54 protein-coding genes and 1 tRNA gene (2 of these 55 only partly in view) are annotated in these 56,180 nt (G+C 68.0%); 24 read left to right on the top strand and 31 right to left on the bottom strand.

Features of this window, described 5'->3' with window-relative positions; all coding sequences use genetic code 11:
* A protein-coding gene (locus tag ABT352_RS02615; protein ID WP_350941935.1) for an STAS domain-containing protein crosses the window boundary here: on the bottom strand, nt 1-142 show its start. The gene continues 230 nt to the left of window position 1, outside the view; the window shows 142 of its 372 coding nt (coding positions 1-142); the start codon lies at nt 140-142; its stop codon lies off the left edge, out of view.
* Between the two features lie 502 nt (nt 143-644).
* On the opposite strand from ABT352_RS02615, the gene ABT352_RS02620 reads away from it, so the two are divergent.
* The 3 genes from ABT352_RS02620 to ABT352_RS02630 all read left to right on the top strand — a co-directional run bounded on the left by ABT352_RS02620 (nt 645) and on the right by ABT352_RS02630 (nt 2,224).
* Nucleotides 645-929: a GNAT family N-acetyltransferase gene (locus ABT352_RS02620; protein ID WP_350941937.1), complete on the top strand. Its 285-nt coding sequence runs from the start codon at nt 645-647 to the stop codon at nt 927-929.
* A 411-nt stretch (nt 930-1,340) separates the two neighbouring features.
* Nucleotides 1,341-1,460, top strand: coding sequence for a DLW-39 family protein (locus tag ABT352_RS02625; RefSeq protein WP_211264163.1), 120 nt, complete (start codon nt 1,341-1,343; stop codon nt 1,458-1,460).
* Between the two features lie 29 nt (nt 1,461-1,489).
* Nucleotides 1,490-2,224, top strand: a complete 735-nt coding sequence (locus tag ABT352_RS02630) for an HAD-IA family hydrolase (RefSeq protein WP_350941939.1) — start codon at nt 1,490-1,492, stop codon at nt 2,222-2,224.
* Nucleotides 2,225-2,536: 312 nt separating this feature from the next.
* Here ABT352_RS02630 and ABT352_RS02635 read toward each other — a convergent pair whose 3' ends face one another.
* Nucleotides 2,537-2,794, bottom strand: a complete 258-nt coding sequence (locus ABT352_RS02635; protein WP_350941940.1) for a GntR family transcriptional regulator — start codon at nt 2,792-2,794, stop codon at nt 2,537-2,539.
* Between the two features lie 797 nt (nt 2,795-3,591).
* Between ABT352_RS02635 and ABT352_RS02640 the strand changes: the two genes are divergently transcribed.
* From ABT352_RS02640 to ABT352_RS02655, 4 genes are all read left to right on the top strand, one after another.
* Nucleotides 3,592-3,885, top strand: coding sequence for a hypothetical protein (locus ABT352_RS02640; protein WP_350941941.1), 294 nt, complete (start codon nt 3,592-3,594; stop codon nt 3,883-3,885).
* Nucleotides 3,882-4,199, top strand: coding sequence for a hypothetical protein (locus ABT352_RS02645; RefSeq protein ID WP_350941942.1), 318 nt, complete (start codon nt 3,882-3,884; stop codon nt 4,197-4,199). The genes ABT352_RS02640 and ABT352_RS02645 overlap by 4 nt, the downstream gene beginning before the upstream one ends.
* Nucleotides 4,200-4,465: 266 nt before the next feature.
* Nucleotides 4,466-4,538: transfer RNA gene (locus ABT352_RS02650), tRNA-Ala, on the top strand.
* A gap of 332 nt (nt 4,539-4,870) precedes the next feature.
* Nucleotides 4,871-5,266: a type II toxin-antitoxin system VapC family toxin gene (locus tag ABT352_RS02655; protein WP_350941943.1), complete on the top strand. Its 396-nt coding sequence runs from the start codon at nt 4,871-4,873 to the stop codon at nt 5,264-5,266.
* A gap of 446 nt (nt 5,267-5,712) precedes the next feature.
* On the opposite strand, the gene ABT352_RS02660 is transcribed toward ABT352_RS02655, so the two are convergent.
* The 3 genes from ABT352_RS02660 to ABT352_RS02670 form a co-directional block, all read right to left on the bottom strand.
* Nucleotides 5,713-6,123: a RidA family protein gene (locus tag ABT352_RS02660; RefSeq protein WP_350941944.1), complete on the bottom strand. Its 411-nt coding sequence runs from the start codon at nt 6,121-6,123 to the stop codon at nt 5,713-5,715.
* A gap of 1,186 nt (nt 6,124-7,309) precedes the next feature.
* A complete protein-coding gene (locus tag ABT352_RS02665; RefSeq protein WP_350941945.1) occupies nt 7,310-7,882 on the bottom strand; it encodes an AAA family ATPase in 573 nt (190 codons plus the stop codon).
* Between the two features lie 112 nt (nt 7,883-7,994).
* Nucleotides 7,995-8,825 (bottom strand): alpha/beta fold hydrolase, encoded by an 831-nt coding sequence (locus ABT352_RS02670; RefSeq protein ID WP_350941946.1) that lies wholly within the window; start codon nt 8,823-8,825, stop codon nt 7,995-7,997.
* 387 nt (nt 8,826-9,212) lie between these two features.
* Between ABT352_RS02670 and ABT352_RS02675 the strand changes: the two genes are divergently transcribed.
* The 3 genes from ABT352_RS02675 to ABT352_RS02685 all read left to right on the top strand — a co-directional run bounded on the left by ABT352_RS02675 (nt 9,213) and on the right by ABT352_RS02685 (nt 12,372).
* Nucleotides 9,213-10,490, top strand: a complete 1,278-nt coding sequence (locus ABT352_RS02675) for an ABC transporter substrate-binding protein (protein ID WP_350941948.1) — start codon at nt 9,213-9,215, stop codon at nt 10,488-10,490.
* Nucleotides 10,491-10,562: 72 nt separating this feature from the next.
* Nucleotides 10,563-11,519 (top strand): carbohydrate ABC transporter permease, encoded by a 957-nt coding sequence (locus tag ABT352_RS02680; RefSeq protein WP_350941950.1) that lies wholly within the window; start codon nt 10,563-10,565, stop codon nt 11,517-11,519.
* Nucleotides 11,520-11,529: 10 nt separating this feature from the next.
* Nucleotides 11,530-12,372 (top strand): carbohydrate ABC transporter permease, encoded by an 843-nt coding sequence (locus ABT352_RS02685; RefSeq protein ID WP_350941952.1) that lies wholly within the window; start codon nt 11,530-11,532, stop codon nt 12,370-12,372.
* A gap of 564 nt (nt 12,373-12,936) precedes the next feature.
* Here the strand turns inward: ABT352_RS02685 and ABT352_RS02690 are convergent.
* Nucleotides 12,937-16,035 (bottom strand): AfsR/SARP family transcriptional regulator, encoded by a 3,099-nt coding sequence (locus ABT352_RS02690; protein WP_350941954.1) that lies wholly within the window; start codon nt 16,033-16,035, stop codon nt 12,937-12,939.
* Nucleotides 16,036-16,284: 249 nt separating this feature from the next.
* Between ABT352_RS02690 and ABT352_RS02695 the strand changes: the two genes are divergently transcribed.
* From ABT352_RS02695 to ABT352_RS02705, 3 genes are all read left to right on the top strand, one after another.
* Nucleotides 16,285-17,499 (top strand): hypothetical protein, encoded by a 1,215-nt coding sequence (locus ABT352_RS02695; RefSeq protein WP_350941955.1) that lies wholly within the window; start codon nt 16,285-16,287, stop codon nt 17,497-17,499.
* Nucleotides 17,500-17,783: 284 nt separating this feature from the next.
* Entirely contained in the window at nt 17,784-18,335 is a 552-nt protein-coding gene (locus ABT352_RS02700; protein ID WP_350941956.1) for a hypothetical protein, read from the top strand.
* The gene (locus ABT352_RS02705; protein ID WP_350941958.1) at nt 18,332-19,273 is read left to right on the top strand and encodes a carbohydrate kinase family protein; all 942 of its coding nucleotides are present in this window, start codon (nt 18,332-18,334) and stop codon (nt 19,271-19,273) included. The genes ABT352_RS02700 and ABT352_RS02705 overlap by 4 nt, the downstream gene beginning before the upstream one ends.
* Before the next feature lie 159 nt (nt 19,274-19,432).
* Here ABT352_RS02705 and ABT352_RS02710 read toward each other — a convergent pair whose 3' ends face one another.
* From ABT352_RS02710 to ABT352_RS02720, 3 genes are all read right to left on the bottom strand, one after another.
* Nucleotides 19,433-21,601, bottom strand: a complete 2,169-nt coding sequence (locus ABT352_RS02710) for a tetratricopeptide repeat protein (protein WP_350941960.1) — start codon at nt 21,599-21,601, stop codon at nt 19,433-19,435.
* 691 nt (nt 21,602-22,292) lie between these two features.
* A complete protein-coding gene (locus ABT352_RS02715; protein WP_350941962.1) occupies nt 22,293-22,721 on the bottom strand; it encodes a hypothetical protein in 429 nt (142 codons plus the stop codon).
* Between the two features lie 420 nt (nt 22,722-23,141).
* On the bottom strand, nt 23,142-23,870 hold the full coding sequence (locus tag ABT352_RS02720; RefSeq protein WP_350941964.1) for a LysR family substrate-binding domain-containing protein: 729 nt from the start codon (nt 23,868-23,870) through the stop codon (nt 23,142-23,144).
* Between the two features lie 55 nt (nt 23,871-23,925).
* Between ABT352_RS02720 and ABT352_RS02725 the strand changes: the two genes are divergently transcribed.
* On the top strand, nt 23,926-24,303 hold the full coding sequence (locus ABT352_RS02725) for a DUF5997 family protein (RefSeq protein ID WP_350941965.1): 378 nt from the start codon (nt 23,926-23,928) through the stop codon (nt 24,301-24,303).
* A 174-nt stretch (nt 24,304-24,477) separates the two neighbouring features.
* On the opposite strand, the gene ABT352_RS02730 is transcribed toward ABT352_RS02725, so the two are convergent.
* Nucleotides 24,478-25,431, bottom strand: a complete 954-nt coding sequence (locus tag ABT352_RS02730) for a GlxA family transcriptional regulator (RefSeq protein ID WP_350941967.1) — start codon at nt 25,429-25,431, stop codon at nt 24,478-24,480.
* 170 nt (nt 25,432-25,601) lie between these two features.
* On the opposite strand from ABT352_RS02730, the gene ABT352_RS02735 reads away from it, so the two are divergent.
* Nucleotides 25,602-26,810: an RNA polymerase sigma factor gene (locus ABT352_RS02735; protein ID WP_350941968.1), complete on the top strand. Its 1,209-nt coding sequence runs from the start codon at nt 25,602-25,604 to the stop codon at nt 26,808-26,810.
* A 21-nt stretch (nt 26,811-26,831) separates the two neighbouring features.
* Here the strand turns inward: ABT352_RS02735 and ABT352_RS02740 are convergent, their stop codons facing one another.
* Both ABT352_RS02740 and xynC read right to left on the bottom strand, forming a co-directional pair.
* Entirely contained in the window at nt 26,832-27,191 is a 360-nt protein-coding gene (locus ABT352_RS02740) for a YciI family protein (protein WP_350941969.1), read from the bottom strand.
* A 178-nt stretch (nt 27,192-27,369) separates the two neighbouring features.
* Nucleotides 27,370-29,049 carry a glucuronoarabinoxylan endo-1,4-beta-xylanase XynC gene (xynC, locus tag ABT352_RS02745; RefSeq protein ID WP_350941970.1) on the bottom strand — a complete coding sequence of 560 codons (1,680 nt, stop codon included), beginning with the start codon at nt 29,047-29,049 and terminating at the stop codon, nt 27,370-27,372.
* 544 nt (nt 29,050-29,593) lie between these two features.
* Here xynC and ABT352_RS02750 point away from each other — a divergent pair.
* Entirely contained in the window at nt 29,594-30,910 is a 1,317-nt protein-coding gene (locus ABT352_RS02750; protein WP_350941972.1) for an MFS transporter, read from the top strand.
* A gap of 58 nt (nt 30,911-30,968) precedes the next feature.
* Here the strand turns inward: ABT352_RS02750 and ABT352_RS02755 are convergent, their stop codons facing one another.
* The 5 genes from ABT352_RS02755 to ABT352_RS02775 all read right to left on the bottom strand — a co-directional run bounded on the left by ABT352_RS02755 (nt 30,969) and on the right by ABT352_RS02775 (nt 34,615).
* Nucleotides 30,969-31,970, bottom strand: coding sequence for an NAD(P)-dependent alcohol dehydrogenase (locus ABT352_RS02755; RefSeq protein WP_350941973.1), 1,002 nt, complete (start codon nt 31,968-31,970; stop codon nt 30,969-30,971).
* 89 nt (nt 31,971-32,059) lie between these two features.
* On the bottom strand, nt 32,060-32,329 hold the full coding sequence (locus ABT352_RS02760; RefSeq protein ID WP_350941974.1) for a hypothetical protein: 270 nt from the start codon (nt 32,327-32,329) through the stop codon (nt 32,060-32,062).
* Nucleotides 32,330-32,680, bottom strand: a complete 351-nt coding sequence (locus ABT352_RS02765) for an ArsR/SmtB family transcription factor (protein ID WP_350941975.1) — start codon at nt 32,678-32,680, stop codon at nt 32,330-32,332.
* A gap of 304 nt (nt 32,681-32,984) precedes the next feature.
* Entirely contained in the window at nt 32,985-33,482 is a 498-nt protein-coding gene (locus ABT352_RS02770) for a DUF1203 domain-containing protein (RefSeq protein ID WP_350941976.1), read from the bottom strand.
* A 173-nt stretch (nt 33,483-33,655) separates the two neighbouring features.
* Nucleotides 33,656-34,615, bottom strand: coding sequence for a Vgb family protein (locus ABT352_RS02775; RefSeq protein ID WP_350941978.1), 960 nt, complete (start codon nt 34,613-34,615; stop codon nt 33,656-33,658).
* A 112-nt stretch (nt 34,616-34,727) separates the two neighbouring features.
* Between ABT352_RS02775 and ABT352_RS02780 the strand changes: the two genes are divergently transcribed.
* Nucleotides 34,728-35,579, top strand: a complete 852-nt coding sequence (locus tag ABT352_RS02780) for a DUF72 domain-containing protein (protein WP_350941980.1) — start codon at nt 34,728-34,730, stop codon at nt 35,577-35,579.
* Here the strand turns inward: ABT352_RS02780 and ABT352_RS02785 are convergent.
* Together ABT352_RS02785 and ABT352_RS02790 are read right to left on the bottom strand one after the other, a co-directional pair.
* Nucleotides 35,566-37,005, bottom strand: coding sequence for a DHA2 family efflux MFS transporter permease subunit (locus tag ABT352_RS02785; RefSeq protein WP_350941982.1), 1,440 nt, complete (start codon nt 37,003-37,005; stop codon nt 35,566-35,568). The genes ABT352_RS02780 and ABT352_RS02785 overlap by 14 nt on opposite strands.
* 74 nt (nt 37,006-37,079) lie before the next feature.
* Entirely contained in the window at nt 37,080-37,568 is a 489-nt protein-coding gene (locus tag ABT352_RS02790; protein ID WP_350941984.1) for a MarR family winged helix-turn-helix transcriptional regulator, read from the bottom strand.
* A 241-nt stretch (nt 37,569-37,809) separates the two neighbouring features.
* Between ABT352_RS02790 and ABT352_RS02795 the strand changes: the two genes are divergently transcribed.
* Nucleotides 37,810-38,775: a serine hydrolase domain-containing protein gene (locus ABT352_RS02795; RefSeq protein WP_350941985.1), complete on the top strand. Its 966-nt coding sequence runs from the start codon at nt 37,810-37,812 to the stop codon at nt 38,773-38,775.
* A gap of 163 nt (nt 38,776-38,938) precedes the next feature.
* Here the strand turns inward: ABT352_RS02795 and ABT352_RS02800 are convergent, their stop codons facing one another.
* From ABT352_RS02800 to ABT352_RS02820, 5 genes are all read right to left on the bottom strand, one after another.
* A complete protein-coding gene (locus tag ABT352_RS02800; RefSeq protein WP_350941987.1) occupies nt 38,939-39,184 on the bottom strand; it encodes a hypothetical protein in 246 nt (81 codons plus the stop codon).
* A 258-nt stretch (nt 39,185-39,442) separates the two neighbouring features.
* Entirely contained in the window at nt 39,443-40,336 is an 894-nt protein-coding gene (locus ABT352_RS02805) for a L,D-transpeptidase family protein (protein ID WP_350941989.1), read from the bottom strand.
* A gap of 558 nt (nt 40,337-40,894) precedes the next feature.
* Nucleotides 40,895-41,314 carry a Rieske (2Fe-2S) protein gene (locus tag ABT352_RS02810; RefSeq protein WP_350941990.1) on the bottom strand — a complete coding sequence of 140 codons (420 nt, stop codon included), beginning with the start codon at nt 41,312-41,314 and terminating at the stop codon, nt 40,895-40,897.
* 50 nt (nt 41,315-41,364) lie between these two features.
* A complete protein-coding gene (locus ABT352_RS02815; RefSeq protein ID WP_350941992.1) occupies nt 41,365-43,035 on the bottom strand; it encodes a sensor histidine kinase in 1,671 nt (556 codons plus the stop codon).
* Nucleotide 43,036: 1 nt separating this feature from the next.
* A complete protein-coding gene (locus tag ABT352_RS02820) occupies nt 43,037-43,705 on the bottom strand; it encodes a response regulator transcription factor (RefSeq protein WP_350941994.1) in 669 nt (222 codons plus the stop codon).
* Nucleotides 43,706-43,882: 177 nt separating this feature from the next.
* Here ABT352_RS02820 and ABT352_RS02825 point away from each other — a divergent pair, with 177 nt between their 5' ends.
* Nucleotides 43,883-44,419, top strand: a complete 537-nt coding sequence (locus ABT352_RS02825) for a hypothetical protein (protein WP_350941996.1) — start codon at nt 43,883-43,885, stop codon at nt 44,417-44,419.
* Between the two features lie 379 nt (nt 44,420-44,798).
* On the opposite strand, the gene ABT352_RS02830 is transcribed toward ABT352_RS02825, so the two are convergent.
* Together ABT352_RS02830 and ABT352_RS02835 are read right to left on the bottom strand one after the other, a co-directional pair.
* A complete protein-coding gene (locus ABT352_RS02830; RefSeq protein ID WP_350941997.1) occupies nt 44,799-45,890 on the bottom strand; it encodes an Rv3169 family protein in 1,092 nt (363 codons plus the stop codon).
* 248 nt (nt 45,891-46,138) lie between these two features.
* Complete coding sequence (locus tag ABT352_RS02835; protein WP_350941999.1) at nt 46,139-46,786, bottom strand: hypothetical protein; 648 nt, start codon at nt 46,784-46,786, stop codon at nt 46,139-46,141.
* A gap of 207 nt (nt 46,787-46,993) precedes the next feature.
* Here ABT352_RS02835 and ABT352_RS02840 point away from each other — a divergent pair, with 207 nt between their 5' ends.
* Both ABT352_RS02840 and ABT352_RS02845 read left to right on the top strand, forming a co-directional pair.
* Nucleotides 46,994-47,530, top strand: a complete 537-nt coding sequence (locus ABT352_RS02840; protein WP_350942001.1) for a peptidylprolyl isomerase — start codon at nt 46,994-46,996, stop codon at nt 47,528-47,530.
* A gap of 394 nt (nt 47,531-47,924) precedes the next feature.
* The gene (locus tag ABT352_RS02845) at nt 47,925-48,800 is read left to right on the top strand and encodes a rhomboid family intramembrane serine protease (RefSeq protein ID WP_350942002.1); all 876 of its coding nucleotides are present in this window, start codon (nt 47,925-47,927) and stop codon (nt 48,798-48,800) included.
* Nucleotides 48,801-48,850: 50 nt separating this feature from the next.
* Here the strand turns inward: ABT352_RS02845 and ABT352_RS02850 are convergent, their stop codons facing one another.
* Nucleotides 48,851-49,096: a cell division protein CrgA gene (locus tag ABT352_RS02850; RefSeq protein ID WP_350942003.1), complete on the bottom strand. Its 246-nt coding sequence runs from the start codon at nt 49,094-49,096 to the stop codon at nt 48,851-48,853.
* A 211-nt stretch (nt 49,097-49,307) separates the two neighbouring features.
* On the opposite strand from ABT352_RS02850, the gene ABT352_RS02855 reads away from it, so the two are divergent.
* The 3 genes from ABT352_RS02855 (at nt 49,308) to ABT352_RS02865 (ending at nt 50,896) form a co-directional block, all read left to right on the top strand.
* Nucleotides 49,308-49,958, top strand: a complete 651-nt coding sequence (locus tag ABT352_RS02855) for a class E sortase (RefSeq protein WP_350942004.1) — start codon at nt 49,308-49,310, stop codon at nt 49,956-49,958.
* Between the two features lie 26 nt (nt 49,959-49,984).
* On the top strand, nt 49,985-50,143 hold the full coding sequence (locus ABT352_RS02860; RefSeq protein ID WP_350942005.1) for a hypothetical protein: 159 nt from the start codon (nt 49,985-49,987) through the stop codon (nt 50,141-50,143).
* A gap of 180 nt (nt 50,144-50,323) precedes the next feature.
* Entirely contained in the window at nt 50,324-50,896 is a 573-nt protein-coding gene (locus ABT352_RS02865) for an anthranilate synthase component II (RefSeq protein WP_350942006.1), read from the top strand.
* Nucleotides 50,897-51,146: 250 nt separating this feature from the next.
* Here the strand turns inward: ABT352_RS02865 and pknB are convergent, their stop codons facing one another.
* The 4 genes from pknB to ABT352_RS02885 form a co-directional block, all read right to left on the bottom strand.
* Nucleotides 51,147-53,021, bottom strand: a complete 1,875-nt coding sequence (gene pknB / locus ABT352_RS02870) for a Stk1 family PASTA domain-containing Ser/Thr kinase (protein WP_350942008.1) — start codon at nt 53,019-53,021, stop codon at nt 51,147-51,149.
* A gap of 82 nt (nt 53,022-53,103) precedes the next feature.
* A complete protein-coding gene (locus tag ABT352_RS02875; RefSeq protein WP_350942010.1) occupies nt 53,104-54,609 on the bottom strand; it encodes a serine/threonine-protein kinase in 1,506 nt (501 codons plus the stop codon).
* Nucleotides 54,606-56,063 (bottom strand): peptidoglycan D,D-transpeptidase FtsI family protein, encoded by a 1,458-nt coding sequence (locus ABT352_RS02880; RefSeq protein WP_350942011.1) that lies wholly within the window; start codon nt 56,061-56,063, stop codon nt 54,606-54,608. The genes ABT352_RS02875 and ABT352_RS02880 overlap by 4 nt, the downstream gene beginning before the upstream one ends.
* Nucleotides 56,060-56,180, bottom strand: partial view of an FtsW/RodA/SpoVE family cell cycle protein gene (locus ABT352_RS02885; RefSeq protein WP_350942012.1) — the 3' portion only. 1,259 nt of this gene lie beyond the right edge of the window; 121 of the gene's 1,380 nt are visible here — the last part of the coding sequence; its start codon lies off the right edge, out of view; the stop codon is at nt 56,060-56,062. Before ABT352_RS02885 ends, ABT352_RS02880 begins: the two co-directional genes overlap by 4 nt.

Genomic DNA, 56,180 nt, shown 5'->3' on the forward strand with positions numbered 1-56,180 from the left:
CCCTGCTCTCACCGATGGCGTCCTGCAGGTCGTGGTGGAAGCGCTCGGCGTTGCTGTAGTCCAGTTCGCCGGCCAGCGCGAGGAGAAGCGTCTCCTGCGCGGCGGGGTCGGACACGTCGGTCACGCGGACGGTAGCGCTCACGGATATACCTCTGCAGACGGTTGGTGGGAGGAGAGCACGGCCGAGAGACGGCAGCCGGGCGTGATGCCCGTATCGGAATGGGAGAGCATGATCGCCCCGAGAGTCGGGGCAAGGGCCGATTCGGTCACTCTCAGCGTACGATCCTCCGAATTCCTCTAGAGAACCCTTACGGTACAACTGAGGAGCAACCAGGCGTTATCCCACTGTGGTTACGGTGCCAGGACCCGCGGTCGGCACCGCCGTCCGGTCGCACGGTTCGACGATCCGGAGCGCGTGGGGTGGGGACCGTCGCCGACGAACCCCGGCTCGCGAGATCAATGATCTGCGGTGTCCGTTCGACTGCTTTCCACGACAGATCTCCCTTATGGGGAAATTCGGCTTTTCAAGATGAATGTCATGTTCTGGCGAGGGTAAGTCGGGGCCGGGAATGAACGCCACGCGGGAACGGCTGACCAAGAGACCGCCGTACGACCGTATGGCGGCCCGGCGAAGGAGGACCCCCATGCAGGCGGACGTCAAGCTCTCTCCCGGCGGCGATTCCTTCGTGGCCGAGGTGGACGGCAGGCCGGCCGGACGGCTGGACCTCATCCGGCGCGATGGTGTCATCGTCTATCCCCACACCAAGGTCCAGCCGGAGTACGAGGGCCAGGGGATCGGCGCCGCACTCGTCCAAACGGCACTGGACGCGGCCCGTGCGGAGAACGCGAAGGTCGTCCCCCTCTGCTGGTTCGTACGGGAGTGGATCGACCGCCACCCCGACTACGCCGATCTCGTCGAAAACACCTGAACCTCCCCGGGCGTGTCGTCGCCTGTAACGCCCCATGCCGAGCGGGTTTGTGTCATTCGCGCTCCGGGTAATCGGTCCGGAGCGGGTGAACGCGCTGGTCGTTCCCGTGGCGGGCGCTACCATTCCCGGGCGGCCGAGGACCGGAACCTCCGGGCGGGTAAAGTGGCCGCTTCACCGGGGTTATCGTGAGAACCAGGACGGTTTCGCGACAAGACTCACGGTAGATCGTGATCGTCGGAACGCGTTCCGTACGGCATGATGCTGAAAATCACCCGGTTGGTGTAGATCGGCCCTGGGCCTGTCGTACGGACCGGATCACCGCCCGATCCCTTGCTAGGCTGCAGGGAACCGTTCGAACCGGGCGTTGTCTCACCCCGGCAGGTGAGACTTCTCAAGAAGTGGGGTCACACCGTGAAGAAGTTGCTCGTTCTGGCGCTCGTCGCCCTCGGGGGGCTGCTGGTCTGGCGCAAGGTGCAGGCCGACCGCGCCGAGCTCGACCTGTGGACCGAGGCCACCGGCAGCGAAAACTGACATACGCGGCTACCGATTCGGGTGCTTTCATGGTCCTTGCCCAAGATGGAATAACACCCATCAGGCTTGTCTGCCTGGATCTGGCAGGCACCACGATCGGTGATGTCGCCATGGTCGAGCGGGCGTTCGCCGAGGCGATCGCCACTCAGGGCATCGTGCCCGGGACCGGTGCGTACGCTCGTGCCATGGTGCACGTGCACCGGTCCCGGGGATGTCCCACCATCGACGTCTTCCGAGGCATCTTCCCGGACAACGAAGCCCAGGCCCAGGCGGCCAACCTGACCTTCGAGCGCTCCTACGAGGGCGCCATCGCACGCGCGGGCCTGGCCCCGCTCCCCGGGATCGTCGGGGCACTCGACAGGCTCCGCGACGCCGACGTCAAGATCTGCCTCACCACCGGCTTCAGCCGCGTCACCCTCAGCCGCGTGCTGAGCGTCCTGAGCTGGTCCGACAGGCTCGACCTCGCCCTGTGCCCGGAAGACGCCGGACGAGGACGCCCCATGCCCGACATGATCCTCAACGCGGTCATGCGCCTCGGCATCGAGGACGTACGCCAGGTCGCCGTCGTCGGTGACTCCGAGAGCGAGATGCTCAGCGGCCGCCGGGCCGGCGCGACGATGGTCGTCGGCATCATGACCGGAGTCCACAGCAGGGAACGCCTCCTCAACGGCGGAGCCACCCACATCCTCGACTCCATCACATGCCTGCCCGGCCTCCTTGGCGGCGTTCCCGCCGAAGCACCCTTGGCCGCCGCGTCCCGCTGACGGGAAAGTAGTCCGGCTCGACGGCGGAGAAAACAGGGCCGAACAGGGATCAGCCTTTGACCGCTCCTCCCACGGGCGAATGTGCATCTCCGTGCACTGGCCGTCGCAGTTCATGGCCCAAGCGGTGATGCCGAACCGCAGGCTCTTCGTCGTGCTGTTCAGTGTGCTGGGGATTTGGCGAAAAAACTATACGTACAGCAGTTGCTTTGCTGCACAGTGTGACTGCATGATGCTTCTGTGGTCCGGGGTGGAGAGTGATGGCTTGGTGACAAAATCGAACAAATGGCTGCTTGTGTCTATGCGCCGAAGACCTCAATCTTCGGCTGGCTCCCAATCGTCGGGAGATCGCGCAAACGTTCCCAAACCTCGGACGGCGTAGACGACGCCTTCCCCGCGAAGGCGCACCAGCACCTTGCGAGCCGTCGGCCGGGATACGCCGAACTCCTGGACGATCAGGTGTTCGCTGGCGACGGGTTCGTCGACTACGTAGGTGCCGTTACGAATGCGATCCTTGATCACATTGGCGATCTGTACCCATTTCGGCTGGTTTGCGCGCCACGCTATCGTCACTTGATCACCGTAGACATCTCTTATTGCCCCGAGATACCCACCATGAATAGCTGTAAATAACTGACGACAACAGATGTTCATACTTCATAGTTGTTAAGGGTAGTGAAGTAAGATCAAAAACGAGCCCGTCCAGCGCTGCAACGACTGAACGGGCCCTTGATCAGGAAGGTAGTCCTGACCCGATGCCTAACCCTAGTGCCCCGGTTCTCGACCGGGCCATGATGAGTGGCTGCGGCTGTTTCGCCGAGGTGTCGCCGATGCCGATGGGGTGTGCGACCTGCGGGCATGCCCCTTACGCGCACGGCTGCCCTGATCGGCCCGCCGATCACGAGTACGTCCAGCCTTCCGGCGACCTGATGGATATCCGGCTGCGGGTTCGTCGTACCGGAGACCGTTCCCTGCCGTGCTTCGAGCCCGCCCCTGTGGCCCCGGCCGCCGTGATCCCCGCTCAGCGATCCATCGAGGGAATGCCGCCGATCCCCGAGCAGCGTCGTCCTGAGCGGAGTGCGTCCGCCGAACGGCTCGTACCGGTGTCGTCGCTTCGGCGGAGGCTCTGTCGCCCGCGTCCGGCGTCGCCGTCAGGGACCGCTCCTACCAGGCCGTCTGGGCTGGGCTCCCGGCATCGCCTCGTGTCCCGTCCGAGGCGAAGAACCACCTGCGCACCGAACCGCTCAGCGGTCACCCCATCTTCGTGCCGGTCACCTGGCCGGTACGGCGAACCCCTCCATTGCATGAGGCAGGCCCGCCCCACGCTGCGAACGACCGGGCGGGCCTTTGATCGGATCGAGGTCCAATCAGTGACAGATGGTAGTTCCACCCACCCAGAGCCCACCAGTAGTCCCACGACGATTCCCGGCTGGCGGCTGATCCTCAGCGACGCCGGACGGCTGTGGGCCAGCCGCGAACGGCCCTTTTCCGAGGTGGCCACCCATGCCGGGGCCGAGCGGACCGTCGACGCCGACGACCTGGAGGCGTTGCGGACCGAGACCGACCGCCAGGAGACCTTCGCCCGCGAGGTGGAGGAGGCAGCACACGAGCAGGTGGCACGGAAGGTACCGGAGCGGGAGCAGGCCGGGCAGGTGATCTCATGATCCGCCGCTGCCTGTCCGCTGCCCGGGGCCGTCACCGCGACGGCCAGGCCGTCATCGCGGTCCCGCGCTACACCTGGGATCACGAGGCCCGCGCCGAGGCCGCGATGCTGCAGGCCACCCGCCCAGGCTGGTCGGTGCTCTACGGCACCGGCAGCCGCCTCTTCCACGCCATCGCCACCTGGCCCACCCCCGAACCCCTCATCATCTGCGACCGCACCCTGGAGGGGTTGAAAACCCAGATGCACGAGGCCGAAACGACCGTCCTCCACCGCTGGGCACTCACCTCCAGCTCGGTCACCATCGGCCACTTCTGACGAACGGGCACGGCGACCCCATCCTTTCCCCGGTCCCAGGGGTCGCCGTGCCGTCCACGACGCACTGCCTCGCTCCGGCTCAAGCCCATACCGCCCGACGGGTTCATGGCCGAGGCCGGTCCCGTGCCCTGGGACCCCACGACTTCCGGTTGTTTCGCTCGGTACGACATGCCGGCGTCCTGCCAATCCAATTGGCGTCGGAGCGGCTCCTGTTGCTACCGTGTACGACTGAAGCAGGTCCCCTCCCAGGTACCCGCTTGGATCTCGGGGCCTTAGCTCAGTTGGCAGAGCGCCTGCTTTGCAAGCAGGATGTCAGGAGTTCGAATCTCCTAGGCTCCACTCATATGAAAGCCTGGGTGAGGGATGGTTCCCCGGGCCTGGGCTTTGATCTTTATTCGGCCTTCTTCGGCTTCCGTGCCCGACCCGCTGTTGAGTTGTTCTCTCGCGAGACTGTCGATCTGCTTCGCGACCTAGTGCCCTCGCTTGTCGGTAGCGTGCTTGTAGATGATCGCGGCGCGTGTGCCGGAGTAGCCCGTTATGATCTTGTGATCTGCGCGCGGGCTGTGCCCTACGATGTCCGTCACTGTTCGGGGCGGCACCCAGGGCGAGCGGCGCGGCGCCTGCCGTACTAGGTCCCTTGCCGTCTCTGTGTTACGGAGGAGATAGTCACGTTGACCAAGTATGTGATCGGGCCGGACGTGGCCCTTCGATTGGCCCATAACGAGGCCGTGATCCCCGGCGAGCATCAGATCCTGGCTCCAACGCTTCTTCGCTCACAGATGCTGTCGCTTCTCTACCAAGCAGTTGGCCGCGGTGAGATGACCAAGAAGGACGCCGATCGCCTGCTCAACTACGTGCGAGGGCTACGGATTCGACTGCTCGGCGACCGCGTCCTTCAGAGCACCGCGTGGAAGATCGCCGACCAACTCGGGTGGCCGGACACGTTCGCCGCTGAGTACATCGCCCTGACCCTGCTCCAAGCCGATGCGTTCATCACGCTCGACGCGGAGCTCGCTCAGACCGTGCAGGAACTGGTGCCTACAGCACCCATCGAGGCCCTGTCTTAATCGGGCACCGGCACGGTCGGGGTGCAGCGCCAGGTGGCCGACTCTTGGCGAGATCCGGCGCTTGTTCGGTTTTGCTCGGCGCGGGCCTTCGCGCGCTCACGCAACTCCTCAGGGACTCTGAAGGAGACCCTTGAGGAATTGTGCTCTCGCCTGTCAGCGATGGGCGTCCGGGGTAACCGGTGGGCACGGGTACACGGCCCTCGTCGATCGCGCGACGAACGTCGCTGATCGCATCCCGTACGTACTCGTCCTCGATCAAGGGGCAGCGGGCGCTGCGCGCCGTCGCTCGGCCCTGCACCTGCGGCGCGCGCGCCTGGCATGCGGCCTGAGGGCTGGTCCCGGCGTGCGGGCAGGACTCGGGGCCGTCCCCGTACGCCGGCCGCGCCGCCCGGACCATGCGATCCGCCCATGGTCACGCCGCCGCTGCCCAGACAGGGCCTTACTGCTCAGGAATCAAGTACGGCGGCGACGGCTTCGATCTCAACGAGCTGGCCGTCGTAACCAAGCACGGTGACTCCCATCAAGGTGCTCGGTACGTCATGGTCACCGAACGAGTCCCGGACTACCTGCCAGGCAGCCACCAAATCCTCCCGCCGGGTGGACGCGACGAGAACCCTTGTGCTGATGACGTCCTGCAACGATGCGCCGGAGGCAGTGAGAGCCGCCCGCATGTTCTCGATGGCTTTCGCTGCCTGGCCCGCGTAGTCCCCAATCGCTGCCGTCGAGCCGTCCTCGTTCAGGGGACACGCTCCGGCGAGGAAGATGAGTCGTGACTCGGCAGGCGCCGTGGCTGCGTAAGCGTACTCGGCGATGTCGGATAGAGAAGCGGAGCGGATCAAAGTGATGGCGCTAGGCATGGTCGCTCAGTTCCTTTCATATCGGGCACAGAGCGACCATCCTGACGTGGGCCTCCTGCCTGCCGCCTCCTATTTTCACAGGCCAAGCCGCCCGTACCTCGCGGCCCGCCCATGGTCACGCCGCCGCACAGAACAGGCCTGAGCTTCCCTCAGTAGTCCGGACACCGGCGGTGTGCTATCAGGCTCCAGGGGCCGGCGGCTGGTGACGCCGCCCTTTGGCACGCAATCGAACAATAGCCTCAGGCCCTGGCGTAGCCAGGCAGCGGAAAGCGCTAATCACCTGACTACGCCATTCCCGAGATCATCGTGAACTAACTAGACGCAACTCTTCAGTCGCCAGACCACACCCGCGTTCCGGTAAGGAGGCATGGTGTTGTGCTTAGTGATGAGCGCCACAGTAGAGGGGGAGCCGACCACCTCCCACTGACCGGTCTCAGGGCACCTCTGACCAGTCTTGGCGATCATCCCGATGTGCTGGCACATGCCAACCTCCAGTACTGCTGGGAGCAGGAGTTTCCTGTTCCCAGGGCACGCTGGAGCCCAATCGAACGCACCCTCTTATGTCAAGGAGCGCAGCCAACTGCTAGAGTCGCTAACAACCACGTATAGCAAACCCGGCTACAGGCATAAATCGGGCGCCAGCCCGACGTTCTGTAGTCGGGCTTTTGCGTGTGGTCAAACACTAGTGGTGCGCATGCGTTTGCCGTGACGAGAGATAAGTGAGTTACTCTCGCGTTCAATAAGGCTCACAAGCCCTCGAACAGCGGATATCGCTAATTCCATGATCCATTCGTGGTGAAGAATAGGCGTTTTGTGAGAATTGCCCGTCTCTCCCCGTAATGAAACTGTTATCCGGGAGGGGTTGAGGGGTGCGTCTAAAAGGGGCAAATAATCGCAAATATGGTGTTGGCCATGTAAGTCAACGTGCTGGACGTGCTGCCTTCAGCTTCTTGGATGGTGCCCCCCTTACGATCGCCATGCGGTGGTTAGGCATCCCACATGGCTGGGGGCGATCGCCGGGCCGGGGCTTCGTTCCTAAGACGGTACGGGCGCGTTATTTGGTTCGATCGAGGTGGCTGATGCCCCATGGTGGCCAGACGTTCGCGCAGCTTTGTTGGCAGCTCCATCCGGCCGACAAGTCCTTCTGGGGAGTCAATAATTGTCTGGACGAGTGGTTCCGAAGTGATCAGCGGAGGTGGTCGGTCACGTATCGGGCGCGTTCTTCCACGGGCACGCGAGGAAGCCGCACCAACTCGTAGCCGTACTCGGTGTAGGTGGTGACCATGGACTCGTAGGTTCGTTCCGCCTCGGCGAGTGACTGCTTGCGTTCTGCGTCCTGTCGGTAGATCTCCGGCCAGGGCGGGGCGATGAAGACACGCGGGTGGTAGCGGAACGTGCGGGCGGCGGTGTGAAGGTGGGCGGGCACCGGCCTGCCTTCGAGAAGGAGGTAGCCGATGATGTCGGGGATGCCCCGGTCGAAGAAGACGGGGGCCTTTCGCGTCGCCGCGTCGCGATAGGAGCGGAGTTCCCAGCAGAGCATCATCTCGGCGAACATTTCGGGGTCGTTCCACGGCAGTGCGCGTCCCCCGATGGCCATCTGGTCCTGGATGACGCCCCGCCCTGCCTCGTACGACCGTGAGAAGCCGGCTTCCTGCAGGTGATCGATCAAGGTGCTCTTTCCGGATCCCGGCCCTCCGGTGATCACGATGAAGTCTTCCGGGTCCGGCGACATGGCAGGTGTGGCCCTTCTCGGGTTCATGGGATCGATGTTCTGGAGAACGGGGAACACCCAGGATCATTGCGTGACGAACGACCTGAATGCTCCTCCTGGTCGTGGCCGCACTGTATGTGAAGTCGGAACCACGAGTCCGCTACAGGGTTTGCAAGATCTTTCGGAGCGCGTTCTGTTGTTCACGCCATGGATGGTGACCGGCACCCCGCATCACGTGGAGTCGGCCGTGAGGCAGGGCGTCGGCGAGTGAGGCCGCGGTGGTGACCGGCCGAGGGTCACCCGTGCCGTGAATGACGGCCACCGGGGCGGTGATCTGGCGGCAGCCGCGGATTACGGTTTCATCGGACCACGAATCCGCCTCCGCGCTCAGGTGGCGGTTGGCGGCCCAGTTGATCGAGTACGGAGCGCCGGCGTCCGCTTCGGCCCATTCCCACGCCCGCGTGCGATCGGCGTGATCGGTGAACCATGCCAGGGTGCGGAACTCCCGTTCCTCCGTGGCGGAGCGTTCGGACAGCGCCGCCAGCTCGGCGAGACGTCCATGTTGCCGTTCGGTCATGCGGCGATCTCGCTCGGCTCGATAGCTCGTTCTCCAATCACCGAGTCCGGTGCCGGCCAGGTAGCCCAGCGACGCGACCCGATCAGGGTGGGTCCAGGCATAGGCGAGTCCGAGCGTCGCGCCGAACGAGTGACCGATGACGATCCATCGGTCGTATTCCCAGTGCCGGCGTAGGGCTTCGAGATCGGCGATCAGACGGTCCATCCGTTGGTCGTCGGAGGGGTCGGACCTGCCGCACCCACGCTGATCGAAGCGGTGGACGACGGTGCCGTCGTCAAGCAGGCGAGCGACGGGACGGAGGTGATCCCACAGGCCCGGGCCGCCGTGGAGGAGGACGACGGGCCGAGACCGCCTGGTGGTGCCGGTGGTCTCGGTCCACAAACGCACGCCGTCGTCCATCGTCACGAACCGCACCGGGCGAGCCTACGCGTCACCTGAGGCGTCTCGTCGTCTCAGGGAGAGGGCGTTGTGTCTCCGAAACATAAAACCGGTGAACCGATTGTTTCAGACGCATTGCCGTAAGAATATTGACGCTCAGGTCAGCAGAGCCCTAATGTCCTGGATCAATGACCGGTGTGACATTCCGAAAGTTTCATGTTCAAGGGCGATGTCAGAAGGCTTCGCAGGTGAGGCGGCAGGTCGGCATGGCGGTGTCGAACCTGTCCGGCGTTCGCGATCCGGAGTCTGAGGCGGCGCGGCACCGTCCTGCGCGCGGAGGAGGTGCCCGGCGAGCGCGGCGCGTCCTCGCGTTGCCGGGCCGCCCATCGCATCCCTGACCACAGCAAGCGAAAAGAGGTCGCCGTGAAGTTCCGTAACGTCTCAGCGGTCGTGTTGGCCGCTACCGCGGCCCTCAGCATGGCAGCGTGCTCAGGCTCGTCGTCCGGGACTCCCTCCGGCGAATCGGACGGCTCGTCGTTCGAGTTCTGGTCGTTCACCGGGATCAACCAGAAGGCGTCCGTCGCCGAGTACCAGAAGAAGAAGCCGGACGTGCAGGTGAAGCTGACCGAGGTGGGGAACGCGCAGGAGACGGCGCAGGCGCTCACCACCGCGCTCGCCGGCGGCAAGGTGCCCGACCTGGTGCTGATCCAGGGCGACGACCTGCCCAAGTTCGTCCAGCAACCGCAGAACTTCGTCGACCTGCGCACGCTGGGTGCCGACAAGGTCAAGGGTGACTACCTGGACTGGGTGATCAGCCAGCCCACGGCCAAGGACGGCTCGATCATCGGCATCCCGACCGACGTCGGCGGTATGGCCATCGCCTACCGGACCGATCTGTTCAAGGAGGCCGGGCTGCCGACGGACCGTGAGGAGGTGGGCAAGCTCTGGCCCACCTGGGACGCCTTCATCGAGGTCGGCAAGAAGTACAAGGCGGCCACCGGCAAGGCGTTCATCGACAACGCGGGTGGGAGCGTCTACTCGCAGGTGGTCAACCAGGGGCAGGAGAAGTACTACGACCCCGCGGGCAACCTGGTGTACGAACGCAGCCCTCAGGTCAGGGCCGCCTTCGACCAGGCGCTCAAGGCCGTGGCCGCCGGGATCACCGCGAAGCAGAGCTCGTTCACCGAGGGGTGGAGCGCCGCGATGAAGCGGGGGGACTTCGCCGTCGCCGCCGCACCGGTCTGGTTCCTCGGCCAGATCCGCGACAACGCCCCGGACACCAAGGGCAAGTGGGACATCGCCACGATCCCCGGCGGCTCGGGCAACTGGGGCGGCAGTTTCCTCGCGATCCCCAAGAACGCCAAGAACCCGAAGGCCGCCTGGGAGTACATCGCCACCATGCAGTCGCCGCAGGGCCAGCTCGAACACTTCTCCGAGGCCAGGTCGCTGCCCGCGACCCCGTCGGTCTACCAGGACCCGAAGCTCACCTCCGCCAAGGACGAGTTCTTCTCCGGCGCACCGATCGGCAAGATCTACACCGATTCGCTGCTCGGCCTCAAGCCGTTCCTCATCGGGCCGGAGAGCACGACGATCGGCACGGAGTTCACGAATGCCATCACCAACGTCGAGCAGGGCAAGGGTGATCCCGCGAAGGCGTGGGACGCGGCGGTGACCAACATCAAGACCGCGATCGGTGGCTAGGCCCCTTCGCGAGCGTCGCCGGCGCGGGCCGTTCCAAGGGGCCCGCGCCGGTGGCGGGGAAGCGAGCAGACCGTGACGACGAGCATCAGCTCCACCAAGGCGGACCTGCCCCCGGCCCCGCCGGTGGAGGCCGCGCGACGCGGTTTCGCCGAGATCGTTGCCCCCTACGCCTACATCGCCCCGTTCTTCGTGCTCTTCGCGGTGTTCGGTCTCATCCCGCTGCTGTTCACCTTCTACGTGGCGCTGTTCGACTGGAACCCGATCGGCGAGCAGGTGTTCGTCGGCCTGGACAACTTCGACCGGCTGCTCGGGGACGTGCGGTTCTGGAACGCGGCGCGCAACACCGTGAGCATCTGGCTGCTGTCCACCGTGCCGCAGTTGCTGGTCGCGCTGCTGCTCGCGCACCTGCTCAACCACGTACGGCTGCGCTTCGCCGTGTTCTTCCGCATGACGATGCTCGTGCCGTACATCACCTCGGTGGCCGCCACCGCCATCGTGTTCGTCCAGATGTTCGACCGCGACTACGGGGTGCTGAACTGGCTGCTCGGCCTGGTGGGCGTCGAGCACATCGACTTCACCCAGTCGGTGGCGGGCAGCCATGTGATGATCGCCGTCATGGTGGCCTGGCGGTGGTTCGGCTACACGACGCTGCTCTATCTGGCCTCCCTGCAGGCCGTTCCCCGAGCGATCTACGAGGCGGCCGCCGTCGACGGAGCCGGAGGTGTGCGGCAGTTCCTGCACATCTCCCTCCCCGCCCTGCGGCCGGTCATCGTGTTCACGATCGTGACCTCGACGATCGGCGGGCTGCAGATCTTCACCGAGCCCCTGCTCGTGAACCGCGGAGCGGCCACCACCTGCGGGCCGATCCGTCAGTGCCAGACGCTCACCCTCTTCCTGTTCGAGCAGGGGTTCACCCAGTTCAAGTTCGGTTACGCCGCGTCGGTCGGCGTGGCGCTGTTCGTGATGGTCGTCGTGCTCGCCGGCCTCAACTACTTCCTGTCCACCCGGATCCGCCCGGTCAAGGGCTGAGGAGGCGATCGTGAGCACGACGAGACCACGCTCCGGCGATCGTGTCCGATGGTGGACCTACGCGCTGCTCGCGCTCGCCGTCTTCTTCTGCCTGTTCCCGCTGTACTGGATGTTCATCGTCGCCACCACCGACACCGCGACGGCGACGAATCTGCCGCCCGAGATCGTGCCGGGCGACAACTTCTTCCACCTCGCGGGCCTGGTGTTCTCGACCGTGCCGTTCGTCCAGTCGATCGTCAACAGCCTGATCGTGGCCGGGTCGATCGGCGTGGGCCAGGCGGTGCTGTGCGCACTGGCGGGCTTCGCGTTCGCCAAACTGCGCTTCCGCGGCCGCAACACGCTGTTCCTGGTCGTCGTTCTGACGATGACCGTGCCGACCCAGCTCGCCATCGTCCCGCAATACATGATCATCTCATCGCTGGGCTGGGTGGACACACTCCAGGCGCTGATCGTCCCCGGCCTGGCCAACGCCTTCGGCATCTTCTGGATGCGCCAGCACATATCGTCCGCCATCAGCGACGAGCTCCTTCAGGCGGCCCGCATCGACGGGGCGTCGACCTGGCAGATCTTCTGGCGGGTCGCGTTCCCGCTGGTGCGTCCCGCCGCCTTCGTGCTCGGCCTGCTGGGCTTCGTCACCGCGTGGAACGACTTCCTGTGGCCGTTCGTGGTGCTGAAGTCGCCGGAGATGTACACCGTCCAGATCGCGATCAAGGCGCTGCAGAACAGCTTCAGCATCGACCTCGGGCTCGCCATGTCCGGTTCCTTCCTCGCCACCCTCCCGCTGCTCGTCCTGTTCGTCTTCGTCGGACGGCGCATGGTGGCCGGGATCATGAACGGCGCCTTCAAGGGCTGAGGCCGCCGCTCACCGGGCCTCGGCGGGTACGAGGATGACGGACGGTAACGGTCCGGGGGACAGGCTGCGTCGGCACGGGGCCGTGCGGGTGGTGGGCGTGGTCGCCGGATCGTCTGCTCGGTCGCCCACTACCGTGGGTGCGGGACCGCCGAGGTCGACAAAAAAAGGGGTGGCCTACGCCACCCCTGGCCGTTCGATAATATATTCAGGAACTAATGACCAGGGAATCAATGATCGACAACAGGTCGATACCGTAAATCATAAAGGCACCGGTCACAAGAATGGCGCCGACGGTCTTGAAGGGTCGTCTCATCGCTGTTTTTCGCTTTCTTGCCAAAAACCGAAAACGTCCTCGGTCTCAAATTTCGGCCAGGACGAGACTCCACTATAGGACATCCTGAACTGGTAGTCATCTCGCAGGGCTCGCGACATCCTGCGGGGAATATGAGAATAAAAGTGGCGAATTAGCGATAAGGGCGATATGTGTGCGTTTGAGCACCCAGTGGGCCATGAAGATCATACAGCAGGATGGGTCCACCTGCCGCCTGGCGACTCCCGTCGGCTCTACCTGGCAAGTCTCGCCCGGAGCAGCTCCGCCTCCACCACGCCGAGAGACTCGTAGAGGTCGAGCGCCCGTCGCCAGCACTCCTCTGCCCGTGTCCACTTGCCGGCGTCGGCGAGCGCGGTGCCCATCTCGTCGAGCGTGCGGGCCTCCTGGTGGACGTCCCCGATGGCGTGCGCCACGGCAAGGGCCTTCCCGTAATGGGCCAGGGCGGCGTCGTGGTGATCAGCGCGATGATGAATTCCGCCGATACTGAGAAGGGCCCGGCTTTCCTCGTGACGTTCCGATATCTCGATGGAGACGCGTAATGCCTTCTGGTGATGGACGAGCGCGTCCTCGTCCCTGCCCATGCGCGCGTAACAGTTGCCGATGTTGTTGAGGGCGTCCACCTCGTGCCGCCGGTCGCCGATGTCACCGTGAATCCGCAGTGACTTTCTGTAGCACTCGAGAGCGTCGGCGTGCCGGTTCAGGAACTGGTAGACGTTGGCGACGTTGTTGAGCCAGATGGCCTTGTTCTGCGGGCCCATGTCAGGGTAGACGGACTCGGCCTCTTCGTAGTGCCTCAGCGCGGTGTTGTAGTTGCCCAGCCTGAACTCGATCTCGCCGATGTTGTTCAACGCGACCTGCTGTCCGCGCCGGTCGCCGCCCTGCCGGTACAACCCGAGCGCCCCCAGCAGGTGCTCGGTGGCCTTCGGGTAGTCCCCCAGATGCGAGTGGATGATCCCGATATGGGTGAGGCTGGCGGCCTGACCGTGGCGGTCGGCCAGCGCTCTGCGCAGTCGCAGTGCCTGCTCGAAGCAGTTCAGGGCGACGTCGAACTTGGAACGCTGCCAGTACACCAGGCCGCTGTTGTCGAGCAGGTCGGCGATGGCCCGCTCGTCGTCGAGGGCACGCTGGATCGTCAGCGCCTCGTCGGCCAGCCGGAGGGCCTCCTCATACCGGCCGGTCTGCCGCCGCACCACGCTGAGGTCGGCCAGCGCGTACGCGGTCCCCGACCGATTCCCCAGTTCGCGCCACGCCTCCACGGCGCGGGTGTGGAGCTCGGCCGCCTCCGCCCAGCGGACCCACACGTCGAGATATCGGCCGAGGACGCGCGGAAGCAACGCCGCGTGCCTCGTCCACCCGTGATCGGCGGCGTGGCGCGTGACGAGGAGCAGGTTGTCCACTTCGGCGTTCATCCAGGCGAGGGCCTGCTCCTCGGTGGTGATACCTGCTCCGGGACCCGGTGCGTCGAACATTTCGGCCGGGCCGCGGGTGCGGTGCGGGTAGAGCAGCCGGTCGGCGGTGTCGGCCATGTGAAGGTAGTGGTCGAGGACCCGGCGGAGCACCTCGGCTCGCGCGCTCTCCGGCTCCCGGTTCGACAGCAGGCGGGCATACTCGCCGATGAGGTCGTGAAACCTGTATCGACCTCGCCGAGGCTCGGAGATGAGGTGATGGTCGAGGAGATCGTCGAGCAACCTCTCCGCCTCGGCCCGGTCCGATTCCAGCAGCGCCGCCGCGCAGTCCGCGGTGATGTCCGCCCCGGGGTGCAGTCCGAGCCGCCAGAGCGCCCGCTGCTGCCATTCGTCCAGGCCGTTGAAGGAGAGCTCGAACGCCGCGATGATCCCGCGGTTGCCCGCCCGGATCTCGCTCAGCCGCCGGTCGTTCCTGCCGAGTAACTCGGCGAGGTCGGCCACGCTCCACGCGGGCCGGTGCCGGAGCCGGCTACCGGCCAACTGGATCGCGAGGGGGAGATGGCCGCAGAGCCGCACGACCCGCGCGACGTCGTCCGCGGGGAGCGCGCGCCGCGAACCCACGACGCGACCGAAGAGGTCGGCCCCCTCCTGCGGTGGCAAAACCTCCAGGGAGAGCGAGTGGACGTCGTCCAGCCCCGCCGGCCGCCGACGGCTGGTGATCATGACAAGGCAGCCGGGTGCCCCCGGCAGGAGAGGGCTGAGCTGATCATGCCCTATGGCGTTGTCGAGGACCAGGAGCACCTTGCGGCGGGCGAGCGCGGTGCGCCACTTCGCCACCCGCTCGTCCAGGCCGTCAGGGACCGGAATGCCGAGAAGGCGCAGGAGACGTTCGAGGGCGGTCGCCGGGTCCATCGACGCGTGCTCGGCGTCGTAGCCCAGGAGGTCGAGATAGAGCACGCCGTCGGGGTAGTCGTCGGCGAGCCGGTGGGCCAGGTGCACGGCCAGCGCTGTCTTCCCGACCCCCGCCATGCCGTCGATCGCGAGAACGGTGACCGCGTCCTGCCGTATCCGCTCGTCGATCAGCCGGTTGATCTCGGGTGTCCTGCCGACGAAGGTGTGAACGTCGCGAGGGAGGCTGGTCAGCGGCGTGTTCCCCCGGGCCCCGCGCCAGGACTCGGGCAGCAGCGCCGGATCGCCCTGGAGGATGCGCTGCTGCAGTGCCCGTAACCCCGGCCCCGGTTCGGTGCCGAGCTCTCCGACGAGACGACTGCGCGCCTGACGGTAGGCGCCGAGGGCCTCCGCCTGCCGACCGGCTCGATAGAGCGCCATCATGAGCAGCTCGACCAGTTTCTCGTCGAATTGAAATCGGTTGACCAGGTCGTACAGTTCCGGCACGAGGTTGGTGTTCGAGCCGCGAAGGAGTTCGAGTTCGACGCGTTCGACGGTGCCGGCCAGCAGGTCGCCTTCGAGATTTCTACGGGTATTGACGACCCAGGAGCCGGAGAGTCCGGACAGCGGCTCTCCCCGCCACAATCGACCCGCTTCGCCATACAGTCGCAAAGCGCCGTCGACGTCGCCCTTTTCGCTTACCGAACGGGCTTTCGAGCACAGTGCGCGGAAGTGGTGGTAGTCGATGTTCTCCGGGTCTGTTTCAAGGGAATACGTCCCCGAACCACCTCTCAGCCGCACGCCCTCTCCGGCACCGTGCAGGTGGCCCTTCAGTCGGGCGATGGGACTGTACAGGATGCTTCGGGCATTGTCCGGCGGGTTTTCACCCAACACCTTGCGGATGAGCGACTCGGTGGAAACAGGCTTTCCCGGGGTCATCAAAAGGACGGCCAAAATGTGACGTTCCCTGGCCCACCCCAGGTCACGGCGTTGACCTCGGGACCAAAACTCGACCGGTCCGAGAATACGGAATTCCATTCTATTCCCCTTCCCGGCGGGAGCGGTCTTCCGTATGAGGCATTTAACTGGTCAGAGTCGCCTGCGCAGTAAGTGATTCGACTAGTCCTATGACCTATTTATCCTCATTCCCTCTGGCTGGCAACAGGATTACCGCAAGGGTTTCCGCAAGTTTCGACGGCGACGCTCTGCGAAGGGCGATGAACCTCTCTATAGAGGACGACGAACCTCGCCCGTCCGCCGGAACAGGTCAGGGGTGATGACAGGAAAATGTCCGACCGCGAATGGAGCAGGGTTCCTATCGGGCTCGACTCTCGCCGATGGGTGACGCGCAGGAACTGCAAAGTGGTGCTGGTGGTCGTCCACACCGTCACATCGGGACAACGCCTGATGGACACCGTACGCCTCGTGGAATCCGACCTGAGAATCCAGGTCGTGTTCACCATCGCCCCGGACGTCTTCAGCAACGGGGTCGCGGATTTCGTCGGTGGACTGGGGGCGGTGGTATTGCCCTGGGAACAGTCCAGAAACCAGCGGTTCGATCTCGCCGTCGCCGCCAGCCTGGGCGCGCTCCACGAGATTCACGCGCCACTGATCGTCATTCCGCACGGCGCCGGCTTCAACAAGCTCGTGGCCGTACGAGACGGTGTGCGTGCCGTGGGCGATCGTGTGGCATACGGGCTCGATCCCCAGCGCCTGTTGTACGACGGCGCCGTACTGCCTTCCGCGGTGGCGCTCTCCCACTCCTCCGAGCTGGGACGGCTGGGCCGGACCTGCCCGCAGGCGCTCCCGGTGGCCACCGTCGTCGGCGACCCCTCCTACGACAGGCTGGTCGCCGCACTGCCGCACCGAGATCTGTACCGCCGCGCGCTGGCCGTCGAGCCGGATCAGAAGCTCGTCGTGGTCAGCTCGACCTGGGGGTCGACATCGCTCTTCGGCCGATGGCCCCGGCTGCTGCACCGCCTGGTCACCGAGTTGCCCCGGCAGGAGTACCGCGTCGTGCTGCTCCTGCACCCCAACGTCTGGTTCGGGCACGGCATCTGGCAGGTGAGAGCCTGGTTCGCCGACTCTCTGCGGCGCGGCCTGAGCCTGGTGCCACCGGAGGCGAACTGGCACGCGGTCCTCGCGTCGGCCGACTGGATCATCGGAGACCACGGATCGGCGACCCTGTACGGGACGGTCACCGGGGCGCCGGTCGCACTGGCCGGCTTTCCCCGGGACGACGTCGACCCCGCGTCCGCCCTCGGCGGGCTCGCCACCGTCGCACCCAGACTCTCCCCTCGCGGCTCGCTGCGAGAGCAGCTGGTCAGGATCGCCGAGGAGGTGGGGCCCGGCCACTACCGGGCCGTCGCGGAAGGCATCACCTCCGAGCCAGGCCGTTTCGACCGGAACATGCGCCGGCTCATCTACCGGCTGCTGGAACTGCGGCAACCCGCGACCATCCCGGTGACCGCACCGGCTCCGGCGCCTTTTCTCGTCAGGTAGACCATCCGGATCGGAGAATCAACGTGTTCGGTACGTTCGTGTCAGTTCACCTCTTCCGGCTGGAACACGCGCTCAGGCTGCGCCGGATCCCGTCCCCGTCGGCAGCCCCCGCTCCACCCGGACCCGTCGCTCCACCTGGACCCGCTGCTTCACCCGGACCCGCGGCTCTGTTCGGACCCGCGGCTTCACCCGGACCCGCGGCTCCGTCCGGGATCACCGTCCCGCCGCGGACCCTCACCACGCGCGGAACCGCCACATCGCGGCGGAGTGAACCGGCGATCCTGGTGATCCCCCGCGAGGGCCCGCTCCGCGCCCCGCACCTCGTCATCCTGTCTCCGGAGAGACACCACCGTGGCCTGCCGCCCGGCAGGCGCGTCTTCGACGGCACACATATCGTCGCCACCCTCGACGACCCCCTGAACCGGACCTGGTGCGAGGTCGCCGATGTCCTCGTGAGCCTGAAGATCCCCTGGAACGTTCCCGGAAGAGGCATCTCCGGTCTCCTTGACCGATATCCCGGTTGCGAGGTCGCGGTCGGCGGACAGGAGGCCGGAGGCGGCCTCCTGGCGGGGTTTCGAGACGGACGGCTCGCCGCGATCACCGAGGTGGGAGACCTTTCCGGCGGCTCCGCCCCCTGGCCCGCCGTCTACGGGTCGTTCCTTTACGGCTGGCGGGCCGCAGGGATGCCGTTCGAGAGCCTGGGCACCGCCTCGGTGATCGTGGGCCGGTACGTCGACTCCTCGGCGGCCAGGATCGGAACGCTCGAGGTGGCGGGCAGGACGCAGGTCAGCCCCGCCCGCCTCGGGGCGTACGACACCGGAAGGACGTCCGCATGAACCGCGGGATCCTCGTGGCCGGCGCCGTCAGTTTCTACATGTCCGTTGGGGTGAGGGAGTTTCCTGTCCGGTACGCCCCCACGTCGTCGCCATGCTGGTCATGCGCCGGCGTGTCAGGGGCCGCTGGTCACATCGCGCGGACCCTGAAGACGCTCGGCGATCACGTGCGTCTGTGCACCGTGGTCGGCCGCGATCTCATCGGCGCGGGTATAACGACCGAACTCGGCCGTGCGGGCCTGCTGGGACCCGGGATCGTCGAGAGCGCCGAATCGTCGTCGGGCGTGACACTCGTCACACCCGACGGCCGTCGCATGGGTTTCCCGAACCTGGCGCCCGTCAACCGGGTCGCGTATCCACCGGACCTCTTCGAGGCGCAGGCCCGTGGCGCGGACCTTCTGGTCCTGACGAACGCGAAGTTCGTCCGGGATCTGGTTCGGCCCGCGACTCGGCTCGGCATTCCCATCGCCGTGGACGTCCACCTCATCCACCACCTCGGCGACGAGTACAACCGTCCATGGCTGGAGGCCGCGAGGATCGTCTTCTGCAGCCACGAACGCCTGCCCTGTCCACCCGAGCAGTGGATGGCGAAGATGTTCCGGCGCTACCCGCGTTGTCAGGTGGTGGGAGTCGGGCTCGGCGAGCGTGGGGCGGTGCTCGGGATGAGAGACGGGCTGCTCGTCAGGGCGGAGGCCGTGACGCCACGGGAGGTCGTGAACACCACCGGAGCCGGTGACGCGCTGTTCGCCACCTTCCTGCACGTCTGGCGGAACACCGGCGATCCGGTACGGGCCCTGCGGGCGGCGGTGGTGCACGCCGGCTGGAAGGTCGGGTCCCGCACTCCGGTGACGGCGTCGCTGACCTGTGAGGAACTGTCGAGGCTGGGAGCGGCACATACGCCGCATGTCGTGACCGGACGCTGGGACCTCCGTACGTCGTGACCGGACGTCAGGACTCCGATGTTGTGGCTGGACACCGGGCCCCGCCGCGCGTTGGGACGCCGGGAGGTCAGGAACGTCGGGAGGTTGGGGCGGCCTGACCGCCGGGACCGCCCTGGCATCCCGCCGGGGCGGTCTCGACCGTCGGACACCACACGGCCGTCAGTCTCCCCCCAGGTGGGACAGCCGATCGTCCAGCCTTTCGCTCCTGGCCCCCTGCCGGACGAGGATCCGCCGCGCGTCCTGGTAACGTTCGCGAGCGTCGTCCCGGTGGCCGTTCTCCAGGGCGAGGTCTCCGAGCGCTTCCAGGGCCTGGGCCTCGCCGTTGTCCGAGCCGATCCGCCGCATCTCCTCCAGCGCCCGTCTCAGGAGATCGGCTGCCGCCGTGGGTCCTCCGGCCCGTGCGCGGCCGAGCAGGACGAGCACGCGTGCCTGGTTGTAGGGGTCGGGTTCCCGAGCGAGGAGTCGTCGCGCCTCCGTCAGGCATTCGACGGCCTCCGCCTGGCGATCCCTCCCGGTCATCGCGTCGGCGAGGTCGCACAACGTCAGAGCCACCTTGCGTGACCTGCCCATCGCGCGGTAGTCGTCGAGTGCCTCCCCGAAGAGCGCGATGGCCTCGTCGATCCGCCCTCGATCCTTCTCCACCAGGCCCAACCGGCGCAGGCTGCCGGCCACCCGCTGCCGGTTTCCCTCGCGACGCCAGATCTCCAACGCTCCTCGGAAGTCGTCGGCGGCCTCGTCCAACCGGCCGAGGGTGCGCAGCGCCAGACCGGTCCGGTTCAGCATCTTGGCCTCGCCCGGGGAGTTCGAGCAGGCGCGTGCCGCCGCCAGGCCCAGCCTGTCGATCTCCAGCCGTTCCGCGTGATGACCGCGGTACAGGAACAGGGGCCAGATGCCGTCGACCAGTTGCCAGGCCACGTCGAACAGACCTCGCTCGAACGCGGCAAGGGTGGTGGCCCTGAGGTTGGCGAACTCGTCCTCCAGCCAGTCGAGAGCCTGCACCGGACCGGTGAAGACAATTGGTTCGGCGGGCTTGTGGATCACCGCTTCCCGGGAGACACGGCGGTACGGCAGCACGACCTGGCTCGCGCCCCAGGCGGTGTACAGGAACCAGTCAAGCGCCCTTCGCACGGCCTCCTCACGAATCGCCACGGAATCCAGTTGCTCGGCCAGTTCCCGGGCGTGCAGCTGGGTCAGGTCGTGGAAGCGATAGTGCCCGCTGGGCAGGTCATCGAGCAGGTTGGCGTCCGTCAGGACCTCCAGCAGGTGACGGACCTGGACAAGGGGGAGCCCCACCGTTGCGGCCACCGCCCGGCTGTCGAAGGTGGCACCGGGGAAGAGCCCGAGCAGCCGGTAGACACGTCCCGCTTCCTGGGGGGTGAGTCCTTTGTAGGAGAGCGTGAGAGCGGCCCGGATCGTCATGTCGTCCTCCACCGACAGTTCGCTGAGGCGCCGCCGCTCGTGGCTGAGGGCCTCCACCATTTCCGACAGCGGCCAGTGCGGCCTGGTGGCCAGCCGGGCGGCGGCCACGCACAGGGCGAGCGGCAGTCGCGCACACAGTTCCACCAGCTCGTCGGCCGCCTCCGGCTCGCCGTGCACCCGGTCGTCGCCGACGGTCCGTTTCAGCAGCGTCAGCGCGGCGGCTGGACTGAGCCGGCCCAGCTGGACTCCCTTCGCCCCGCGCATCAGCAGTCCCGCGAGCCGCCACCGGCTGGTGACGATCGCGATGCTGTCCGCGGATGCCGGCAGCAGCGGGCTCACCTGGGCCGCCGACAGGGCGTCGTCCAGCACGACGACCAGACGGCGCCCGCTCACCAGCGACTGGTAGAGCGCCGAACGCTCCGCCAGGTCACCGGGGATCCGTTCGGGCGCGATCCCGAAGGCGCGGATGAACCGTCCCAGCACCTCCGCCGGTTGCACGGGGGTGTCCATCGCGTGCCCACGCAGGTCGGCGAAGAGCTGACCGTCGGGGAAGGCGTCACGCTCCCGGTGCGACCAGTGCAACGCCACCGCGGTCTTGCCGATGCCTGCCGGGCCGCTGACGACGGCGACCTTGGGCACCCCCGTCCCTGCCCGGTCGGAGCACACGGCGTCCAGGAGGGCGAGCGTCTCGGCACGATCAACCAGGATGCCGCCGGCCGGCAGCTGGGTCGGTCGCGGCAGGGGGGTGAATGCCTGATGCAGGTGGATCCCGCCGTGGATGTCCCGGGCCTGGACCGCCGACCCCAGCACGGTCCCGTTCAGCTCGTTGACATGATCTTCGGGTCGCTGGTTGCTGGAACTGGAGTCGGCACTCATCGCCCTGCTCGTGTCACGGGCGAGAAACCGCACCCGCGAATAATTGTTGACCGAATCGGTTGTTTCTATGCATGAGAAAATGAACAGTCGCTTCCATGCTCATGCCATTCGACGACTTCGTCAAGACGAAAAGGCGTTCTTCTGCTTTTTCTGTATGGTAAATAAGATCAGATGTGCGCCTTGGGTAGGAGATATATCTCTTTGTGGTACTTGAAAAGATATGGGGCCTGAGCGATGGAAGTAGTGGTGCGAAAGCGCACAGGGATCTCCGTGACAGTCCCCGGTCCTCGCCTGTCGCCGATGCGCATCCTGTCGTCCGAGTCGCCGCCCCCCTCGCTCTTTCATGCGGTTCTTCGAAGGTCGTTTCTTCGAGATCACCGGTCCCCGCTCCGGGACGGGTCGGTGTCTCGAAGGGGAGGAACCGAACGAAGGACACGCGGGAGACATCGTGGAACGATCCGAACCTCAGGGGGCGGCCGAACTCCTCATGCATTTCCGTCGCCGTGACCTCGCTTCGGCATGGGCGGCCAGGCGACGACCAGGAAGTGGCCTTCGCGGTCCCGTGCGGCGGTGAAATAAATACAGCGACGACGAATCCAGCCGCTCACCGAGCCGCTTGAGAGATCGGGATGGAATGTGGACCCGGGATAAAGCAGGCTTCCGGGCCGTTTGAGAGCGGTAGGGCCGACCGTCTCACCGAGCGAGGCGGGCGGCCCTTTCCGCGTCAGGAGAGGGTCATCTTCTCGTTCCAGGTGTAGTAGAGGTAGGTGCTGCCGGGGCCGGTCAACGTGCCGTAGACCTGCCAGAAGCTGTTGGGAGCGAGCGTGTAGCGGAAGATCTTGTCCCCGGGCCGGTCGTCCACGAACGAAGTCTGTGTCCCGTTGTTCCAGATCCGTACCTCGATGGTGAATGTCGAGGTGTCCGGGATGTCAAGGCAGATATCGAACGTGTACGTCAACGAGCCGCCGATGTTGTAGCTGCGGCCGTCTATGGCCCCCCTCTCAATGTTGGTGGGCACGTAGCTGTTCAGGACCCGGGTGTACTCGCCCGTGGAGCAGTCGACTGCGGAGGCGGCCGCGGACGCGGGGCTGACGCCGGTGAGCGTGGCGCCAAGGGCGACGGCGGCGACGAGAATGGAGATGATGCGCTTCATGCCTCTCCTCATCCGTGCAGTGACCCTCCAACCAATTAGTTGAAGGCTGAACTGATTTTGACTCGGTTACCGAATCCGAACAAGCCCGGGCAAGCATTCGTGCGGTTCCGAGTCAGGCGAGTCGTGTTTCGCCCTTCATCGATGAACCTGGCCTGCGTGTTCTCGTGAAAGCGCGGTTCGCGAGGGTGCGGCACCACCTCGCACAGGCACACCAGGTCGAGTCTCGACCAGCTCTGGAGCAGGGCGAGGAGCCCGCCACGTCGCGAAGGGCTCCCGTTGGTGAGCGGGAATTCAGGGGTTGGAATCTTCGCGGCTCCACGGTGACACCATGAAGGCCGATGAGCGTCGACTTACCGCCTCAGCCTGACAGCCGTCGGTGCTCATTCCTTACCAAGGGGGATCGGCGTATCTGTCCGCAGGTCACCGAGGTCGGTGGCCCTTCTTCTTGCGGCCGGTCGGCACGGCCCGGCGACCGGAGCCGTTCTGTGCGGGTTTCTGTGCCTGCCGCTTCGCCGGTTTCTTCGCGGGGGAGGCGGGGGTACGGCCCCGCGAGCTGTTCACCGTCCGGCCGCGGACGATGCCGATGAAGTCCTCCACCAGGTCGGTGGTCGCGTCCGTGGGCCAGACCAGCGCGACCTGAGACTGCGGCGCGTCCGGCACCGGCCGGTAGGTGAGATCCCTGCGGTGGTGGAGGCGTGCCAGCGACAGCGGAACCAGGAGAATCCCGGCGCCGGACGCTGTCAGCTCGACCGCGTCCGCCGTTGTGGCCGGGCGGGTGAACGCGGGCAGCCCGGGCCGGACCGTCCACTCGACGGTGTCGTCCAGAGGGTGGAACACCTCGTCGTCGTCAAGGTCGGCGAGGGCCACCTCGTCGGCGGCGGTCAGCACGTGGTCCTTGGGCACCACGACCACCGTGGTCTCCGTGTAGAGAGGGATCACGCTGAGCCCGTCCCGGTCGACCGGCAGTCTGGCGAATCCGGCGTCGGCACCGCCGTTCCGCAGGAGTCCCACCACCTCGGCGGCGGGAACCGCGACCAGGGTGATCGGCACCTCGGGCATTCGCTCGATCCAGACGTTGACCCATTTCGCGGGTGTCACCCCGGGCACGTACGCCAGTCGAAACGTCCCGCCGGTCTCTCCATCAGTCACTTCCCCAGGGTAGCGATGTCAGGGGAACCTGTTCCGGCTGACTATTCTTGACGTCATGACCTCGCCCAAACCGAAGACCACCCAGACGATGAAGCCCGCGACCGCGGCCAAGAAGCTGGGTGTCCCTCTGCCGGCCACTCCGGCCGAGTTCCAGGCGGGTGTCATCTCCAGGGACGAGCTGAACGAGTTGCAGGCGACGCCACCCGCCTGGCTCGCCGACCTGCGCCGCAACGGCCCGCACACCAAGCAGGTCATGGCCGCGAAGCTCAGGATCTCCGTCGCCGGCCTGCTCAGGGGCGGGATCACCGAACCTCTCACCACCGCCGAGATCGACGCGCTGAAAGCGGAGAACCCGGCGTGGCTGGAGCGCGAGCAGAGTCTCCAGGCCGAGGTCCGCAAGGAAGCGCTCCGCCTCAAGCAGCGCGACAGCTGAGATCCCGTATGCGATTCTTAGTGATCGCGGAAAAGGACGGCAACGAAAAGCCTGCGAAGGCGTTTTCCGCTCGTACGACATGCGTTCGTCCTGCTGCTGGTGGCGGTGCTCGCCTGCCTGACGCTCGCGCCCGTGTCGTTCACGGCGACCACGGGGCGACCGCGGGACCAAGCTTCACGATCTTTCCCGGAACCGCGACGGCGAGACCCCGGCCCATGCCACGAACGCCTGCCGTAAGGACTCGGCGGAGGCGAACCCGCACCGCCGGGCGATGGCCGCGACCGGCTCACGGGTCGCGGTGAGCAGCTGGGAGGCCGCTTCGAGGCGCGCGTCGCGGACCACCCGCGAGGGGGTCCGGCCGACGCACTCGACGAACAGCCTGCTCAGATGCCGCTCGCTCACCCCGGCGAGCGCGGCCAGGCGGGCGACGCTGAGGTCCTCGTCGAAGTGGCTGACCACGTAGTCGATGGTCCGCCGGACCAGGAGCTGGTCGGAGTGCGGAATCCTGTTGAACAGGCTCACCTGTGCCTGATTCCCGGGGCGTTTCAGGTAGGTGACCATGCCCATGGCCACGCGACGGGCGAGTTCGGACCCGTGGTCCTCCTCGATGAAGGACAGCGTGAGATCCAGAGAAGCCGTGACCCCGCCCGACGTCGCGACGCTGCCGTCCCGGACGAAGATCGGCGCGGGATCGACCCGCACCTGCGGGAAGCGGGTGGCGAGCCGTCCGGCCTCGTACCAGTGCGTGGTGGCCCGGCGGTTGTCGAGCAACCCGGCGGCGGCCAGCACGGTCGCCCCGGTGCACACCGACGCGACCCGCCGCGACAGCCTGGCGAGCCGTACGACCTGGCTGACGAACCGAGGGTTGGCGGCGGCGGTCTCGTGCCCCTGGCCACCAGAGACGATCAGGGTGTCGATCGGACCGTCCATCGTGTCGATCCGGCCCTGCCCGGGCAACTCGAGTCCGGAGTCGCACCGCACGGGCCGGCCCATCGGGGTCGCGAACACCACCTGGTACGCCGGGTCGGCCCCCTGCCGGTTGGCGTAGTCGAAACCGGTCGTCACACACGCGACGTCGACGAGCTCGATGCCGTCGAAACCAACGACGACGACCAGCCGTCCCACCATGGCTACACCATATGGGCGGGCGACGGGGACATGCGACAGGAATCCCAGCGAATCGGGCGACGCGGCTGGGTGTCGGCCCATGTCATCGGTCCAGCAGAGGGGATGGGTGCCGGCCTTCCGGCTTGAGGCTCGCGCGGCGCTCGCCCCTGCGAATATCGCACACTGATGTGGTGGACGACGTGGCAGAGCTGTTGGACCGCATCTGGCGGACGGACGCGGCCGGCATGCTCGGTGCGCTCAGCCGGCGGCTCGGCGACTTCGACCGGGCAGAAGAGGCGCTGTCGGACGCGCTGGCCGAGGCTCTCAAGCGCTGGCCCGACGAGGGAGTGCCGCGGAGTCCCACCGGTTGGCTGGTCACCACGGGCTGGCGCAAGGCGCTGGATCGGCTACGCCGCGACGCCGTCGGTCGCGAGAAACTGGCACGGGTGGCCGCGGAAGCGCCGCCGGAACCGGGTGCGGACGATCGGCTCGCCATGATTTTCGGGTGCTGCCATCCAGATCTCGCCGAGCCGGCCCGGGTCGCGCTGACGCTGTACGCCGTCGGCGGCCTGAGCACGGACGAGATCGCCGCCGCGTTCCTGGTGCCGGTGCCGACGATGGCGCAACGGCTCTCCCGGGCCAAGCGTCGGCTGCGGGAGCGCGGTATCCGGTTCGAGGTGCCACAGCCGCATGAGTACGTCGACCGGTTACCGGCAGTGCTCGCGGTCATCTACCTCGTTTTCAACGAGGGGTATCTGTCCGGTGGCCGCTCCGCCCAGCGGCGCGAGTTGGCCCGCGAGGGGGTCGAGCTGGCGTGCCGGCTCGCCGAGCTGCTGCCCCGCGAGCCGGAGGCCGCGGGCCTGGCGGCGTTGCTGGAACTGCACCATGCCCGCGCCGACGCGCGGTTCGACTCGTGGGGTCGCATCGTGCTGCTCGAACAGCAGGACCGGCGGCTGTGGGACAAGGCGGCGATCGAACGGGCGGTGCTGCGGTTGCGGGCGGCGGTGCGCCAGGGCCGGCCCGGGTCCTACCAACTGCAGGCCGGTATCGCCGCGCTACACGCCCTGGCCACCTCGTACGAGGCCACCGACTGGGCCGACGTGAGGGCACTGTACGACCGGCTGTACGCGCTGGACCCGTCGCCGGTGGTGCTGCTGAACCGGGCGGTGGCCACACGGTTCGCGGTGGGGCCTGCCCCGGCGCTGGACGAGGTCGACGCGCTCGGGGCGCGGTTCGCCGGTTATCACCTGTGGCACGCCGCCCGGGCCGACCTGCTGACCACGCTCGACCGTCCGGCCGAGGCGCTGACGGCGGCGGAGCGGGCTCTGGAGTTGGCGAAGAACCCGGCCGAACGGGAGTTGATGTCGCGTCGGGTGGGGGAGCTGAGGCGCCGCCTGTGAGACCGGCGCCCAGCACCACCGCTACTCGCGGTTCGTCACCGGACGGACCTCCAGCGCGCTCATCCCGGCAGTGAGCGGCCAGGTGGCCGCGATCCGCCCGGCCTCGTCGATGTCGTCGCACTCCAGCATGACGACCGCGCCGATGACCTCCTTGAGCTCCAGGTACGGCCCGTCTGTGATCACCGGTTGGCCGTTCACGTCGGCGCGCACCGTCTTCGCCGTGTCCCGGGGCCGCAGTTCGGCACCGCCATCGGCGATCTTGCCGGTCGGCTGCCACCGCTCGTACCACTCGTAGACCCGCTCCATCGCCTCCTGCTCCTCGGCAGGGGAGAGCGCACCCCACTCGCGATCGTCGCCGAAGATCAGCATCGCGTACCTCATCGTTGCTCCTCGTGGTCGGAAGGGCTGTGTCGTACGAGTGACGAACGGCCGCCACCGGTTCTCGACAGGTTCCGCCGAATTTTCTGCCCAGGTGCCGGCGGCCGATTGCGCCGCCCCTCCGGTGTCGGAGGGGCGGCACCTGCCCCGTCGCCGGTCGGGCCGACAGGAGCGTCGCCGGTCAGACCACGGTGCAGGCGATGCCGTTGAGGGTGAAGGCGGTCGGTTTGCCGGTGTTGCCGGTGTGGTTGGCCTGGAAGCCGATGTCGATGGTGGCCCCGGGGGCGAGCGTGGCGTTGTGGCTGACGTTGACGGCGCTCACCTGGCCGCTGGAGGGCGAGTAGGTGGCGTTCCAGCCCGAGGTGATGGACTGGCCGGAGGGCAGGGTGAAGACCAGCGTCCAGCCGTTGATCGTCGTGGTTCCGGTGTTGGTGATGCTGATGTTGGCGGTGAAGCCGTTGTTCCAGGAGTTCATCGTGTAGGCGACCCGGGGTCCCGTTCCGCCACCGGGGGTGGGGCTGACGGTGGGGGTCGGGGTGGGCGTGGGGTCGGGGGTGGTGGTCACGCCGGTCACGAAGGTCATCATGCTTCTGGCGGGAAGCGTGACGGTGAGGGAGCCGTTCGACATGGTGGTCGTTCCCTGGGGTGCGACGGTCCTGCTCGCGTCGGTGAGCCAGGAGGGGACGCTGGACGATCCGGTGGCGTTCGACACGGTGAACTGCTGGCTCACCGCCGAGGTGTTCTTGTTGACGACGACGATGACCGTGGAGTTACCGCCCCGGTACGCCGAGACGTAGACGTTCGACGCCGGGTTCGCGGTCGCGTCGACCCGCACGTATCCGGGGCGGACGAACCTGGCGAAGTGCGCCATCATCGCGCCGCGCTTGCTGATCTGGCCGTCCTCGCGCATGGGGCCGTAGCTGCGCCGGATGTACCACCAGATGTACGCCTGGAACTCGGCGTCCACCATGGCGCGGTGGATGTGCTCTCCGACGTCGAGCGCCTGGGGCCAGAGGTCCGCGGAATCGCTGCTGTTGGGGTGGTAGACCTCGGTCATCCAGAGTTCTTTGCCCGCGCCCCTCTGCTTGAAGAGGGGGTAGGGGAAATTGGAGAACTGCGTGCCGTAGAGGTGGGCGCCGAGGATGTCCATGTTGGCGAGCGCGGTGGAGTCGTTGAGGATCGGGTCCGAGATGTTCTTCAGATACTGGAAGGACTCGGGCGCGATCACCTTGGTGTTGATCGAGCCGGCGTTCTCCCGCATGAATTTGAGGATCTCCGCGGGGGTCCACCACGTCCAGTCGTGCGCGTAGTCGGGCTCGTTCTGCACTGAGATGGCGTACAGGTTCACGCCGTTGTTCCGCATGTGCGTGTTGAAGTCGTTCAGGTGCTGGGCGTAGGCCGCGTACATGTTGGCCCTGAGGCGTTTCGCGTTGGTCTGGCTGCCGCGGGTAAATGTCTCGATCATGTTGGCAGGGGGATTCCACGGCGACGCGATGACGGAGGCGCCGAGTTCGATCGCGCGCTTCGCCGTCGCCACGTCACGGCTCCAGTCCGCCTGGTTCTCGGGGACGGGGATTCTCAGCACGGAGAACCCGAGCCGGCCCTCGCCGGTGCCGAACGCCGTTTCCCGCTGGGCGGCCGTGAGGTCGCCGATCCAGGCCGCGAAGGTCATGCCGCCGAAGCCGCGGATCGTCTGCCGCTGCGCGGACGGGTTGATGACCGCCGTCGCGGCGGTGGCCTCCGTGGCCGCGACGACGGAGGCCGCGCCGAGGACCGGCAGGGCTCCCAGCGTGGTCAGGACGGCCCTGCGGCTCAGCGGGTTTCGCTCGCCGTTCTCGGGCTCGTTGTGGTCCTTCGTCATGTCTCCTCCTCGTGGCTGTGGATGCCGATCCGCGCCTTCTCGGTCCCGTCGGCGCCGGTCTTCGGCGCCGACGCCGAATGGTTCCTGGTCGTTTCGACGTCGATCGGCTCCCGCGATTGTTAGCGTTAACATTTCCTCGCGTGGACCGGCACGCGAGTGCGACGGGAATGCGGATCGCTCACGTGGTCGCGCGGAGGGGTGATACTCCGGCGGAGTCTGACCCCGGCCCTCGGCGGGGGGCAAGCACCGCACGGGCCGGATAACAGTGAACTGTAGAAATGCCTCGCCGAGCATGAAAATTTCAGGTTAAAAAATCTGCGGCCTCGCGTCTGTTCCGCTGTCGAAGATCGTCATATGCTGAGCCCCTCAGGTAAAGCGGATGGCAAGACTCCCCACCAAAAAAGTGCTTTCCTGGGTGATCACCCGAGTGGCGAGGCCCCCGGGAGAGGTCGGCCGACGGTGGACCGCCGTGGACCCACACCTCCACCGGGCGGTTCGGAAACCATCCGCATCACATGACCGTGCTGGAGAGCATGTGCCCGTCGTGAGCAGCCCTTGGCGGGCGCCGGTCGTCCTGGCGTACGCGACCTTCGTACTGGTCGGGTTGAACGCCGGTGTGGGTGGAGTGCTGCTGCCCACACTGATCGGTGACTACGGCGTCGACATGACGACGATCGGCATCACCTTCTTCGTCTCCTCCGCCGGGTTCATGCTCGCCGGATCCACCACGGGCCCGCTGCTCGAACGCCTCGGTACGCGCCTCTCCCTCGCCGTCGCCGGCGGCCTGTACGTGATATCCACGCTGTACATGGCGACCCGTCCCCCGTTCGCGACCTTCGTGGCGGTGCAACTGCTGGTCGGTTACGGCACCGGTGTGCTGGAGTCGGTGCTCAACGCCTATCTGGCGGAACTGCCCTCGGCCACGACACTGCTCAACCGCCTGCACGCGTTCTTCGGTGTCGGCGCGCTGCTCGGTCCGTTGCTGGCCGCCTGGACTCTCACCTTCCTGCCGTGGACCGCCGTGTGGCTGGTGCTCGCGTTGGCGGGCCTGCCGCTGCTGGCCGGTTTCCTGGTCGCCTATCCCAGGCGCACCGCCGACGTCGCCGATGCCCTCGATGTCTCCGTGAAGCCTGGCGTGCCGGTGCCTCCGGCAGTCCCCGAGCCCTCCGTGAGGCCCGGCGCCCCGTCGTCGGAGCCCTCCGCGAAAGAGGGGACCCCGTATCCGGACGCCCCGGTGCCTTCGGCGGGTCCCCCGGGTTCCGAACCGGAGCGGAGCGGTCTGCTCACCTCCGTGCTGCGCACGCCCGCGGTGGTGCTCGCCTCGGTGTTCCTCGCCGTGTACGTCGGCCTGGAGATCAGCGTGGGCAACTGGGGGTTCACCTTCCTGGTGGAGGAGCACGCGCAGACCGGCCTCACCGCCGGCTACATCGCCAGCGGTTACTGGCTCGGGCTGACCCTGGGGCGGTTCCTGATCAGTCCGGTCGCCACCAGGATGGGGTTGACCGCGGTCGGCATGACCTACGTCTGCCTGGTCGGCGTGACGGCGAGCACGGTGCTCACCTGGGTGGCGCCGGGAGTGGTCGTGGCGACCGCCGGTTTCCTCCTGCTCGGCTTCTTCCTCGGGCCCGTCTTCCCGACGGCGATGGCGGTGGTGCCCACCCTGACCACAGCCCGGCTGGTGCCGACGGCCATCGGCATCATGAACGGGGTGTCGGTCATCGGCGGTGCGGCGCTTCCCTGGCTGACCGGTGCCATCGGGCAGAGCGTCGGGATCTGGACCCTGATGCCCGCCGTCGTGCTCCTCGCCCTGCTGCAACTCGCCCTCTGGCGGACGATCGTCACCCGGATGAATCCGGCCTGACCCGGCATCGGACCGAGGTCCGCGCGGACCTTCCCGAGGCGAACGGCGTTCACCGGCCTCACACGGTGATAACGATCTTCGCTCGCGCGTGCTCCTCGCTGAAGTACCGCATCGCCTCGGGGAGCTCGCTCAGCGGGTAGGTCTTCTCGACCGCAGGGGTGATCCGCCCGGACTCGATCAGATCCTTGAGATCGACGAGGCTCTCCCGGCTTCGCATCGCCATGCACGGGCGCAGGTTCTGCCGTACGAACGGCGCCAGCACCAGCGCCCCCAGGAGCCGGAGCACCGGACCGAAACAGCGCCCGCCTTTCGAGCTGGACAGTACGAGGGTCCCGCCGGGGCTCAACGCGCGCCTGCAGTCGGAGAGCGAGTGGTTTCCCGCCAGGTCGAAAATGAGGTCGTAACGTCGGCCGCTCCTGGTGAAGTCCTCCCGGGTGTAGTCGACGACATGGTCGGCACCGAGCGAACGGACCAGCTCCATGTTCCTGGTGCTGCACACCCCGGTCACCTCCGCCCCGTACGACGCGGCGATCTGTACGGCGAAGGTGCCCACGCCGCCCGACGCCCCGTTGATCAGGACCTTCTGCCCGGCCTTTATCCCGCCACGGTCGCGGAGACCGTGCAGTGCGGTGTTTCCCGCGCAGGGGACGGCGGCCGCCTGTTCGAAGGTGAGGTTGGCAGGCTTCGGGCACGGCAGGTCCTCGGGGACGCGGACGTACTCGGCGAAGCCTCCGCCGTTGACCTCGACGTACACCTCGTCGCCCGGCCGCAGGCGCGTCACGTTCCTGCCGACGGCCTCGACCTCTCCGGCGATGTCGCGGCCGGGGACCTTCTGCTTCGGCGTGGGCAGCCCGAACACGAGGCGGCCGAGGTACGGCACGCCCGTTATGGTCGCCAGGTCGCCGTGGTTCACCGACGCCGCGCGAACGCGCACCAATACCTCGTCGTCGCCGGGCACCGGCTTGTCGATCTCGTCGAGTCTCAGGACGCCGGAGAGGCCGTACCTCTCCTGGGTGATCGCTTTCATCGTGTCCTTCTTCTGGGTGGTGGGCCTGTTCATGGGGAGTCCTCCTGGTGGGCGACCGGTGGTGAAGCAGGAACCCTCACGGGTGACCGTGGGGAATCCCCTCCCTTCGGGGAGGGGAGAGGTCATTCGACGGTTCGCAGGATCTGCTCGATCGAGGTCGTGCGCGATCGCACGTCGGAGAGGTCGGTCGACATCCGCTGCTGGGCGTCCATGGTGTTCTCGGCGAGTTGCTCGTAGCGGCGTACCAGCTGTCGCAGGTCCTCCTGGACGGTGGCGGATATCTTCAGCTTGCGGAACTCGTGCACCGTCGCCGCGGTGCCGATGAGCAGGATCAGGGCGAGGAATGACAGGCCCAGGATCAGGACCGTGCCAGGCCAGGTCGTCGCGTCCATTCAGGACTTCTCCTTGGGGGCGGGACCCTTCTCGGGGTCCGATCGGGTGAGGGTCTGGACCGCCTCGGCCAAGGTCGAGGCGGTGAGGCGCAGGTGGAAGTCCGTGACCTCGTAGTACTTCATGGCCTTGCCGTCCTCCGAGAGCTCAAGGCTGCCGACGACCAGCCCGGCCGCCTCCAGCCGCTGCAGGTGCATGTGTAGGAGGGGGCGGCTGATCCCGATGTCGCGGGCCAGGTGGCTCACGTAGTCACGCCCGTCGGCGAGCCTCGCGACGATGCGCAGCCGCAGCGGGTTGGCGAGCGCCGCGAGCACCACGACCAGTTCGTCGCCGGTCGGCACGGCCCCTGTCATGACGCTCCTTCACCTGTAATAATTTTCTTACAGGTGAAATATAACTCATGCATGCCGATCCGACCAGAGTCGATGGTGTCGATGACCGTGAACTCGTACTCGCAGGGCCGCCGGCGACGGCGGCACGCATACGGCGCGGAGGGTCTCGTCGATCCGGGCGATGATCGACGAGACCCTCCGCGCCGTTGGGGTCACCGGGGAAGAAGCCGGTGAAGATCTCCGACGCCGTCGTCACATGACGGCGTCGTCCGAGGCGGGCGGCGAAGAATTCGCCGCCTGTGGTCAGGCGAGGTACACCTCCAGGTCAGGCACGGTGCACCTCGAACAGGAAGCAGCCGAACTCCACCGCCCGTACGTGCACCAGCGCCACGCCCGGGTCCGCGAACTGCTCCGCCAGGACGGCCTCCGCCGTGGCGGCGTCGAGGCTGAGGTGGCGGTCCACCAGCCGTCCGCCGAGAATGTTGCCGACCGCGTCGTAGGCGCGGAAGACCCGCCGCTCGCCGCACATCTCGACGGGAAAACCCGTCCCGCCGGGTCCCTCGCACTGCGCGGCGTGCACGAACACCGGGCCCAGCTCCTCGTACGGGCCGGGATCGCCCCCGGTCCGTGCCGCCCACCTGCGCAATGGCGCGTACGCGAGCAGGGCGAGCCGCTCGCCCGGCAGGCTGCGACGCAGGCAGCATCGCAGCGGAGCGCCTCCCTCGGTGTCGGTGACCACGCGGGGCGGGCGCCCGGCGTCGTCGCGGACACGCAGCTCGGCGGCGACCTCGGCTTCGATGGCGAGCGTACGAAGAGTACTCATGGATCCATGCTCGGCCGCGCCGAGGCGGCACGCTGGCGGAAATCGGCCGTCGTCGTGGGCTCCGCTGCCGCCCCTTCGCGCGGCCGGCCGATTTCTCGGTGCGGCGGACGTGCGAGGGCGTGCCCGCGGGGGCGGGCACGCCGATCAGCGGCGGGCGGGCACGAGAGGAACGATCAGTGCCCCTTGACGGCCACCACGTTGTACGGGGTCGTCGGGGTGGGGGTCGTGGTGAAGCGGGCGTTGGGGAGATAGAGGCGGTCGCGGAAGGAGGCGACGGTGGTGGGAACGTCGAAGCGTTCGTCGACGAGTTTGCGGATCACCTTCCCCGAGGTGGCGGCGCGGTCCAGGGAGAGGGAGGTGAGGAGGTTCAGGCGGTTCTGTACGACGTGGAGGGTACGGCCCTCCAGCAGCAGGCCGTCCCCGCCTTCCAGGGACTCGGCGCCGATGTCCACCAGGGTGGCGACTCCGGTCGAGGGGTCGACGCGGAACAGCCTGCCGGTGTTGGACTGCACGACGAGCAGGCCCTTGCCGTCGGGGGTCTGGGCGATGCCGTTGGCGTTGTTGCCGGTCGTGTAGACGATGTCCCCGCTCAGCGGCACCTTCGCCGCCTGGGCCGGCAGCGCTCCCCCGCGCCCGAACGGCAGCCTGTACAGCACGGGGTTGGCCGAGTCGGTGAAGTACGCCGCGTCGCGGGTGAGCACGACGTCGTTGACGAACGCGGCGCCGGTGGTGAGCCGGTAGCTCGCGAGCACCTTGCCGGTGCGGGTGTCGATCACGCGGGCGTCGCCGCCCGTGCCGCCGGCGACGAACAGCCGCCCGCGCGGGTCGACCTTGAGACCGAGCGACGGGGTGCCGGGGCCCGGATTGATGATCCGGCCTTTCCCGGTGCGCAGGTCGGCGCGGTAGATCGCGCCGGTCCCGCGCGAGCCGAAGTACGCGGACGGCCCCGGGCCGATGGCGATCCCTTCCGGCTGGAAACCGTCGGGAAGGGAGAACTCGGTGGGATAGGCCGGCTTCGCGGAGGAGGCGGAGGCCGGGGAGGCGCCGGTCCCGGCTCCGATCTCGGCCGCCACCGGGGGCGGGGCCGCCACGAGTATGGCCAGGACCCCTGCCGCGATAGATATCGCCTTCATTGGGAAACATCCCATCTGTCGCGAATGCGATGGTCTATCGGGATGCCCGGTCGGATGATGGATCTAACGTACGACGCCCGGTTCGCTCCCGTCCTTGGATAGCGTCGAGGTCATGCGGCTTCATGTGGGATGCGCGATGTGGACCCTCAAGTCATGGCAGGGGAACTTCCTGCCCCACCCGCTCCCGCCGGGAGAGCGCCTGCGGGCCTACGCGTCCTGGTGCAACGCGGTGGAGGGCAACACGACGTTCTACGCGACACCGTCGAGGAGCACGGTGGAGTCGTGGGCGAGGCAGACCGCGCCCGACTTCCGGCTGGTGGTGAAGCTGCCCAAGTCGATCACGCACGAGAGGCGCCTCACCGGCGTCGACGAGGAGGTCCGGTCGTTCCTGGAGACGATCGAGCCACTCGGGCCGCGAGCCCACGCCCTCTGGATCCAGTTGCCGGGGTCGTTCGCCCCGACCGACCTCGGCACCCTCGCCGCTTTTCTGCACCGGCTCCCTCGTTCGCACAGGTACGCCGTCGAGGTCCGCCACCGCGCGTTCTTCGACGACGCGCGGTCCGCGCGGCTTCTCGAAGGGGTTCTCGCCGGTGTCGGCGCCGAGTGGGTGCCCTTCGACACCACGACGCTCTTCCGGAGCCCTCCGACCAGCGACACCGAACGGGAGGCGTGGTCGAGGAAGCCCCGGATGCCGCTCCGGTCGGTCGCCCTCACCGACCGGCCGATCGTCCGCTACCTCGGCAGGGACGACACCGAGAGCACGATCGAGGGCTGGCAGCACTGGATCGGCACGGTCACCGGCTGGCTGCGCGAGGGCCGCTCGCCGACCGTGTTCGTGCACACCCCCGACAACGCCGACGCGCTCACGCTCGCCCGTCGCTTCCACGACGACGTACGGGCCCTGCTGCCGGAGGTCGAGCCGCTGCCCGAGCCCATGCCCGCCGAGCCGCTCACCCTCTTCTGACCGGCCCGGGCTGCCGCAGCACGACGAGCGCGACGGCGAAGGCGGCGAGGAGCAGGGCGGCGGCGACACCGAAGGCGAGGTGGTAGCCGCCGGTGAGCGCGGAGGCCGTGCTCTCTCCCGCCGAGAGCAGTTCCTCGGTACGCCGGGCGGCCAGCGTGGACAGCACCGCGACGCCGACGGCCATGCCGATCTGCTGGGTGGTGTTGAACAGCCCGGACGCCAGGCCCGCGTCGTCGGCCCCCGCGCCGGACATGCCGAGCGTGGTGAGTGCCGGGAGCACCAGCCCGCCGCCCGCGATGAGCAGCATCACCGGGAGCAGGTCGGTGACGTAGTTCGCGCTCACCGGTACGCGGGTGAGCAGGCACATCGCGCAGAACAGGAGCACCAGGCCCGCGAGCAGGACGGCGCGCTCGCCGAAACGGGTGTTGAGCCGGGCGGAGAGGAACAGGGACACGCCGCCGATCGCCACCGCCGCGGGGAGCATCGCGAGGCCGGTGTCGAGGGCGCCGTAGCCGAGGACCCGCTGCATGTAGAGCGCGACGATGATCTGGAGGGCGAACATGGCCGACAGCGTCAGGATCTGGGCGAGGTTCGCGCCTGAGACGTTGCGCGAGCGGAGGATCCGCAGCGGCATCAGCGGGGTCCTCGCGGTCGCCTGGCGGACGAGGAACGCGGCGAGCAGGGCGATCGAGACCGCGCCGAGGCCGAGGGTGTGGGTGGCGAGCCAGCCGTACTCCTCGATCTTGACCACGGTGTAGAGGCCCAGCATCAGCCCGCCGGTGACCAGCACGGCGCCGAGGACGTCGGCTCCGGCGGCGAGCCCGACCCCGCGCTCGCCCGGCAGCGCCCGGATCGCGATCGCGATCGTGACCAGCCCGATCGGCAGGTTGACGAAGAAGATCCAGTGCCAGCTGAACGCGTCGGTGAGGACCCCGCCCAGGACCTGGCCGATCGAGGCTCCGGCGGCGCCGGTGAAGCTGAAGACGCCGATCGCCTTCGCGCGCTCCCCGGGCTCGGTGAACAGCGTCACCAGGATGCCCAGCACGACCGCCGAGGCCATCGCGCTGCCGACGCCCTGCAGGAACCGGGCGGTGATCAGCATGCCGGGCCCTGTGGACAGTCCGGCCAGTAGCGACGCGGCGGCGAAGACCGTGTTCCCCGCGAGGAACATGGTCTTGCGGCCGATGAGGTCGCCCAGCCGACCGGCGAGGAGGAGCAGCCCGCCGAAGGCGATGAGGTAGGCGTTGACGGTCCAGCTGAGCCCGGCGGGCGAGAAGCCCAGGTCCGCCTGGATGGTCGGCATCGCCACGGTCACGATGCTGCCGTCCAGGATCGTCATCAACATCGCGGCGGACAGCACGGCGAGCGCCGTCCAGCGCGAGGGAGACGTGTCGGCGGGGCGTGCGGAAGGTGCGGTACGCGACATGGGGTCGCCTCCTGTTCGAGGGGAACAGGAGAGACCGTAGCAGATAGTTTTGTTGTAGACGATCCTCTATGGATTCACTTTGTGCGCTGCCGTGCCCGCCGGACTCCCTGCGGTGCCTCCACGGGGGTGGCGAGATGTCCGGCCACCAGGCGCTTCAAGGCTCGTACGAGCACCTCGCCCTCGTCTCCCGGCAGCGCGGCCAGGGCCGCCCTGTGCACGCCGTCGACGATCTCCTGGCTCTGCCGCGCGACCTGCGCGCCCTTCTCGGTGACCGCGATGATCCGGGCCCGCCGATCCGTGCTCGACGGGCGGCGCTCGGCGAGGCCCGCCTTCTCCAGGGCGTCGACCGTGACCACCATCGTGGTCTTGTCCATGTCGCCGAGCTCGGCGAGCTGGATCTGCGTGCGCTCCTCCTCCAGGGCGTGGACCAGCACGCAGTGCATCCGTGCCGTGAGCCCGATCTCGGCGAGCGCCGCAGCCATCCGGGTCCGCAGGACATGGCCGGCGTGGTCCAGCAGGAAGGAGAGATCCGGCTCGGTACGGGCGGGTGCCATCGCGGTCATGCTCCTCACCATAGCCAACCGGTACCGTTCCGGATTATCCGCAAGCGGACGCACTCGCCGGGCCCCGGCCGACCGCGTTCGCCCGGCGAAGTCCCGTCGCGGTCCGCGGTCCCGCAGGGGGCCTGCCGGAAACGAGGCGAGAAAGGCACGGCCGGCGGGCGCGAACGGCCCCGGTTCTCCACGCGCGTCGTGATCGACGAGGGGTTGATCCTGACACGGTGGCAGGGCGTAGAACGGAACCATGAGCAGCGACACACTCAACGACCGGCTCGCCCTGGCCGTGGAGCAGGGCCGGGTGCCCGACCTCCACGGCGTGGTCGCCGTCCGCCACGGCCAGGTGATCCTTGAGCACTACGGCGAGGGCGAGGACTTCAAGCTGAACGAGCCGCTCGGCCGGGTGCGCTTCACGCCCGACACGCTCCACGACCTTCGCTCGATCACCAAGAGCGTCGTCGGACTCCTGTACGGCATCGCCCTGGCCGACGGCGAGGTTCCGGAGCCGCGCGAGCCACTGCTCCGGCACTTCCCCGAATACTCGGACCTCCTGCAGGATCCCCGGCGCGCCGCGCTCACGGTCGAGCACGCCCTCACCATGACGCTCGGCCTGGAGTGGGACGAGAGCGCCCCCTACACGAGCACGGCGAACAGTGAGATCGCGATGGAGCTGTCCCCCGACCGTTTCCGCTACGTCCTGGAGCAGCGGATCGTGGAAGAGCCGGGCACGAAGTGGTCCTACTGCGGAGGCGCTTCCGCGCTGGTGGCGCGGCTCATCGCGAAGGGCACCGGACGGGCGCTGGAGGACTACGCGCGTACCAGGCTGTTCGAACCGCTGGGGATCACGCGCTTCGAGTGGTCGTCCGGCGAGGACGGGACGGCGATGGCCGCCGCCGGGCTGCGGCTCACCCCCCGCGACCTTCTCGCGATCGGGCGGCTCGTGCTCGAAGGGGGCGGCGACGTCGTTCCCTCGTCCTGGCTGAAGACGGCCCTGCACCCGCACGTGCGGATCGCCGAGGACCTCCACTACGGCTACCACTGGTATTCGGGCGACACGTGGAAGGGAGGGTCGGGCAACGGCGGCCAGGTGATCTACGTGGCGCCCGCGCTGGACCTGGTCGTCGCCATCACCGGAGGGCAGTACAACACGCGCGATCGCTCGATGACCTCGATCGTGCTCGAAGAGGTGATCCTGGAGGGGATCAGGTCCTGAAGACACGCCCGTGGATGATGTCGATCGCCGGACGCCGCCAGGTGGCCGGGGAGTCGGGGACGTGTTCGACCGTGGGTCCGTCGGCTCGCCGGGGCGTTCTCGTCCGGCCACCGGAGGGCGCGTCGAATATGCGCGACAGCGTCCCTCCACGCCGGGAAGTGCGTCAGGGATTCTTCGCCCGCGGCCGCTGCGTGATCGTGTTCCTCACGATCCACAGGACGCTCTGGTGGATCGCCACCCCGGCGGAGACGTTGAGCACTCCCAGCGCGGCCGCCGTCATGAGTGACCCGTCGAGCCCGATCGCGTCGCCGGCCAGGAGCACCACGGGCCAGAACACGGCGGCGGCGAGGAGGGAGGCGCGCCACCAGCGCCCGAAGACCAGGCCGAACAGGATCATGGTTGGTATCACGATGCACGCCCTTCGGAATGATCAGCCGACATCCTCATCATCACCTCGGGGCATCGGTTCTAAGCCCCCGAGATCGGCTCGATCGGCGTACAGGCCGGGATTTTCGCGGCGGAACCGGCGCGGGGCGCCCGCACGGCTCGTCGCCAGGCGTCCGCGCGCAGGTGGGGGCGCACCGCGAGCCGGGCCAGGCCCGCACGGCTTGTCACAGGCGCCCGCACCACCCGGCCACGCCCTCCCCGCTCCGATGCGCCCGCACGCTCACCGGCGACCACCGGTGTCACCTCCCGTCCGCCGGCCGGTGGAGAGCCCTGGATGCGAGGATTTCTTGGACGAGCGGTGCGGAGCCTCGACAGGTCGTGCCTTCGGGATTCGCGGGCGCCGCTCCCCGCGAACCCTCATCGCACGTCCGGTGGGAGCCTCCGGGCGGCGGACGTACACCGGAGTCCCCGGCTGAAGGAACCGGTAGAGGTCGAGGGCGTTGTGCAGCGGGACCCGGACGCACCCGTGGGACGCGGGGAAGCGGGGGACGAGGGTGGAACCGTGGATCGCGATGCCGCCGTTGAAGTAGACGGGATAGAACATCGCCCCGAGGATCCCCGTGGACCAGCCGGGGACCCGCACTCCCACCCGGTAGTCGCCGATCGGGGTCGAGGCGAACCCGCAGTGGCCCTTCTCGCAGTACGGCCTGCGGGCGCCGGTGGAGATGTGGGTCACCAGCACGGGTTTCCCGTCTCTCCACGCGACGAGGAGCCGGCGCCGCAGATCGATCTCGGCCCTTTCCCGCTCCCCGTACGTCACCAGGGGTCTGATCCGGCGAGGGCGCAGGAGAGCCTGCCAGGTCGGCAGGTCGATTCTGTCGACGGGTTTCAATCCGTTCGCCTTCTGGAACGCCCATACGGTCATTCGCAGAGCGGAGTCGTACAGAGGGCTGAGATTCCCCGGGGAAAATCCCAGATCCTTGAGTCTTTTCTTCGCGTTGTGCACCTCCATTCCCCTGCTGCCCGTTCTGAGGACCGTGAATTGATCCGGGAGTGGGAGGTGCCGGGAGTCGGGGGTGGGGTCGGCCACGGCGGGTGCGATACCGAAGGGGAGGGTTGTGGCCAGGGCGAAGACGGTGCCGGTGATCAGGGAACGTCGAACTGTGCCTCGCATGGTGTGACGTCTATCCGCCGTCAGGCGCGATCAACCCTTTGACATTACTTGCCGGAGAGTGAGACTTGTACATCCGCATGCGATTCACGGGTTATCTCGGATGGATTTTCCCGGGTAAATATTCATATATTCCCCGGTGGCGTTATGTGACAATATCAATTAGATATTTCGGAAAACGTTCACCGGGTGCGCGTGGCGGGCCGTCCGGTCGCGAGTGCGGAAGCCAAGCGTCTCCCGTCGCCGTGCGGACATCGGATGCCTCTCACCGAGCGGGAGCTCCCGGCGGCCTCCGCTTCCCCCGTGGCCGGGCGGTCATCGGATGTCCCGCCCCGGGAGTGACGTCTCCTGCCCCTCGGGAGCGGGTGCGATCCGCCAAGACCGTCCTGGCCGCCGGGCGAAGCGTATTGATTCACGTGAAACCTTCGCCGACGTCCGGGGAGGTCACCGGTCACGGTCCACCCGTCCGGTCCACCCGTCCTGCCTGCTCGGCAGGCTCCGTTCGGCTCGCCTGCTTGGCTCGCTCGCGCGGTCCGGCCCGCCACGTCTGAAGCCGAGCGGTCAGCTCAGCCTGATGATCCCCTTGGAGACCTTGATCTTCCTGCGGGCCAGCGGCCGCTTGGCGGGGCCTCTGGCCACCGAGCCGTCGGCGATCCTGAATTTGCTGCCGTGGCAGGGGCAGTTGATGGTCCCGCCGCGGATGGTGGCGACGGTGCAGCCCTGGTGCGTGCACTTCGCGCTGAAGGCGCGGAAGGTGCCTTTCACCGGCTGGGTGACCACCCATGTTCCCTTGATGATCCGGCCGCCGCCGACGGGGATGCCGCTCGTCCTGGCGAGGATGGGACCGGCGGACTCCTCGGACTCCTGGGTCTCCGAGGATGCCTGGGCGGGGCGTACCCATGTGGCGGCCGACGCGATCACGGCGGCGGCGCCGCCCGCGAGACCTCGGAAGATCATCAGTCGACGGGTTGGGGCGGGCATGGTGGGCCTCCTGGGGAGTGAAGGGCGCCGTGATAGATCACCTGAGGGGTTCATATCACAGGAAAACGGGCCTGTAGCCAGGCTTCGCGATCTTTCCCCGCGACGCGCAGACTCCCGCCGTGCCGTACCGCGATGTCCCTCGCGATGGCGAGCCCGAGCCCCGCACCGCCCGCGTCCCTGTCCCTGGCCTCGTCCAGCCGGGTGAAGCGGTCGAAGACCGCCTCGTGGTGCTCGGCGGGAATGCCCGGCCCGTCGTCGCGCACGTCGAGCACCGCCTCGCCGCCGTCCACGGCCAGCCGGACGGTGACCGTGGAACCCGCGTGGCGTACCGCGTTGTCCACCAGATTGGCCACCAGGCGGCGCAGCTGGCCGGCGGAGCCCATGACCACGGTGTCGGCCGCCACCTCCAGCGTGACCTTGACCTCCGGCCTGGGCCTCGACCTGGCCGCCTCCTCGGCGGTCACCTGGCCGAGATCCACCTCCTCGTGACAGGCGGGTTCACCGGCGTCCAGGCGGGCGAGCAGGAGGAGATCGGAGGTGAGCGCCTGGATCCGCTCCACGTCGGTCAGCGCCTCGGCCGCGAGCGGTTCCGGCTGGGCCAGCTCCAGGCGGGTCCGCAGGATGGCGAGCGGGCTGCGCAGCTCGTGGGCCGCGTCGGCGACGAAGCGCTTGTGCCGGCCGACGGCCAGTTCGAGCCGGTCGAGTGTGCTGTTCATGGTCTCGGCGAGGCGGGCGATCTCGTCGCGCGATCTCGGTACGGGGACCCGCCGGTGCAGGTCGTTCGCGGTGATGTCGGCCACCTCGGCGCGGATGGCCGAGACCGGTGCCAACGCCCGGCCGACGGTGAGCCAGGTCAGGACGGCGACCAGCAGGAGCAGCGCGGGAATGCCGGGAAGCAGCAGGCCGCGCAGGGACCTCAGGGCGTCCATCGTGGGCTCCATCGATGCCCTGGCCTGCACGAACAACGTTCCGTTCGCGGTGTCCACCGGCATCGTGGCGAGGGCGAAGGAGTCACCGGACGCCCATGGCGCCGGCTCGGCGAGTTGGAACGCCGGCGCGCCCGCCACGCTCCGCAGCGCCACCGCCGGGGATGACACCTTGTTCGCGGTGCCCTTCGCCGCCGCTTCAGAGGGCGACGCGGTGCCCTTCGCCGCCACCTCCGAGGGTGACGGGATGCCTTTCGCCGCCGCTTCCGAGGGTGACGCGGTGCCCTTCACGGCCGCTTCCGGGGGTGACGCCGCGTCCGATGTACCTTTCGCTGCCGCCGCATGGGGTGACGGCTCGTCCGCCGTGCCCCGGATGGCCACCTCCGGGGGTGACGTCGTGCCCTTCCTCTCGGACGATGGGCCCGCGACCGCCGGAGCCGGCCATACGGGGTGCGTGAAGATCTTGATGTCGGGATCGAGAAGGGTCGCCTCCGAATGCCGGAGGACCCCGGCCGCCGTTCCGGTGACGGTCACCACGGTGGCCGACGGAGCCTCGGCCGTCGCGGGAACGGCGGCCCGCGTGACGTCGATCGCCGGAACGTCGAGCATCACCGTGCCACCGGCGAGGACGTCGGCGGTCGCGGCGGCGCGGCGGGTGGCCTCGTCGGAGGCGCTGCGGGTGAGGCTCCCCGTCAGCACGCCGACGAGCACCGCCGACGCCACTCCCAGCGCGACCGCGACGATCGCGGTGGCCGCGAGGGTCGCCCGGAGCCGTACGGAAAGACGTGATGCCATCTCAGGCCTCCAGCCGGTAGCCGGCGCCGCGCACGGTCACCAGTGACGAGCGGCCGAACGGAGCGTCGATCTTGCGGCGCAGCGCACTGACGTAGACCTCGATGATGTTCGGGTCACCGTCGTAGGAGAAGTCCCACGCCTGGGCCAGCAGCTCGCTCTTGGAGACGACCTCGCCCTGTCTGCGCGCCAGGCCGTGCAGGACCGCGAACTCCTTGGGCGTGAGGGAGATCTCCGTGTCGCCCCGGCGGCAGCGGAGCCCCGCCGGATCGACGGTCAGGTCGCCGACCACGATGGACACCGGCCGCGCCCCGCCGCCCCTGCGCACCAGCGCGCGCAGCCGGGCCAGCAGCACCACGTAGGAGAACGGTTTGGACAGGAAGTCGTCCGCGCCCGTGTCCAGGGCCTCGGCCTCGTCGTGCACCCCGTCCTTGGCGGTCAGCATCAGGATCGGCGTCCAGTTCTCCGCGTCGCGGAGCTTGGCGCAGACGGCGTAGCCGTTCATCCGGGGCAGCATGACGTCGAGCACGATCACGTCGTACGGGTTCTCGGTCGCCATCCACAGGCCGTCGCGCCCGTCGTACGCGACGTCGACGGCGAACCCCTCGCCTGCCAGCCCTTCCTTCAGGAGATGGGCCAGGCGTTTCTCGTCCTCAACCAGCAGCACGCGCATGCCGCTCAGACTGCCGTACCGCGGCTAAAGCCAACCTGAAGACGACTTCCGGCGCCTTCAGCCTGGGTTCAGGCAGCGGGCGGGAAGCTGTGGTCTCCGGAACCGCGGGCCGGTCCGCTTCCCGATTCGTTCATCGATCCGCCTGACATCGATCCGTCTGACAAGGAGAACAAACACATGCGTATTCGCATGCTCGCCGCCGCCGTGGTGACCGCGGGGGCTCTGATGGCCACGCTGACCGGGGCCGCCAGTGCCGACACCCCCACCCCCGCGCCCCTGCCCAAGGATGGTGTCGCGCGGCTCGTCGACTGCGAGGGCGGCGGCAAGATAAGCCTGACGACGCGCACGCTCACCGAGGCCGAGCGCAAGGAACTGGAGAAGGGCGGAGCCGCTCTCGCGGTGCCCGCCGTCCCCGCCCCGCCGCTCGGGGAGACCGGTGAGGCCAGGAAGGCCGAAGCCGGCCGCGTCACGATCACCAAGGACTTCAGGGCGGTGAAGCCGGCCGCGGAGCCCTCCGCCCTGCCCGAGGACGTCACGGTCATGGCCGTGCCCGCCGTTCCCGCAGGGGTACCGGAGTCCGGCGAGACGGCCACGCTCTCCACGGCCGTGCCCGTCCCCGACGGGGACGCGGTCACCGAGGTGAGGGTGGCGCAGAAGTCCTCGGAGGGCGACGTGCCCACCGTCACCTGCGTCATGAAGGCCGAGGAGAAGTGACCTCGCGGGGACGCCGTGCGAGCGGAGAGGCGTCCCCGTGAAGACCTGCGAGCCGGCCGGGGCATCCGTGCGGGAATGGTCCGGCCGGTTCGCAGCCGGTTGCTCGGAGACGATCCGGGAAGCCTGGCAGGTCCGTGGCCACCGGGTCACGGAGCCACCGGGTCACGGAGCCACCGGGTCACGAAGTCACCGGGCTACAGAACCGCCGGACCGCGGAGTCACCGGGAACGACCGCGAGCGACCGCAGGACCGGCCCGGGAGTCCGCGCCGTACGGGGGACGGTGCGGTTCACCCTCCGGGAGGTCTTCCATCGCTCGTGCCCGGACTCGGGAAGAACGGACTCCGCGCGATGGAAGACCTCCCGAAGGGGACGCGGTGTTCAACCTTCGGGGAAGGACGGGTGCGGCCCCAGGGCCCAGTACTCGTACAACCCGTAGCCGATCCGGCCGTCGTACTCGAAGCGGCCGACCGCGTCGACCATGCCCCACATCTTCTGGGCGTCCTCGGGCAGCGTGTGGGTGACGCCCTGGACCACCGGGTGGGAACCCTGGTACATGCCGTGCTTCCAATCCGATTCCAGGCCATATCCGGTGCCCACCATCAGGTGCACCGGGAGAATCGGGACGCAGTGCAGGTCGAAGGGCTTCCCGCCCGGCGGGGAGAAGGAGATCGTCGCCTCGCGCACCTCCCGGGTGCCGTCCACGTACGTCGGGCGATACTCGGGACGGCCGAGATACTCCTCCTCACCCTCCCGCGCGGACCCGAACCCCCACACGCGCACCGCCTCCTCCAGGACTCGGCGGCCCTTCTCGTCCTCCTGGATGATGCAGAGGATGGCGTGGTCGTCGAACCGGACGGGCGTGTAGAGCCAGTAGAAAGTCCCCGCGTTGCGCGCCTGGATGCCCGGAGGTTCGGGCTCGCCGACGGGGCGGATGCCCCACGAGCGGTCGCGGGTGCCCTGCCAGCGGTCGGGGGTGACCTCGACACGCTCGTCGCCGATCAGGATGTGCCCGGTCCACCGGCCGGTCTGGGCCATCCGCGAGGAGTCGAACACCACGCGCTCCTGCCAGCGCAGGAAGTGCCGGGGTTCGAGCGTGGCCGGTACGGTGCCCTCCCAGGTGAGGTCGAAGGACAGGCCGTGCTCCGTGGGGTCGAGCACCACCCGCAGCCGTCGCAGTCCCTCGATCACCTCGACCCTGAACGGGCCGACCCTCGTGTCCATCCGGTCGTCGCCGAGCTCCCGGGAAGCCCTGACCACGCGGTGCAGGTTCCGGTGGCGCACGCAGGCGAACGCGTCGGTGACCCCGAGGTTGGGATACTGGCCGAGACCGACGATGAGCATCAGCTCGTCGGATCCGGCGTGGCAGTTGAAGTAGTACCGGTCGTAGAAATTGCGGTCCGACGTCGTGACGTGCCGCATCACCTCGGACGACTGGTGTACGGGATGGTCGTCGAGGGGCGACAGCGTCATCGGTGCTCCTTGGGCCGGGGAACACGTTCTAACAAGTGCTTGGTGATCGGTCAACGGGTCGCCACCCGGAAGTTCGATCAATGGGGTACCGCGCGGAAATACGGCCGACGGGCCGCCACACGAAAGTACGGCCCGCACCTTCGCGGCGCGAGCCGTACTCTCTGCCGACGTCGTACGCCGTGATCGGTTGCGCGCCATGTCCGGGGGCCGAGCGGGAGCCCGGTCATCCGAGAGGCGCGCCCCGTCCCCTAAGGGGTTCTCTTCGGCGTCTGCGACGTGTGCGACGCGTGTTCGGCCTTGATGTCGGCAGCCTTGTCGGTGACCTTGGCGCCGACCTCCTCGGCCTTCTTCACGGCGTCGTCCACCGCGCCGGAGGTCTTTCCGGCCACCGCCTCCGTCTTCTGACCCACCCACTGGGACGCGTCGGAGGCGCTCTCCTTCAGAGTGTCCGCCCACTGGTCGGCGTTCTTGCGGTACAGAACGTAGCCCGCCGCGGCGATCGCGATGCCCGTGAACAGCAGGAACATCGGTGTTTTCCTGGACTTCACGGGAGTGGGATCGATCCTCGCGGCGGCCTGGGACAGCGCGGCGCTGAGTTTCGGCGCGAGCTGCTCCTCGATCGAGTGCGCGGCGGCGTCAAGCCTCGGTGCCGCCCACCCACGTGCCACGATGATCTTCTCACTCGCCATGCCGCGGGCCTGACCGGCCACTTCACGGGCCTGACCGGCCATCTCACGGGCTTGACCGGCCACATCGCGAGCCTGAAGGGCTACGTCATGTGCGTGCTGACTTGCCGCGTCACGGGCATGACTGGCCATTGGGCCGACCCGATCCGCAGCTCGGACGGCCTGAGCCTTCACGTGGCGCAGCCGCCTTTCCGGTGCCACGATCTTCATGTGGCGCTTTCCAAACAGTGCTAGAGGCACAACAACCTCCCCATTCGTTGGGGCCCCGTCGCCACCCCTTCCCGCTCGAAGGCGGCTCAATCATGACGGCCCGTGGGAGGATGCTTGGGGATGCGGCCACGGCCGAAATCGTCAAAGTGCCACAAAAGCAATACGTTGCTCAGGTATTGCCTACGACCTGAAGGGGGCAGTCCGATCATGGCTGAGAAGTTGATCGCGAACCTCAACACCAACCGCGGCAGCGTGAAGGTCCAGCTCTTCCCGGATCACGCGCCCAAGACCGTGAGAAACTTCGTCGAGCTCGCCGAGGGCACCCGCGAGTGGGTGCACCCGGAGACCGGCCAGAAGTCCACCGCCAAACTGTACGACGGCACGATCTTCCACCGGGTCATCTCGGGATTCATGATCCAGGGCGGCGACCCGCTGGGTCAGGGCGTCGGAGGCCCGGGTTACAAGTTCGACGACGAGATCCACCCGGACCTCTACTTCAACCGTCCCTACCTGCTCGCCATGGCCAACGCCGGTGTCCAGTTCGGCCGCGGCACCAACGGCTCGCAGTTCTTCATCACGGTCGTGCCCACGCCGCACCTGAACGGCAAGCACACCATCTTCGGTGAGGTGATCGAGGGCCAGGACGTCGTCGACGCCATCGCCAAGACCGACACCGACGCCCGTGACCGTCCCACGGAGCCCGTGGTCCTGGAGTCGGTGACCATCGAGCGCGTCCAGAGCTGATCTCATGCTCGGCGGCCTCCGTCGGAGGCCGCCGTTCGCGTTCCCGCACACCCTCGTCCGGCCCCGCTGGCCCCGCCCTCGGACGCGCCGGTCCCGTGCAGCCTCGGTCCTCGGTCCTCGCTTCGGTCTTCGCCCGGCTCTTTCCGCCCCATCCTTCGGACCCGCCCCGTCCTTCGGACCCGCCCCGTCCTTCGGACCCGCCCTGTCCTTCAGACCCGCATCTTCCCTCGGCCCCGCCCCGTCCCTCGGATTCGCTCGTCCGAGACCGTCTCACCTCGACCTGGGCTTCGCCCGGTGCGGCTCAGTCGCCGTTCACGGGTGCACAGGCGCTCGGGATCGTGAATAGGCTGGCAGTCTGTGGATAACAGCACGCTCGAAGGGGCCAGCCACACACATGACCACCCAGCCGTCCAACGAGCCCAACACCGTTGTCCCCACCTGCTACCGGCACCCGGAACGTGAGACCTACGTTCGCTGCCAGCGCTGCGAACGTCCTATCTGCCCCGACTGCATGCGCGACGCCTCGGTGGGCTTCCAGTGCCCCGAGTGCGTGAACGAGGGCAACAGGGGCATGCGGCAGGCGCAGGCGGTCTTCGGCGGCCGGGCGGTCACCACCCCCCGGGTCACCTGGACGCTGCTGATCGTCAACATCCTGGCGTACGCCGTCGAGACCGTGAACACCAACTGGGTGCTCGCGAACTTCACGATGAACGCCTACGAGGTCGGTTATCAGGGCGAGTGGTGGCGCCTCATCACCGGTGCGTTCCTGCACCAGCCGCTGGGTGGCTCAAGCTGGGCACTGACCCACATCCTGTTCAACATGTGGGCGCTCTACGTCATCGGTCCCGAGTTGGAGCGGCGCCTCGGGTCGGCCAGGTTCCTGACGCTGTATCTTCTCTCCGCGCTCGGCGGATCCGTCGCGATCTACCTGTTCGGCATCGCCGCGGTCGGCGCCTCGGGCGCGATCTACGGCATGTTCGGCGCGCTGTTCGTGCTCGCGAGGAGGCTCGGCTACAACGCCCAGGGCGTGCTCTGGCTGATCGGCGTGAACGCCGTGATCACCTTCGTGATCCCCGGCATCAGCTGGCAGGGGCATCTCGGCGGTCTGATCGTCGGCACCCTGGTCGCCGTGATCTTCGCCTTCGCCCCCGCCAAAAACCGCAGCGCGATCCAGTGGGGAGGTTGCGCGGTGATGCTGGTCGTCCTGGTCGCGATGGTGTTGGGTCTGCCACCGTTCGCCGTCCAGGCCGAGCTCGGGATCTTCGGTTGATCTCCACACCCTGATGCTTCCCCAGGGTGTGGACAATCCCTGTGGAAAAGCTAGCGCCACCGAGTGGACAGGACCACCCCGAAGATGATGAACGCGAACCCGACCAGCAGATTCCAGTTCTGGAGGTCGCGGAGGAGGGGCGCGGTGGGCGCCACATAGTAGGCGGCGATCCACAGGATGCCGACGATCCAGCAGGTCACCATGACCGGCGCCAGCCAGCGTGGGCTCACCTTGATCTGCTGTGACGTCTGCGGCGGGGTGTAGACCGGCTTCTTACGAGTCTTGGGCTTGGGCACTGGGGTTCTTCTCCTGCGTCAACCCTGCGCGATCCGGATCGTGCGCAGGCCGTGTCGGTGAGCGTGGTCGCTAGCGTGTGAAGTTCCGTGTAAGGATAGTCGGCGCAGGTGGGCCGTGGCGATTCCACAGGGCACCATCCTGTGGCAAATGTTATGCCGGGCCCGTGATCCGGCTCACCGCGGCGGCCTTTCCCGTCACTACCCTGCCCCCATGAGAGCAGCGCTGAGGGCTCTGGGCGACCTCAGCCTCACCGCGGGGCTGGTCGTCCTTCTCTTCTGCGCCTACCTGCTGTGGGGCACCGGCTCCTACACAGCCGAGCAGCAGGCGCTGCTGCGTGAGGAACTCCTGGCGCAAGCCCCACCGGGCGGGAAGGCAGGGGGGCGGCGGGACAGGGCGGCCTGGCCGGTCCGGCTGGGCGGTGCGGTGGCGATGCTGACGATCCCCAGGCTCGGTGACGACTACCGGTACGCCATCGTGGAGGGCGTCGACCAGGATCGGCTGAGGATGGGCCCCGGGCACTACCCAGGAACCGCCATGCCAGGAAAAATCGGTAATTTCGTACTTTCGGGCCATCGGACCACCTACGCCGCTCCCTTCAACCGCATCGACGAGCTCCGCAGGGGCGATCTCATCCTGGTCGACACCCGCGAGACCCGCTACACCTACCGTGTCACCGGCAAGCGCGTCGTCGACCCCTCCGAGATCGGCGTGATCGCCCCGGTCCCCGACCAGCCGGGCCGCGAGCCGGACAGAGCGCTGATCACCCTGTCCACCTGCCACCCGGAGTACTCGGCCGCCCAGCGCCTCATCGTCTCCGGCGAGCTGGAAGGCCGTGAGAACCACCCGGTACGGCCCGGGTAACCAAGATCGGAAAGAAGGCGGGTCTCATGTACGGCTGGATCTGGCGGATGCTTCCCGGCAACCTCGTGACCAGGGTGTTCGCCACCCTGGTGCTGGTCGGGCTGGTCGCCGTCGTACTCTGGTATGTCGTGTTTCCCTGGATCGAACCTCGCATCTCCCTCGACCTGACCACCGTGGGCCGATGAACCGCGTCCTACCGGCCGTCGCGGGCCGACGAACCGGCGCGGCCCGCCGAACCGGCGTGGACCGTTGAACAGGACCTTCCTCACCGCCCAGGGCCCGACGAACCGGTGTGGGCCGTTGAACGGGACCCTCCTGACCGCCCAGGGCCCGACGAAGCGCGTCGCCTCGATCGTCGTGGGCCGATGAGCCGGGTCCTCGTCGTCGACAACCACGACAGCTTCGTCCACACCATCGTTCAGTATCTCCGCGAACTCGGTGCCACCTGCGACGTGCGCCCGCGCGACCGGGTCACGGTCGAGGACACCCGTGGCTTCGACGGGGTCCTGATCAGCCCCGGCCCCGGCACCCCGGAGGACGCCGGGGTGAGCGTCCCGCTCGTCGGCCGCTGCGAGGCCCAGGGCATCCCGCTCCTCGGCGTCTGCCTGGGACACCAGGCCATCGCCGTCGCCCACGGGGCGACCGTGGCGCGGGCCCCCGAACTGGTGCACGGCCGCACCAGCGCGATCGAGCACGACGGGCAGGGTGTCTTCGCCGGCCTGCCGTCCCCGGTGACCATGACGCGCTACCACTCGCTGGCGGTCCTGCCAGAGACGGTTCCCGAGGTCCTCACGGTCACCGCGACCACCGAGGACGGTGTGATCATGGGCTTGCGCCACCGTACCGCCCCCGTCGAGGGCGTGCAGTTCCACCCCGAGTCGGTGATCTCGGAACACGGTCGTCAACTGCTCGGAAACTGGCTGGAAAGATTGTTGTAACGCGGGACCCATCCTGGACGATTGACCAGTGAGAGCCCTTCCGCCATCGCCCCCGAGTGGCGGAAGGGCTCTTCCCCGTTTCAGGGCCCACCTGTTTTCCAGACCTCCCCGTCCCATGGCCCCCGCCTTCAGGACATTTCCCGCTCGCGTGCCTCTCAGCGGGAGACCGCGCCGAGTCGGAGGACGGGAGACGACGAAGGCCCCCGCGGTCGCGAGGGCCTCCATCGGATGATCCGGTCAGGTGCTCAGATCAGAACTCGTCACTGGGCGCCTCGTCGAAGATCGTGCCCTCGTCGGGATTCGTGGGCGTCTCATCCGGCTGCTCGTCGGGAACGGTCGGCTGCTCGTCGGGGAAGGTCGGCTGCTCGGTCGGCTGGGGCGGCGCCCCGCTCGACACGATCAGCGTGATGGTCGTCCCCGGCTGATACTTGCTGCCCGCCTCGGGAGACTGGCTCAGCACGGTGCCCTTGGGCAGGTCGCTCGGCTGCTCGGAGATCTTCGCCTTGAAGCCCGCCTCCTTGAGCGCTCTCGTGGCGTCCTCGACCGTGAGGTTCACCACGGACGGGACCTCCATCGCCTCCTTGGGGACGTAGATCCGGACGGTGCTGCCCTTGTTGGCCTTCTTGCCCGCCTCGGGCACGGTCTCGAAGACGATTCCCTGCTTGCGGCTGGAGGCCTTCGTCTGCACGCTGACCTTGAAACCGGCATCCCCAAGGACCTGCTTGGCCTCCTCCGTGGTCATGTTGAGCACGGAGGGCACCTCGACCTTCTCGACGCCCTTGGAGACCTTGAGCGTCACCTCGGTGTCCTTCTCGACCTCGGCGTCGGCCGCGGGATCGGTCTCGATCACCGACCCCTTCGGGATCTCGTCGTCGTACTCCTCGACCGTCTTCACCTTCAGGCCGAGCTCGGTCAGCTTGTTGGTCGCCGCCTCCTCGGTCTGCGAGACCAGCTGCGGGATCGTCACCTTGGCCGAGGCGGTGGGATCGCCGGGCGAGCTGAGGAACTTGACGCCGACGCCGATGAAGGCACCGATGATCAGCAGCGGGACGATGATCCACGCCGCGGTCTTGACCGCGGTGTTCCCGCCGCTCTGCTGTCGGCGTCGGCCGCCCCCGCCTCCGCCGGTGCGCCCGCCGCCGCCCTCCTCGCCGTACTCGTACGGGGGGACGGCGGTGGTGCGCTGGGTGGCGGGGCCGCCGGGGCCGGGCGGCTGCATCATCGTCCGGGTGGCCGAGCCGTACTCGTTGTTGGCGCTCAGGGCCATCGTCTGGGCGTCCGTCGGAATGCCGGACATCGCCCGCTGGATGTCGGCCCGCATCTCCCCGGCGCTCTGGTAGCGGTGCGCTGGGTCCTTCGCCATCGCCTTGAGCACGATGGCGTCGGCCCACGGCGGGATGTCGGGGTCGATCTGCGACGGCGGGATCGGGTCCTCGCGCACGTGCTGGTAGGCGATCGCGACCGGGGAGTCACCGGTGAACGGCGGCTGCCCGGTCAGCAGCTCGTACAGCACGCAGCCGGTGGAGTAGAGGTCGCTGCGGGCGTCGACCCGCTCGCCCCTCGCCTGCTCCGGTGAGAGGTACTGGGCGGTCCCGATCACCTGGGCGGTCTGCGTCATGGTCGCGGCCGAGTCGGCCATCGCGCGGGCGATGCCGAAGTCCATCACCTTCACGTCGCCGTTGCGAGTGATCATGATGTTCGCGGGCTTGATGTCGCGGTGGACGATGCCGCCGCGGTGGCTGTAGTCCAGCGCCCGCAGGATCCCGTCGACCAGCTCGGCGGCGCGCTCGGGCAGCAGCCGCCGGTCGGCCCGCAGCAGGTCGCGCAGCGTGCGGCCGTCGACGTACTCCATCACGATGTAGGGCACCGGCGCGCCCTCGGAGACGTCCTCGCCGGTGTCGTAGACCGCGACGATGGACGGGTGGTTCAGTGACGCGGCCGACTGCGCCTCCCGGCGGAAGCGCGCCTGGAAGATGTGATCCCTGGCCAGGTCCGCGCGGAGGGTCTTGATGGCGACGATCCGATCCAGCCGGATGTCTCGGGCGCGATAGACCTCGGCCATGCCGCCACGCCCGACGACGCCGTCAAGCTCGTAGCGATCGCCGAGGCGTCGGGGCTGAGTCATTTCCTGCACTGTCCCTTACCGTTCATCTTGGGTGCCGGTGAGCTCTTGGGCCACCGGTGTCCATCATCGACCCGTTCCCGCATCACGTCTCCTCGTTCGGTGGCTCTGTGTCACCGGGTTCAGGAGTCGGGCTCGGTGTGGGGCTCGGTGTCACCGTCGGGCTGGGTGTCGGGCTGGGCGTCGGGCTGGGGCTGGGCGGTGGCGACGTACTCGGCCTTACGGTGGGCGTGGCCGATGTGCTTACCGTAGCCGACGGCGTGACCGAAGGGCGGGCCGAGTTCGTCGGTGAGAGCGGCGGTCTGCTCGTCGGAGACCTGGTTTCCGTCGGTCTGGCCGTCGGAGACCTGGTGGCAGGGCTCGACCGTACGACCGGCTCTCCCGGCTCGTTGTCACCGGGCCGGTTCGTCAGCTCGTGGACCGCGAGGGCGCCCAGCCCGACCGCGGCGGCACACCCCGCGACCGCCGCGACGATCACCGTCTTCCTGCGCAGGCCGCGGCGCCCGCGCACCGGAGCGGTGCCCGCCCCGTTCGCGCCCGCCCCGTTCGTGCCGGCGCCGTGACCGGGCCCGGGACCGGAACCCCCGCCCTGACCGGCCCCGGAACCCGCACCCGCTCCCGCGCCGGAACCCGCACCCGCTCCCGCACCCGCCCCGGGGCCGGACTCGGGCCGGGGAGGGACGGCGAGGGCGGAGGTGACCTCCTGAGGCCACTCGCTCGCGGGCTCCGCGCGCCAGCCCACCGGGTCGGTGAGCATGCCGAGACCGGTGGAACCGGTGGAGGTCAGCGCGTCGAGCAGCATGTCCGCCCGCTCCGACAGCTCCCTGGCACCGGCCGGGCGCCGCAGCGGGTCCTTGGCCAGGCACGCCATGACCAGCTCGCGAACCGCGGGAGGGACGCTCGACGGCAGTGGCGGCGGTGGCTCGCCGATGTGCATGAGGGCGATCGCCACCTGCGTGTCGGCGCGGAACGGCGGCCGACCGGCCAGGCACTCGTAGGCGACCACCCCGAGCGAGTAGATGTCGGTGGCGGCCGTGAGCGGCTCGCCCGACGCCTGCTCGGGGCTGACGTACTGCGCGGTGCCCATCAGGATGCCGGTCTGGGTGACCGGCACGGCCTCCAGCGCTCGCGCGATGCCGAAGTCTGTGATCTTTATCACGCCCGCCTCGGTCACCAGGAGGTTCCCGGGCTTGATGTCCCTGTGGATGATCCCCGCGCGGTGCGCGGCGTGCAGGCCCATCGCGGTCTGGCGGACCACGTCGAGGGTGATCTCCGGGCTCAGCGCGCCGTCGCGTGCCAGGATGCCGGCGAGGGACTGTCCCGGCACCAGCTCCATCACCAGGTAGGCGACACCCTCACCCTCGCCGTAGTCGAAGACCTGCGCGATGCCGGGATCGGACAGCCCGGCCGCGATGCGCGCCTCGGAGCGGAACCGCAGGCGGAAGGCCGGATCCTCCGCCACGTGCGGACGCAGCAGCTTCACGGCGACCTCACGGCCGAGGAGTTCGTCCTCGGCCCGCCACACCTCACCCATGCCGCCCGACGCGATCCGCCCCAGCGGGCGGTATCGGCCCCCGAGCAACGCGGTCATCTACCCAGCACCGCTTCCATCACGCTCTTGGCGATCGGGGCGGCGGTCTGACCACCGGAGGCGTCGCTGCCGGCGCTCCCGGACTCGACGATCAGCGCGACGGCGACCTTGGGGTCCTCGGCGGGGGCGAAGGAGATGAACCACGCGTGCGGGTCACGGCCCCTCGCGGTCTCGGCGGTGCCGGTCTTGCCGCCGACCGTCACTCCCGGGATCTGCGCCGCGCTCGCCGTGCCCTTGTTGACGACGTTGACCATCATCTCCTGAAGCTTGCGCGCGCTGTCCTCGCTCATCGCGGTGTCCAGCTCGTCGGGGTCGGCGCTCTCGATCTCGCCGCCCTCGGCGTCCGCGATCTTGTCCACCAGGTACGGCTTCATGACCACGCCGTTGTTGGCGATGCCGGCGGCGATCATGGCCATCTGCAGCGGGGTCATCTGGTTGCTGCGCTGGCCGATCGAGGCCTGGGCGAGGGCCGCCTGGTCCTCCTCGGGGCCGATGCCGCTGCCCGCGACCGGCAGCGGGATCTCGATCGGGTCGCCGCCGATGCCGAACTTGAGCGCCTGCTCGCGCAGCGCGTCGTAGCCGAGCTCCATCGCGATCTTGCCGAACGGGGTGTTGCAGGACTTCTCCAGCGCGAACGAGAGCGTCACCACCCCGGCTCCGCACGCCGCACCGCCGTAGTTGGGCAGGTCGGCGGTGGTGCCGGGCAGATCGAGACGCTGCGGGGCGTCCACCTGGGTCTCCGGCCCCACCGTGTCGTCGCTCTCCAGGTATGCGGCGGTGGTGACCACCTTGAAGGTCGAGCCGGGCGGGTAGGTGCGCTCGATGGCCCGGTTGACCAGCGGTTTGTCCTCGTCCTTGTCCAGCTTGTTGTAGGCCTTGTTGACGTCTTCCTTGCTGGGCTTGGACAGCAGGTTTGGGTCGTAGGTGGGGATCGAGACCATGGCGAGGATCGCCCCGGTCTTCGGCTCGATCGCGACCAGCGCGCCCTTCTTGCCGCTCTCGCCCAGCGCCTTGTACGCGGCCTCCTGCGCCCTGGGGTTGATCGTCAGGTCGACGTTGGCGCCCTTGGTCTGCTTGGCGGTGAACAGGTCGATGCTGCGCCGGATCAGCAGGTCGGCGCTGCTCCCGTCGAGCAGGCTGTTCTCCGCCCGCTCCATGTCGCGCTCGCTCTCCGGCGCGAAGAAGCCGGTGATGGGCGCGTAGACCTTGCCCTCGGGATAGCGCCGCTGGAAGCGGAACTCGGAGTCGCCGGTGTCGATCGACTCGGCGAGGATCTTGTCGCCCGCGGTGATGCGACCGCGCTCGACCTCGTACCGTGCGAAGAAGTTGCGCGTGTTGCGCGAGTCGTCGCGCAAATCCTCCGCCCGTACGGCCTGCAGGTAGTTCACGTTGATCATGAGCAGGCCGAACATGAGCAGGCAGGCAAAGGCGGCGCGCTTGAGGGGACCGTTCATCGCTGGAACACCTGCGTCATTCCTTCGTCCTGGATGGCCTGGGGCGGAGGCTTCCTCGCCGTATCCGACATGCGTACCAGCAGCGCGATAAGGATCCAGTTAGCCAGCAGCGCCGAT

Source organism: Streptosporangium sp. NPDC000563, from assembly GCF_040299985.1.
In the GTDB taxonomy this organism is placed as follows: domain Bacteria; phylum Actinomycetota; class Actinomycetes; order Streptosporangiales; family Streptosporangiaceae; genus Streptosporangium.

Coding starts and splice junctions, on each gene's coding strand:
- ABT352_RS02770 (WP_350941976.1), bottom strand. CDS start 33,482: ATGAGTACTCTTCGTACGCTCGCCATCGAAGCCGAGGTCGCCGCCGAG.
- ABT352_RS02765 (WP_350941975.1), bottom strand. CDS start 32,680: ATGACAGGGGCCGTGCCGACCGGCGACGAACTGGTCGTGGTGCTCGCG.
- ABT352_RS02730 (WP_350941967.1), bottom strand. CDS start 25,431: ATGGTGGGACGGCTGGTCGTCGTCGTTGGTTTCGACGGCATCGAGCTC.
- ABT352_RS02795 (WP_350941985.1), top strand. CDS start 37,810: ATGAGCAGCGACACACTCAACGACCGGCTCGCCCTGGCCGTGGAGCAG.
- xynC (WP_350941970.1), bottom strand. CDS start 29,049: ATGACGAAGGACCACAACGAGCCCGAGAACGGCGAGCGAAACCCGCTG.
- pknB (WP_350942008.1), bottom strand. CDS start 53,021: ATGACTCAGCCCCGACGCCTCGGCGATCGCTACGAGCTTGACGGCGTC.
- ABT352_RS02690 (WP_350941954.1), bottom strand. CDS start 16,035: ATGGAATTCCGTATTCTCGGACCGGTCGAGTTTTGGTCCCGAGGTCAA.
- ABT352_RS02860 (WP_350942005.1), top strand. CDS start 49,985: ATGTACGGCTGGATCTGGCGGATGCTTCCCGGCAACCTCGTGACCAGG.
- ABT352_RS02645 (WP_350941942.1), top strand. CDS start 3,882: ATGATCCGCCGCTGCCTGTCCGCTGCCCGGGGCCGTCACCGCGACGGC.
- ABT352_RS02810 (WP_350941990.1), bottom strand. CDS start 41,314: ATGCCCGCCCCAACCCGTCGACTGATGATCTTCCGAGGTCTCGCGGGC.
- ABT352_RS02820 (WP_350941994.1), bottom strand. CDS start 43,705: ATGCGCGTGCTGCTGGTTGAGGACGAGAAACGCCTGGCCCATCTCCTG.
- ABT352_RS02840 (WP_350942001.1), top strand. CDS start 46,994: ATGGCTGAGAAGTTGATCGCGAACCTCAACACCAACCGCGGCAGCGTG.
- ABT352_RS02815 (WP_350941992.1), bottom strand. CDS start 43,035: ATGGCATCACGTCTTTCCGTACGGCTCCGGGCGACCCTCGCGGCCACC.
- ABT352_RS02775 (WP_350941978.1), bottom strand. CDS start 34,615: ATGAAGGCGATATCTATCGCGGCAGGGGTCCTGGCCATACTCGTGGCG.
- ABT352_RS02665 (WP_350941945.1), bottom strand. CDS start 7,882: ATGAACCCGAGAAGGGCCACACCTGCCATGTCGCCGGACCCGGAAGAC.
- ABT352_RS02755 (WP_350941973.1), bottom strand. CDS start 31,970: ATGAACAGGCCCACCACCCAGAAGAAGGACACGATGAAAGCGATCACC.
- ABT352_RS02790 (WP_350941984.1), bottom strand. CDS start 37,568: ATGACCGCGATGGCACCCGCCCGTACCGAGCCGGATCTCTCCTTCCTG.
- ABT352_RS02835 (WP_350941999.1), bottom strand. CDS start 46,786: ATGAAGATCGTGGCACCGGAAAGGCGGCTGCGCCACGTGAAGGCTCAG.
- ABT352_RS02805 (WP_350941989.1), bottom strand. CDS start 40,336: ATGCGAGGCACAGTTCGACGTTCCCTGATCACCGGCACCGTCTTCGCC.
- ABT352_RS02830 (WP_350941997.1), bottom strand. CDS start 45,890: ATGACGCTGTCGCCCCTCGACGACCATCCCGTACACCAGTCGTCCGAG.
- ABT352_RS02880 (WP_350942011.1), bottom strand. CDS start 56,063: ATGAACGGTCCCCTCAAGCGCGCCGCCTTTGCCTGCCTGCTCATGTTC.
- ABT352_RS02705 (WP_350941958.1), top strand. CDS start 18,332: ATGAACCGCGGGATCCTCGTGGCCGGCGCCGTCAGTTTCTACATGTCC.
- ABT352_RS02780 (WP_350941980.1), top strand. CDS start 34,728: ATGCGGCTTCATGTGGGATGCGCGATGTGGACCCTCAAGTCATGGCAG.
- ABT352_RS02785 (WP_350941982.1), bottom strand. CDS start 37,005: ATGTCGCGTACCGCACCTTCCGCACGCCCCGCCGACACGTCTCCCTCG.
- ABT352_RS02845 (WP_350942002.1), top strand. CDS start 47,925: ATGACCACCCAGCCGTCCAACGAGCCCAACACCGTTGTCCCCACCTGC.
- ABT352_RS02740 (WP_350941969.1), bottom strand. CDS start 27,191: ATGAGGTACGCGATGCTGATCTTCGGCGACGATCGCGAGTGGGGTGCG.
- ABT352_RS02620 (WP_350941937.1), top strand. CDS start 645: ATGCAGGCGGACGTCAAGCTCTCTCCCGGCGGCGATTCCTTCGTGGCC.
- ABT352_RS02695 (WP_350941955.1), top strand. CDS start 16,285: ATGTCCGACCGCGAATGGAGCAGGGTTCCTATCGGGCTCGACTCTCGC.
- ABT352_RS02875 (WP_350942010.1), bottom strand. CDS start 54,609: ATGACCGCGTTGCTCGGGGGCCGATACCGCCCGCTGGGGCGGATCGCG.
- ABT352_RS02760 (WP_350941974.1), bottom strand. CDS start 32,329: ATGGACGCGACGACCTGGCCTGGCACGGTCCTGATCCTGGGCCTGTCA.
- ABT352_RS02715 (WP_350941962.1), bottom strand. CDS start 22,721: ATGAAGCGCATCATCTCCATTCTCGTCGCCGCCGTCGCCCTTGGCGCC.
- ABT352_RS02630 (WP_350941939.1), top strand. CDS start 1,490: ATGGTCCTTGCCCAAGATGGAATAACACCCATCAGGCTTGTCTGCCTG.
- ABT352_RS02725 (WP_350941965.1), top strand. CDS start 23,926: ATGACCTCGCCCAAACCGAAGACCACCCAGACGATGAAGCCCGCGACC.
- ABT352_RS02855 (WP_350942004.1), top strand. CDS start 49,308: ATGAGAGCAGCGCTGAGGGCTCTGGGCGACCTCAGCCTCACCGCGGGG.
- ABT352_RS02825 (WP_350941996.1), top strand. CDS start 43,883: ATGCGTATTCGCATGCTCGCCGCCGCCGTGGTGACCGCGGGGGCTCTG.
- ABT352_RS02660 (WP_350941944.1), bottom strand. CDS start 6,123: ATGCCTAGCGCCATCACTTTGATCCGCTCCGCTTCTCTATCCGACATC.
- ABT352_RS02865 (WP_350942006.1), top strand. CDS start 50,324: ATGAGCCGGGTCCTCGTCGTCGACAACCACGACAGCTTCGTCCACACC.